The following is a 52,829-nucleotide window of genomic DNA, read 5'->3' on the forward strand; positions in this document are numbered from 1 at the left end:
GGGCGTGAAGGGTCGGTGGCGAAGTGAGCGTGCTCCGCCGCGACCCACCCGTCCCAGAACGCGCGCTGCCCCGCGCCGTCCCGGGCCCGGCCGCGTGCCCAGGACTCCTCCCGGTCCACCTCCATCCACAGCAGCCGGGCCAGGTGCGGCCGCAGCGCCCGGCGTCCGGCGCCGACGCCCTCGATCAGCACGACGGGCGCGGCGGGCAGCGGACGCGGGGTGCCGAAGGCGCGGGCCCCCCAGTCGTACGGCGTGACGAGGCCGTCCTCGCCGCGCGCCAGGGGCTCGATCACCTGGGTCATGAGCCGGTCGGTCCACGCGAAGAGCCGGTCATGGCTGGCGACGTCGTCGAGATGGAGCACCGGAGCCCCGCCGAGCGCCCGGGCCAGCCGGTCGGCGAAGGTCGACTTCCCGGACCCGGCGTGCCCGTCGACGCCGATCAGCCGGACCGGCCCCAGGGACGGCGGGAGCCCGCGCAGCCGGGCGGCGAGGTCGTGAATGGTCATTCCCGGGGTGTGTCGCACAGGGGTGGATTCTCCGTGAACAGTCTAGGGGCGGCCCCGGGACCGGGGGCGGCGGGGAGCCCCGGACCGGAGAAAGTCGCGTCTTGAATCACCGGCCGCCGGCCAGTCAAAGGTGACGATAAACAGTCCGAATTCCCTGACCGATATGTCGAATTCGGCGTTCCCGGTGGGGTCCACGCTGAGTAAGGTGCCTCCTGCGCAACGTGATGCGCCGCACGGTGACGGGCAGGGGGACATGGCCGCGGAGTTATTCGAAGGGCACTACGTATGGCATCCGGCGGCCGACGACCGGGTCCTGGCGAGCGTCTGCATGGAGGTGCGCGCCGGGCGGTACCGGTCCGCGCACGAGGCCCTCGCCGAGACCCGTACCGACTTCGCCCTGCGCGCCCACCGCTCGCTGGTGCTCGCCTCCGAGGCGGCCGACACGGATCTCGCGGAGCGCTGGCTCGCCGAGGAGCCGACCCCGGAGGCCGCGCTGCTGTGGGCCCGGGTCGCCGTGCAGCGCGCGCTGCGGGCCGCCGACGCGCGCGACGACCGCGCCGAGGCGCTGGAACGGATCGCGCTGGCCGCCTGTGACCGGGCCGCCGAGGCCGCCCCCGCCGACCCCACGCCCTGGGCCGCCCGGCTCGCCATGGCGCGGCTGCACCGGCTGCGCGACCCGGCCCCGCAGGGCCTGCTCACCGCCCCGCCCGGCCCCTGGCGGCTGTTCGCCCACATCCTGTCCCTGGACCCCTGGCACCGCGAGGCCCACCACCGCTTCCTGTCCTGTTTCTTCACCCGGCACGGCGGCTCGGTCACCGCGGCCTGGGACGTGGCCGCCTTCCTCAGCCAGCGGGCGCCCGCCGACTCCCCGCTCCGGCTGCTGCCCCTGGTCGCCCTGGTGGAGAGCTACAACCCCACCCAGTTGCTCGCCGACCGGGTCTGGGAGCAGCCCCAGTGGCGCGCCACCGCGCTCACGATCTACCAGCACTGGCTGCCCGCGGTGGCCGGCTACCGCTTCACCCCCGTGCTCGACCTGGCCTACCTCGCGCACGCGCTGGTGATGGCCCAGCGCGAGTTCGAGGCCCGGGCGGTGTTCGCGGCGATGGGCCCCTACGCCTCGCGCATGCCCTGGAGCGCCTTCGGCGACCCGGCCGAGCAGCTCTCCCGGGCCCGGCGCGCCTGCGGCCTGCCGGTCCCCGGGCCCGGCTGACCCGACCGCCGCCCGCGCCCCACCCTCGTACGTCCCCGTCCCATCGAGAGAAAGGCCGATCCGTGTCGGAACGGATGCCGACCACCCGGGCGCGCGCCCGGGTCGCGGACCCCGTCGTGCTCGACGACGACGCCACCCTGCATGCGATGGGTTATCCGCGGAAACTCACCCGGCGTTTCAAGGTGTTCGACAATTTCGCGATCTCCTTCACCATCATCAATATCCTCTCCGGAATCTTCTCGTCCTTCGGATTCGGTCTGAACGCGGGCGGCCCCCGCGTTCTGGTGTTCGGCTGGATCGGCGTCTCGGTGATGGTCCTGCTCATCGGCGCCGCCATGGCGGAAGTCGCCTCGGCCTATCCCACGAGCGGTGCGCTCTACTTCTCCGCGGGCAAACTCGCCAAGCGGCACAAGGGCGCCTGGTCCTGGTTCACGGGCTGGCTGAACTTCGTGGGCCAGATCGGCGGCACCGCCGCCACCGGCTACGCCGCCGCCACGTTCATCCAGGTGTTCGTGCAGTTGCAGTGGCCTTCCTACCAGCCGACGGCGCACCAGACGGTCCTGATCACCGCCCTGATCATCGTCCTGCAAGGGCTCGCCAACACTCTCACCGTCCAGCTCGTCGCCGTACTGAACCGCATTTCCGTGTGGTGGCTGCTGATCGGACTCGTCGTGATCGTGGGCGCGCTCGTCGTGATGCCCGACCATCATCAGCAGGCGTCCTTTGTCACGCATTTCGAGAACAACACCGGCTTCACGAGCGGACTTTACGGCGGCATGCTCGGCCTGCTGGTCACCAGCTGGACCTTCACCGGGTTCGACGGCAGCTTCCACATGTCCGAGGAAACCGTCCAGGCGACGGTCAGCGCCCCGAAGGGCATCACCCGCGCCATCGGCTGGTCGGCGATCACCGGCCTGATCCTGATGCTGGCACTGGTCTACAGCATCGGTAACTACGCCAAGGTGGCCGGCGCGGCCGCCCCGCCCGTCCAGATCCTCATCGACGGCCTCGGCCTGCGCACCGCCAAGCTGATGCTCCTCATCGTCATCGGCGCGATGCTCTTCTGCGGCCTCGCCAACCTCACCAGCAACACCCGGCAGATCTTCGCCTTCTCCCGGGACGGCGCCATGCCCGGCTCCCGCTGGTGGCACTCGGTCTCGCTGCGCACCCGTACGCCGGTGAAGGCGGTGTGGCTCGCGGTCGCCTGCTCGCTGGCCCTGGTGGTGCCGGGCTGGTGGTCGCACACGGCGTTCACCGCGATCGTCAGCGTCAACGTCGTCGGCCTCTTCCTCGCCTACGCGGTGCCGATCTTCCTGCGGCTGCGGCTCGGCGACGCCTTCCAGCCCGGCCCCTGGCACCTGGGCCGCTGGGGCCGGCCGGTCGGCTGGCTCGCGGTGGTCTGGATCCTGCTCAGCAGCGTCCTGTTCATGCTGCCGCAGGCCTCGCCGATCACCGCCGGCTCCTTCAACTACGCGCCGATCGCGCTCGCCGCCGTCCTGCTGGTGGCCACGGTGTGGTGGTTCGCCACCGCCCGCCGCCGCTTCCAGGGACCGGTGAGCTACGGGCGCCCCGACGAGGTCGCCGCGATGGACCTGGTCTGACCCGTCCGTCCGCCCCTGCCGGTGGTCCACACCAATATTCATGGCGCGGCATGAGCCGAAGTGCTGGCAGGGGAAACGGGGCTGCTTCATAGTTGGCGCACCGGACCAGCCACTCGGACACCCTGGGGGTCGTCGCGCCCATGAGCCAAGCCCAGCAGCCCTCCCGCAGAACCGTCCTGGCGGTCGCCGTCGCGGCGGCGATGGCCGGTTCCACGGCCCCCGCCGCCGCGGCCCAGGCCGCCGGCGCCGACGACCCGGCCCGGACGCAGGCCCGCCCGATCGACTACCGCGCCTGGACGACGTACCGCGACTGGCGCTCCGGGACGGCCCAGGGCGCCCGGGCCGTCCCCGGACACCGGCCCGGCGTGCTGATCGGCACCCCCGCCGGCCGCACCGACTACACCGACCCGCACACCGGCACCACCGCCTCCTGGGAGTACGCCACCTGGACCGGCCCGGAGCACCGGCTCGCCGTGCCCGCGACCGAGGTCGTCGCCTCCTGGAACGCGGACACTCCCGCCGGCACCTGGCTCCAGGCCGAGCTGAGCGGCACCTACTCCGACGGCACCGGAACGCCCTGGTACGTGCTGGGCCGCTGGGCGGCCGGCGACCAGGACATCAAGCGGACCTCGGTGGACGGCCAGAGCGACGGCAAGAGCACCGTCTGGACCGACACCTTCGCCATCGACGACGCGAGCAGCGGGCTGCGCCTGACGTCGTACCGGCTGCGCCTCACCCTCTACCGCAGGCCCGGCACGCACCTCACGCCGACCGTCTGGCGGCTCGGCGCCATGGCCTCCGACATCCCCGACCGCTTCACCGTGCCGGCCTCCACGCCCGGCCTCGCCCAGGAACTGGCCGTCCCGCGCTATTCGCAGGAGATCCACAAGGGCCAGTACCCGGAGTACGACAACGGCGGCGAGGCGTGGTGCAGCCCGACCTCCTCGCAGATGATCATCGAGTACTGGGGCGGCCGGCTCACCCCCGAGCAGCTGTCCTGGGTCGACCCGTCCTACGCCGACCCGCAGGTCTGCCACGCGGCCCGCTCCACCTACGACCACCAGTACGCGGGCTGCGGCAACTGGCCCTTCAACGCGGCCTACGCGGCCACCTTCGAGGGCTTGCAGGGCGTGGTCACCCGGCTCGCCACCCTCACCGACCTGGAGACGCTGATCGCGGCCGGCATCCCGGCCATCACGTCCCAGTCCTTCCTGGCGAGCGAGCTGACCGGCGCCGGGTACGGCACCTCAGGGCACCTGATGACCGTGATCGGCTTCACCGCGGAGGGCGATGTGATCGCCAACGATCCGGCCTCGCCGGGCGACGAGGCGGTACGACGGGTCTATCCGCGCCGCCAGTTCGAGAACATCTGGCTGCGCACCAAGCGGTACAACGCCTCCGGCAAGGTCGCCTCCGGCACCGGCGGGGTCTGCTACCTCTACTTCCCGGCGCACCCGTCCCCGCACCAGCGCAGGGCACTCGCCGCGGTGGGCGTGCGCTGACCCGGCCCGGGGGCGTGTGAGCAAGCTCATCGCCGCGAACGCCGTCGCGGGTGGCATGGTGGACGGAAGGGGAGGGGAAGCCCGTCGTACCCGTCCGACCTCTGCGAGTAACACCATGACCGCACATCCGGCCACCGCCACCCGCGCCGTCACCGGCGGCCCCCAGGAAGACGGCCCCAGAATCGTCGAGCATGTCATGGGCTGGGTCCTCGTCGCGGTGTTCGCGATGCTCGTCACCCAGCTCGGCCTGCTCTGAGCCGGCCCCCCGCGGGGCGGGGCGGACGCCCGGCGGGGCCCTGAGCGCCGTAGCGGCACCGGGCCCCGCCTGTCTCGCGCCGCGGCCCGCCCGCCGGAACGGCTGACGGGTCACCGGGCTAGTTGATCGCCTTGATCAGCTCACCGTTGGCGGTGTCGCCGCTCAGCTCCCAGAAGAAGGTGCCGCCGAGCCCCTGCTGGTTCTTGTACGTCATCTTGCCGGCGATGGTCGCCGGGGTGTCGTAACTCCACCAGTCGCTGCCGCACTTGGCGTAGGCGGTGCCGGCCACCGTGCCGGTCGCCGGGCACTTGGTCTTGAGCACCTTGTAGTCGTCGATGCCCTGCTCGTACGTGCCGGCCGCCGGGCCCGTGGCCGTGCCGCCGGGCGCCGCCTGGGTGACGCCGGTCCAGCCGCGCCCGTAGAAGCCGATGCCGAGCAGCAGCTTGCTCGCCGGGACGCCGAGGCCCTTGAGCTTCGCGATGGTCGCGGAAGTGTGGTAGTCGGCCTTCGGGATGCCGGAGTAGGAGTTCAGCGGGGAGTGCGGGGCGGTCGGGCCCTTCGCGTCCCAGGCGCCGAAGTAGTCGTACGTCATCGGGTTGTACCAGTCGACGTACTGGGCCGCGCCCGCGTAGTCCGCCGCGTCGATCTTGCCGCCGCTGGTGGCGTCCGCGGTGATGGCCGCGGTGACCAGGTTCCCGGAGCCGAACTTGGCGCGCAGCGCGGCCATCAGGTTCCGGAACGCGTCCCGCCCGCTGGTGTCGCAGGTGTTGCCGCAGGCGTTGGGGTACTCCCAGTCGATGTCGATGCCGTCGAAGACGCCGGACCACTTGGAGTTCTTCACCAGGTCGTAGCAGGACTGGGCGAAGGCGGCCGGGTTCTTCGCGGCCTCGCCGAAGCCGCCGGACCAGGTCCAGCCGCCGAAGGACCACAGGATCTTCAGGCCCGGGTGCTTCTTCTTCAGCTTCAGCAGCTGGTTGAAGTTGCCGCGCAGGGGCTGGTCCCAGGTGTCGGCGACGCCGTCCACGGACTCGGCGGCGGTGTAGGCGCGGTCGGTGGCCGCGTAGGCGTCGCCCATGGCGCACTTGCCGCCGGTGACGTTGCCGAAGGCGTAGTTGATGTGGGTCAGCTTGGCCGCGGAGCCGGAGGTCTCGATGTTCTTGACGTAGTACTTGCGGTCGTAGGTGCCCCATTCGGTGAAGTAGCCGACGACCTTGGAGCCGGCCGTGACCGCGGGGGCCTCCGGGGCCGCCGCGGTGGCCGTGCCGGTGCCGGCGCCGGCCAGCAGACCGGCGCCGAGGGCGGCGGTACACGCGGCCGAGACGAGGGCCCGGACGAGCGAGCGGTGGGGAGTGTGCATCGGGTGTCTCCTCGTGGGGGAGAGGGAGCGCGCGCCGCTTGGCATGGACGCGGTAAGCGATGGCCTTGCACAGTAGGAGGACTAGACCAATAGGTCAATGGTGCGGACCAATTTCGCCGCCGCGGGACACCGGAACGGATTCCTGAAGTAAGCGGTCGTTAACTGGTGACGGGAGGTCGCCGATCGGGCATACTCACAGCGCATGCCGCTGGTCAGCAGCTTCCGAGACCCGGGAGCGGACGCCGTCGGCACCGCGGAACGATCAGGCGGGCACGCCCCCACCACGGGCCGCTCCGCCGGTGTCCGAACAGGGAGGAGCCCGACGCCATGTCCGACCGCTACCCGCAGCCGGTGCAGCGTCAACTGCCGACGGAAGAGGCGAGGGAACTGCTCTCCCTCGTCCGCGAGATCGCCCAGCGCGAGATCGCCCCGAAGGCCGCGGAGGAGGAGGACGCGGGACGCTTCCCGCGCGAGATCTTCACCCTGCTGTCCGGGTCCGGTCTGCTGGGCCTGCCGTACTCCGCCGAGCACGGCGGCGGCGACCAGCCCTACGAGGTCTACCTCCAGGTCCTGGAGGAACTGGCCGCGGCCCGGCTCACCGTCGGCCTCGGCGTCAGCGTCCACACGCTCGCCGCCTACGCGCTCGCCACCTACGGAGACAAGCGGCAGCAGGCCGAGCACCTGCCCGCGATGCTGGGCGGCGGCCTGCTCGGCGCGTACTGCCTGTCCGAGCCGTCCTCCGGCTCCGACGCCGCCTCACTGCGCACCAAGGCCGTCCGGGAGGGCGACACCTGGGTGATCGACGGGACCAAGGCCTGGATCACCCACGGCGGGATCGCCGACTTCTACACCGTGCTGGCCCGCACCGGCGAAGACGGCCCGCGCGGGATCACCGCCTTCCTCGTGCCCGGCGACGCGCCCGGCCTGAGCGGCGCGGCCCCCGAGCGGAAGATGGGCCTGAAGGGCTCGCCCACAGCGCAGGTGCACTTCGACGGCGTCCGGATCCCGGACGGCCGGCGCATCGGCGAGGAGGGCCAGGGCTTCTCCATCGCGCTGTCGGCGCTCGACTCCGGCCGGCTCGGCATCGCGGCCTGTGCCGTCGGCCTCGCCCAGGCCGCGCTGGACGAGGCGGTCCGGTACGCCACCGAGCGCCGCCAGTTCGGCCGGCCCATCGCCGACTTCCAGGGCCTGCGCTTCATGCTCGCGGACATGGCCACCCAGATCGAGGCGGGCCGTGCGCTGTACCTCGCCGCCGCCCGGCTGCGGGACGCGGGCCGGCCGTTCGCCAAGCAGGCCGCCATGGCCAAGCTGCACTGCACCGACACGGCCATGAAGGTCACCGTCGACGCCGTGCAGATTTTGGGCGGCTACGGCTACACCGCCGACTTCCCGGCGGAGCGCTATCTGCGCGAGGCCAAGGTCCTGCAGATCGTCGAGGGCACCAACCAGATCCAACGCATGGTCATCGCCCGCCACGTGGCGGGCCCAGAGGGCCGCTGAACCAACCCACCCGGGCCCGCCTGCCGAGCCGGGCGGCCCGGAACGGCGCGGCGCTGACGCCCGGACGGCGAGGGCGCGCCGGTCGTCTCGGGCCGGTGTGGGGCCGCGGCGGTCGGCCCGGACCTGCGCAACGGGGGTCGTACAGGGCGCCCTCCGGTCGGGTCGGGCGTCGGCGCGGCCCGGGCCGGTGGTCCCGCACCATGAGGGACTGCGCGCCATGGTGCGGGAGGACGTGCGGGAAAGGGCGGCCGGCTCAGGCGGCCTGACGCCGCATCGCCGACACCCGCATCGGGCGCGAACCCGCGCCGCCGACGTGCGAGAAGGGCTGCGTCCGCCAGTCCAGACCCTGAGGCAGCGTCAGCAGCAGCGCCGTGTCCTGCTCCTGCGGCTCGAAGGACTCGTCCGCGGGGCGGGCGTCGGCCGCCGAACGGCCCGTACCCGCACACACCGTGAGCCCGAACGGGTTCCACGGCGAGGCGCACAGCGCGTGCTCCGGCAGCACTTCCTCGTCCGCCAGCAGCGCGATCGGCTGCGCGCAGTCCGGGCAGACGACCCGGTACATCTCGAACGTGTCGTAGGCGTCCAGCTCGTCGTCGTAGGCGTCGGGTTCGACGCCCTCCGGCTCGGGCTCGGTGCCCGGCTGCTCGCGCACGGACGCGGATCGACCAGGGCGATGGGTACTCTGCATGGGATTCTCCCCCTAAGGCTGGGCCGTGACGGCACTGCGGCCTCGACCACAGCAAGCACTTCCCGCCCGGTCTCGGCGGTAATCACGAGAACATCACGGAGCCCGCCCGCGGCGTGTGGCATTCGTCACATGCCGCGCGCAGATGCCCGTCCCGGCGCTTTTTCCAGCGTACGGGGAATGACCTGCGCCTCTCAGGTATCCGCGGAGATCAAGCGCACTGTAGGTTTTGGCGGCATGGAGGAGCTGGACCGTCAGATCGTGCAGCTGCTCGTCAAAGACGGGCGGATGAGCTACACAGACCTGGGCAAGGCCACGGGCCTGTCCACGTCGGCGGTGCACCAGCGGGTGCGCCGCCTGGAACAGCGTGGCGTCATCCGCGGCTACACCGCGGTGGTCGACCCGGAGGCCGTCGGACTGCCGCTGACCGCGTTCATCTCGGTGAAACCGTTCGACCCCAGCGCGCCCGACGACATCGCGGAGCGCCTCGCCGGCGTGCCCGAGATCGAGGCCTGCCACAGCGTGGCCGGCGACGAGAACTACATCCTCAAGGTGCGCGTGGCCACCCCGCACGAACTGGAGGAACTGCTGGCCCGGGTGCGCTCGCTGGCGGGGGTGTCGACGCGGACGACGGTCGCGCTCTCCACGCCCTACGAGGCGCGGCCGCCGAAGATCTGAGCCCCGGCCGCGCGGCGCGCCGTCCCGGCGCGCCCCGGGTGCGGCCCCGCCCGGACGGCGGGAGAAACTGTCGGCCATGAGCAACCGCACCGCCGAGCCCGCCCAGACCGTCCTGCTCCGCCGCGGCGAGGTCCACAGCCCCGCCGACCCCTTCGCCACGGCCATGGTCGTCGAGGCGGGCCACGTCGCCTGGGTCGGCTCCGAGGGCGCCGCCGACGCCTTCGCCGACGGTGTCGACGAGGTGGTCGACCTCGACGGCGCCCTGGTCACCCCCGCCTTCACCGACGCCCATGTGCACACCACCGCCACCGGCCTCGCCCTGACCGGTCTGGACCTGTCCGACGCCCCGTCCCTAGAGGCGGCCCTCGCGCGCGTCCGCGAGTTCGCCGCCGCCCGCCCCGGCGACCGGGTGCTGCTGGGCCACGGCTGGGACGCCGCCCGCTGGCCCGGCGGACGCCCGCCGGCCCGCGCCGAACTGGACGAGGCCACCGGCGGACGCCCGCTCTACCTCTCCCGCGTCGACGTGCACTCGGCGGTCGTCACCACCGCCCTGCTCGACCTCGTCCCCGGTGACCTGCCGCGCACGGACGCCCCGCTCACCGGGGACGCCCACCACGCCGTCCGCGAGGCCGCCCTAGGCGCCGTCACGCCCGCCCAGCGCGCCGAGGCCCAGCGCACCGCCCTCGCCCACGCCGCCTCGCTCGGCATCGGCACCGTGCACGAGTGCGGCGGCCCGCAGGTCTCCTCCGAGGACGACTTCACCGCCCTGCTGCGGCTCGCCGCCGAGCTGCCCGGGCCCCGCGTGGTCGGCTACTGGGCCGAGCAGGACACCGGCAAGGCCCGCGAGCTGGGCGCGGCCGGCGCCGCGGGCGACCTCTTCGCCGACGGCGCCCTCGGCTCCCACACCGCCTGCCTGCACGAGCCGTACGCCGACGCCGGCCACAGCGGCACCGCCTACCTGGACGCCGACGCCGTCGCCGCCCATGTGGTGGCCTGCACGGAGGCGGGCCTCCAGGCCGGCTTCCACGCCATCGGCGACGCCGCCGTGGCCGCCGTGGTCGACGGCGTGCGCACCGCCGCCGAGAAGGCGGGCCTCGCCCGCATCCGCGCCGCCCGGCACCGCGTCGAGCACGCCGAGATGCTCACCCCCGAGACCATCGCCGGCTTCGCCGAACTGGGCCTGATCGCCTCCGTCCAGCCCGCCTTCGACGCGCTGTGGGGCGGCGCGGACGGCATGTACGCCCGGCGGCTGGGCGCCGAGCGGGCCCGCTCCCTCAACCCGTACGCCGCGCTGCTGCGCGCCGGCGTACCGCTCGCGTTCGGCTCCGACAGCCCGGTCACCCCGCTCGACCCGTGGGGCACGGTCCGCGCCGCCGCCTTCCACCGCACGCCCGGTCACCGGATCTCGGTGCGCGCCGCGTTCACCGCGCACACCCGCGGCGGCTGGCGGGCCGTGGGCCGGGACGACGCGGGCGTCCTGGTGCCGGGCGCGCCCGCCGACTACGCCGTCTGGCGGACCGACGCACTCGTGGTACAGGCGCCCGACGACCGGGTGGCCCGCTGGTCCACCGACCCGCGCTCCGGCACCCCCGGCCTGCCCGATCTCACCCCGGGCCGTGACCTGCCGGTCTGCCTGCGGACCGTGGTGGGCGGACGGACGGTGTTCGTACGGCCGGGCGAGTGATCTCCCGGAGCGGCACGGCGGGCGACGGCCGCCGCGGCCCCGCCGCCCGACCTGCGCATCCTCCCCGGCACCGGCGAAACCGACCACGTACGCCCAGCTCAGCGGGCTGTTGACAGTCGGCGGCCGGGGCCCGGTAGGTTCGGCCGGGTCCACCACCGGACGCCCGACCGGGGGACGTTCGCGACTCGTCGCGGCGCCGCTGGGTCAGGGACGGTGTGCCGCACCGGGGCACCGTCGCTGGGAGCCAGGCTCAGCGCCCGCACCGGCGGGGGAGCGTCCCGGACGGTCGGCCGGGTGTGACCCGGGTGGGGCCCGGGCGTTCAGTAGACAACGGCTTTCGGTCGATCCGCAGCCAGCGGGTCCCAGGTCGGCCCGAAGAGCGCCGGGCCCCCATCCGCAGAGGTCCGAAGCGTCCGGCGGGCGGCGGGAGCACGCCGCGGGACCCCCGCTCCTACCCCGCTCCCGTTAATTCGACACCACCGTACGCACGCGCTGTCCTGTCTTCCCAGGCCGCGGCCACTATGGTGGTCCCTTGCGTACGACATGAAGGGGCAGCAGTGAACGACGGCGACGGGACCCTCGCGGCCACGGCCCAGGGGAGGCAGTTCGGTCCGCTCGGCACGGCCTTGGTGATCATCCCGACCTATAACGAGGCGGAGAACATCAAGTCCATCGTGGGCCGGGTCCGAAAGGCCGTCCCCGAGGCGCACGTGCTGATCGCGGACGACAACAGCCCGGACGGCACCGGCAAGCTGGCCGACGAGCTGGCGGCCGGGGACGACCACGTCCACGTGCTGCACCGCAAGGGCAAGGAGGGCCTCGGAGCCGCCTACCTCGCGGGGTTCCGCTGGGGTCTGGAGCGGGACTACGGCGTGCTGATCGAGATGGACGCCGACGGCTCCCACCAGCCCGAGGAGCTGCCCCGGCTGCTCACCGCGCTCAAGGGCGCCGACCTGGTCCTCGGCTCGCGCTGGGTGCCCGGCGGCCGGGTGGTGAACTGGCCCAAGTCCCGCGAGTTCCTCTCGCGCGGCGGCTCCACCTACTCGCGGCTCATGCTGGACGTACCGATCCGGGACGTGACGGGCGGCTTCCGGGCCTTCCGCCGGGAGACCCTGGAGGGCCTGGGCCTTACCGAGGTCGCCTCGCAGGGCTACTGCTTCCAGGTCGACCTGGCCCGCCGCGCGGTGAAGGCCGGCTACCACGTGGTGGAGGTCCCGATCACCTTCGTGGAGCGCGAACTGGGTGACTCCAAGATGAGCCGGGACATCGTGGTCGAGGCGCTGTGGCGGGTCACCGCCTGGGGCGTCGGGGACCGCCTGGGCAAGTTCACCGGCAAGGACCGCCAGCCGGGGGAGAGCGGTCACCGCCCCGGCTGACCACCCCTTATCCCGCGCTGAGCCGTGCCCAGGCACACTGGGAGCATGACGACTGGCGTTCCGACCTCTCCGCTCACCGCCCGCCGCCGGCGCTCCCGGCTGCGCAGGTATCTGCCGCTGGGCATCGTCGTGTGGCTGGTGCTGGAGGTCTGGCTGCTGTCGCTGGTCGCGGGCGCGGCGGGCGGGCTCGGAGTCTTCCTGCTGCTCGTCGCGGGCCTCGTGGCCGGCTCCGTGGTCATCAAGCGGGCGGGCCGGCGGGCCTTCGAGAGCCTGAACGCGGCGGTGCGGCAGGGCGGCTCGCCGGCGCGCGGCGGCGGCAACGGCCTGATGATGCTCGGCGGTCTGCTGCTGATGATCCCGGGCCTCGTCTCGGACGCGGCGGGCCTGCTCCTGCTGCTGCCGCCCGTGCAGAAGGCGGTGAGCCGCCTCGCGGAGAACGCGCTGGAGCGGAGCCTGCGCCGGGCCGCCCCGGGCGGCCTGGGCGACGTCTTCCAGCAGGCCCGCACCCAGCGGCCTGGCGGCAAGGTGGTGCAGGGCGAGGTCATCCGCACCGACGAGCCGCACGACGCCCCCCGGAACTCCCACCCGCCACTGACCCACTGACCCACTGACCCACCACCGGCCCACGGCCCGGCGGGCTGGGCGAGCGGTCGTATCGGCGTGACACCCGGATGGCGAACGGACGTGCCGGCCGACGCCCGACGGGCTGAGGCGGCCGGTCGTATCACCGCCATGTCGGCGGCCCGGCCGGGGCGGCTGTACCGGCCGGCGCCCGGCGGGCCACCCGCCGGGCTTGGTGGCCGGGTCGGCGTGACGGCCGGGCGGGCGTGGTGGCGTGGCGCCGGGGCCGGGCGGGCTCCTTGCGCAGAACGACCGCGGGCGCCGTGCGTGAAGTTCACGCACGGCGCCCGCGGTCTGTGTCGCGCTGTGGAACCGGCCGAGCCCCGCAGGGACTACGCGCTCTTGCGGCTGTCCCTCGGGTGCACCGCGATGTTCATCGCGCCCGAGCGCAGCACCGCCAGACGCTCCTCGAGGACCTCTTCGAGCTCCTCGCGGGTGCGCCGCTCCATCAGCATGTCCCAATGGGTACGCGCGGGCTTGGCCTTCTTCTCCTCCGGGCCGTCGCCGTCCACCAGGAGTGCCGGGGCCCCGCAGACCTTGCACTCCCACTCCGGCGGGATCTCCGCCTCGACCGAGAAGGGCATCTCGAAGCGGTGCCCCTTCTCACATGCGTACTCCACGGCCTGGCGCGGGGCCAGGTCGATGCCGCGGTCCGTCTCGTAGCTGGTCACCACGAGGCGCGTACCGCGAAGAGCTCGCTCACTCATGAATCGTGCCTCCCGGGCTTGTCGCCCACAGGACAGGTGTCGCTGTCGTCGTCATCCGGTCAACGTCCGGTCGGCGGTAAAGATTCCCGTTCCGAGTCGCGTTCCGGGTCATGCGTCGCCGTCGTAGCCGCCCCTTGTTGTACCCACAGGCGCCCGGTTTGTCACATCTGCTAGAAGATGTCACCCAGCGTTTCGGCATCTTTGACGCGCAGTAACGGTACGCCTGGCAGGCCAAACGCGTACACTACCGCCCTTTCGCGCCGAGTGCTAAATCATGGCTAGATCTTTTCGGGGACCGGGTTGCCCGCCGCGGCGATCGCACGCCGGACCGGTACCCGCGCGAGCAGGATGAAACCCAGGACGAAGAAGATCACCAGCGAGATGATCGCGGACCGGTAGCTCCCGGTCAGCTGGAAGGTCAGGCCGAACAGCAGCGGGCCGAGCCAGCTCATCCCGCGGTCGCTCAGCTCGTAGGCCGCGAAGTACTCCGCCTCCTTGCCCGGCGGCACCAGGTGGGAGAAGAGCGACCGGGACAGCGCCTGGCTGCCGCCGAGGACCAGCCCGATCCCCGCGGCCAGCGCGAAGAACCACACCGGCGCCCGCGCGGGCAGGAACCAGCCCGCCGCCAGGGTGAGGGTCCAGGCCACGAGGGAGCCGAGGACCGTCCGCCGCGCGCCGTACGTCCGCGCCAGCCGTCCCATCGCCAGCGCCCCGGCCACGGCCAGCACCTGCACCAGCAGCACGGCCACGATCAGCGTCGACTGCGCGAGCTCCAGCTCCTGCGAGCCGTACACCGACGCCTGGGTGATCACCGTCTGGATACCGTCGTTGTAGACGAGGTACGCCAGCAGGAACCCCAGGGTCAGCGGGTGGCGGCGCATGTCCCGGACCGTCGCCGCGAGCTGTCGCGGCCCCGTGGCCGTGGCGTCCCGCACGGGCGCGCGGCGGTCGCGCAGCCTGCGCAGCGGTACGAGCGTGAAGGCGCCCCACCACAGGCCGGCCGAGGCCAGGCAGACGCGCACCGCGGCCGTCTCGCTCAGGCCGAAGGAGTCGTGCGCCGTGTACAGCACCAGGTCGGCGACGAGCACCAGCGCACCCGCCGCGTAGCCGAGGGCCCAGCCCCGGGAGGAGACCGCGTCGCGCTGGTCCGGCGGGGCGATCAGCGGCAGGTAGGAGTTGTAGAGCATCATCGCGACGGACTGCGCCGCGTTGGCCACCACGAGCAGCGCCCCGCCGAGCAGGTACCGGTCGCCGTCCAGGAAGAACATCCCGGTGGTGGCCGCGGCCCCGGTGTACGCCGCCGCGCCGAGCAGCGGCTTCCGGCGGCCCGTGCGGTCGGCCGCGCTGCCCGCCAGCGGCATCAGGACGACCGCGAGGAGGACCGACAGGGAGACCGCGTAGGCGAAGAAGGAGCCCGCGCGGACGGGGATGCCCAGTGGGTGCACATAACCGTCGCCGTCCGCCGCGCGCTCGGCGACCGAGGTCAGGTACGGGCCCAGGAAGACCGTGAGGACGCTGGTCGCGTATACCGAGCACGCCCAGTCGTAGACGTACCAGCCGCGCTGCTGCCGGGCGAGGCCGGCGCTGTCGTCCGCCGGTGCCGTCCGCACGGTGTCGGTGCCCACCCGTGCCCTCGCTTCCCCGTGCTCCCGCGAAGGCGCGGGCCCCGGCGGGCCGGGCGGTCAGACCCAGACGCCGCGGTCCTCCATGACCTTGCGCAACGTGTCGATGTGATCGGTCATGATGCCATCAACCCCGAGGTCCAGAAGCCGGTGCATCCGCTCCGGTTCGTTGATGGTCCACACATGCACCTGGAGTCCGCGTGCGCGGGCGGCGCGCAGGAAACGCCGGTCGACCACGGGCACGCCCGACTGGGCCTCGGGCACCTGCGCGGCCACCGCCGAGCGGCGCACCGCGGCCGGCAGCCCCCATGAGCGCAGCCGCAGGTTCAGCACCCCGCGGGTGCCGAACGAGGTGGCCAGCCGGGGCCCGGCCAGCCGCTGGGCGCGCACCACCCGCGCCTCGGAGAAGGAGCCCGCGCAGACCCGGTCCCAGGCGCCGGCGCGCTCGACCAGTTCCAGGAGGGGCCGCAGCGCGGGCTCCGCCTTGACGTCGACGTTCCAGCGCACCCCGGGGAAGGTCTCCAGCAGTTCCTCGAACAGCGGCACCGGTTCCCGGCCGCCCACGCGCGCCTGCCGCACCTCGGACCACGGCAGGTCGGCGATCCGGCCCGCGCCGTCGGTGACCCGGTCCAGCGTCGCGTCGTGGAAGGCGACCAGCCGGCCGTCCGCCGTGGCGTGCACATCGGTCTCGATGTAGCGGTAGCCCAGCTCCACCGCGCGCCGGAACTGCGCCACGGTGTTCTCCACGCCGTCGGCCGCCCCGCCCCGGTGGGCGAAGGCGATCGGGCCCGGATGGTCCAGGTACGGATGGCGGGGCGGCGGTGTTGTCAGGGTCACGGACGCAGTATGGCCCGCTAGGGCGTCGCGCCGGCGACGACCGTGCCGCCCTCCGGTGCCGCCGGGACGGCGAACAGGCGCAGGAACACCTGCGTCATCGGGCCGATGGACACGGCGTACAGCAGGGTGCCCACGCCGATGGTGCCGCCCAGCAGGAACCCGCTGACCACCACCGACACCTCGACCGCCGTCCGCATCAGCCGGATCGACCGGCCGGTGCGCTCGTGCAGACCCGTCATCAGTCCGTCCCGCGGGCCGGCACCGAAGCGCGCCGCGATGTACAGGCCGGTCGCCGCGCCGTTCACCACGATGCCGCTGACGAGCAGCAGGACGCGTACGGCGAGGGAGTGGATGTCCGGGAGCAGGGCGAGCGTGCCGTCCATGGCGAGGCCGACCACGACGACGTTGGAGACGGTGCCGAGTCCGGGCCGCTGCCGCAGCGGAATCCACAGCAGCAGCGCCACCGCGCCCACGATGATCAGCATGACGCCGATGCTGAGGCCGGTCAGTTCCGCGAGCCCCTGGTGCAGCACGTCCCACGGCTCCAGGCCGAGCCCGGCCGCCACCAGCAGCGCGGAACTTCCCCCGTGCAGCGTCAGCCCCACGTAGAGCTGGACGAGCCGCCGACCGAGCTGACGGCCGGGAGCGGAGGCGCCCGGAGCGGCCGTGTCCCCCGGGGCCGGGCCGGCGGCGGGTGCGTCCGGTATGGAGGTGCCGGGCGCGGGCGTGGCCGGTATGGAGGTGCCGGGCGCGGGCGTGACCGGTAAGGAGGAGCTGGCGGGGGTGGCGGCCGAGGGGCAGGGAGCGGACGGGTCGGGCGCGGAACGGTGGGGAGTGGGCACGGAATGACCCCCTGGGTGGTGGCGGTGGCCTGACACATGACACTCTGCGACTGCGGAAGAACCGTCATCCATGGCCAATCCGGGGAAGGTGGACTGATCTTCATGGCGCAGTGGACCTCGGCGGTGGGGGCCGCCCAGCTCGCCCGGCTCCTCACCTCCCAGCAGGACCGGCCGGCCGGGCCCGGCACCCGCCGGCCGCCGGCCTACCGCGCCCTCGCCGACGGCGTCCGACTGCTCGTGCTGGAGGGACGCGTCCCGGTGGCCGCGCGCCTGCCCGCCGAGCGCGAACTGGCCCTGGCCCTCTCCGTCAGCCGCACCACCGTCGCGGCGGCCTACGAGGCGCTGCGCGGCGAGGGCTTCCTGGAGTCCCGGCGCGGAGCCGGCAGCTGGACCGCCGTACCGGCCGGCAACCCGGTCCCGGCACGCGGCCTGGAACCGCTGCCCCCGGAGGCCCTGGGCTCGGTGATCGACCTGGGCTGCGCCTCGCTCCCGGCGCCCGAGCCGTGGCTCACCCGGGCCGTGCGGGGCGCCCTGGAGGAACTGCCGCCGTACGCCCACACCCACGGCGACTATCCGGCCGGGCTGCCCGCCCTGCGCTCGATGATCGCCGAGCGCTACACCGCGCGGGGCATCCCCACCATGCCGGAACAGATCATGGTGACGACCGGTGCGATGGGTGCCATCGACGCGATCCTGCACCTCTTCGGGGGCCGGGGCGAGCGGATCGCCGTGGAGTCGCCGTCGTACGCCAACATCCTCCAGCTGATGCGGGAGGCGGGCGCCCGGCTGGTCCCGGTCGCCATGGCCGAGGGTCTGTCCGGCTGGGACATGGACCGCTGGCGGCAGATCCTGCGCGAGTCCGCGCCGCGCATCGCCTACGTGGTCGCCGACTTCCACAACCCCAGCGGCGCGCTCGCCGACGAGGACCAGCGGCGCCGGCTGGTGGACGCGGCCCGCTCGGCCGGCACGGTGATCGTCGCCGACGAGACGATGACCGAGCTGTGGCTGGAGGAGGAGTTCCGGGACGGCGGCATGCCCCGGCCGGTGTGCGGCTTCGACCCGGCCGGCTCCACGGTGATCACGGTCGGCTCGGCGAGCAAGGCCTTCTGGGCGGGCATGCGCATCGGCTGGGTGCGCGCGGCGCCGGACGTCATCCGCAGCCTGGTCGCCGCGCGGGCCTACGCCGACCTGGGCACGCCGGTGCTGGAGCAACTGGCCGTGAACTGGCTGTTCAGCACGGGCGGCTGGGAACAGGCGGTCGAGCTGCGCCGCGCGCAGGCCCGGGACAACCGGGACGCCCTGGTGGCGGCGGTACGGCGGGAGCTGCCCGACTGGGAGTTCGAGACCCCGCGCGGCGGTCTGACCCTCTGGGTGCGCGCCGGCGGCCTGTCCGGGTCCCGGCTCGCGGAGGCGGGGGAGCGGGTCGGCGTCCGGGTCCCGTCCGGACCGCGCTTCGGTGTCGACGGCGCGTTCGAAGGCTATGTGCGGCTGCCGTTCACCGTCGGCGGGGCGGTGGCGGACGAGGCGGCGGCCCGGCTCGCCGCGGCGGCCCGCCTGGTGCGGTCCGGGGCGGTGGGCGGCGCGGAGTCGCCCAGGACGTTCGTGGCGTAGAGGACAGCACCCCGAACGCCGGCCCGACACCACGCGGACGGCCCCCGAGCGCCCCCGGCCGGCAGGCGTCCGGTCGCCGGTGCGCGGGGGGCCGTTCCGGCTTTCAGGTGTCCGGCCGCCGGAACGTGGGGGGCCGTTCCGGCTTTCAGGAGTCCGGTCGCCGAAACGCGGGGCGCCGTCCCGGTCCTCGGGCGTCCGGTCGCCGGAACCCGGAAGACCATCCCCGGCTGTCGCGCGCCCGGCCGGTTGCCGGAGGCGGTGGCCGCCGGTCAGCTCTCGGCCGCCAGAGCGCGTGCGGCCACCGGTGCGGCGGCCGGCTCCGTACGGACCTCGACGTGCTCCGTACCGGCCGGCTCCGGTTCCCCGGTCTGCCGTTTCGACAGATCCGCCGGTTCCGCGCCCGCCACCGTGCCCCGCGCGGGCAGCAGTTCCAGCACCGCCTGCCGGTCGGCGTCGCTCGTGGCGTCGTCGTACGGATCGGGTGTGCGCGGCACCTGGAGCCGGTGCACGGGTCCGGACCCCAGCCGCGCGTACCCGCGTCCGGGCGGCACCCGTCCCGGCGTCGTGGTGTGCGGCGGCACCCCGAGCACCGCCTCCGCCTGGGCCGCGGTCGCCGGGCCCAGCACCACCCGCGCGCGCGTGTGCTGCCGTACCGCGTCGCCGAGCGCCTCCGCGCCGTCGAACTGCTCGGCGACGACCACCGTGACGTTCGCCGCGCGGCCGTGCCGCAGCGGCGCCTGGAGCAGCGTCTGCGGGTCCCGGCGGCCGTCCGCCGCCGCGAGGTGGGCGAAGACGCCGGGCCGGTCCAGCAGGAGCCAGAGCGGGCGCCGGGTGTCCTCGGGCGGCGGGTCGCCCGCCTGCCGGGCCAGGTTGACCGCGATGAGCCGTCGCTCGGTCTCCCGCGCGGCCCACTCCAGACTGGCCAGCGCCCCGGCGAGCGAGCACTCCACGGCCAGGACGCCGTCCCGGCCGGTCAGACACGCGTACTCGCCGGTGCCGCCGCCGTCCACGACCAGCACATCGCCGTGCCGCAGGGCTTGCAGGGCGATGGAGCGCAGCAGCGTGGACGTGCCGCTGCCGGGGTGGCCCATGGCCAGCAGGTGCGGCTCGGTGGAGCGGATGCCGGTGCGCCAGACGACCGGCGGGACGTCGACCCGCTCCTCGCCGTAGGAGAGCGGGAGCGTGCGCTGCACCTCGCTCGGGTCGGTGTAGCCGAGGACGGTCTCGCCGGGCGCGGTGACGAAGCGCTGGGCGGGGATGTCGGCGGGCAGCGGGGCGAGGGCGGTGACGGTGAGCTGGTTGCCCTCCTCGTCCCACGCGAAGTGGTACTCGCGGCTGCGCCCGGCCTTCGCGGTGAGCAGCCGCTCGATCCGCGCGCGGGACTCCGGCAGGCCGTCCGGGAAGTACGCCGGATAGCGGATCACCAGGTGGCCGACGCGCCCGGCGTCGTCGAAGCCCTGGTCGGCGAAGACCTTGTCCCACGCGCCGCCGTGCGCGTACAGCGGTGCCGGGTCCTCGGGACTGGAGAAGTACGGCACGAGGGCCTCGTACAGCGCCTTGAGCCGTTCGGTCTGGGCCGCGTCGGGTCCGTCGGACGCGGCCGGGGAGCGGTCCCGGCCCTGCCAGGCCGCTGCCGCCATCACGGTGACGACGGCGAGCAGCGGCCCGTACGGCACCAGGGCCACGACCAGGACGAGGGAGGCACCGAGGAACAGCAGCGGCCCCCGTCTGTCCTGGGGCGTCTGTGCCCACCTGCGCCGGCCGGCCGAGGCCAGCAGGCGCAGCCCGCGCGCGACGGTGATCAGCGGGTGGAGGACGTCGGTGGCGCTGTCGGCCGCCGTCCGGGCCAGTTCCCTGCTCCGGGCGATCTGCGTCCGGGCGATCTGGGCGCTGTCCTTGCTCAGGATGCGGGGGAGAGGACGCCGGGCCACTGCTGACTCCTGTGGGTGCGTGCGGGCGGTACGGGCGGGGTCAGAACTTGATGCCGCCGAGGAGGCTGGCCAGGCTCTCGCCGCCCGCCTTGATGCCCGGGGCGATGCCTGTACTCGACAGGTAGAACCCGAACAGGGCCGACACCGTGGCGTGGGAGCCCTTCAGCCCGTCCTTGCGGAAGAACAGGAAGACGACGGTGCCGAGCAGCAGCACGCCTGACAGGGAGAGGATCATTTGGGGCCTCCTGGTGTCGAAGGTGGGGGACAGTCACCATGAGTTCTTCCAGGATCACAGCATGTATCCATACGATTAAAGGTGCAACCGGGTGGAAAACGGAGAATTCACCCCATGCGGGGGAGTGGTCAATGCCCGGTTGACCAGGGCTCTTGCCCGGGGCAGGGTGCGTTGGTGATCTTTACCTCGGGCACATCGGGTCATGTACCGCGCGAGCCAGTACGCTGGCGATTCACCCGTACGGCTGCGTTCCGCGCCCTGCCGTACGCTCACCCAGTCCCCAAGCAGTCCCCAAGCAGTCCCCGAACGCGCAAGGAGAGGCGGTCCGGCCGATGAGTGAAGCCCCCGACCCCGAGGTCGTGGAGCTGGCGACCAAGATCTTCGATCTGGCCCGGCAGGGACAGACGGAGGCGCTCGTGGCGTATGTCGACGCGGGCGTTCCCGCCGGCCTCACCAACGACCGCGGCGACTCCCTGGTGATGCTCGCCGCCTACCACGGCCACGCCGACGCGGTGCGCGCGCTGCTCGCCCGCGGCGCGGCGCCGAACCAGATCAACGACCGGGGCCAGACCCCGCTCGCGGGCGCCGTCTTCAAGGGCGAGACGGACGTGATCAAGGCCCTCCTGGAGGGCGGCGCCGACCCTTCCGAGGGGACGCCGTCGGCCGTCGACACGGCCCGCATGTTCGGCAAGACGGAACTGCTTGAACTGTTCGGCGCGCACTGAGCCGAGCGTCCTGACCAGCTACGACACGGAAAACGGGGGAGGCGGTACGGGGCCGCCGGAAATACGGTCGCGGCGGCACACAGCGCGGGTCATCATGACGACGTGATTCACGGACGGGATGGCCGGGCAGGTGTTGCCGCGCCGCGCGGGCCGTGAAGCGGTCCGCATGGGCCACCGACGAGAGGCAGAGAGAGATGGTCTACAGCAAGCATGAGACGGCGGGCCCTCCGACGTTGTGTCAAGCGGCCAGGTAACGCGTGTGCCCCGGTTGCTTCGACGCTTGATGTGAGGCTGTTTCCCATGTTCGATCCGGTCATAGCGCCCAGCGGTACGCTGCTCGGGCTGCTCCAGCGCGGCCGTGGTGACGGCACGCTGCACGCGCTCACGGCCCCGCGCGCCGAAGCGCTCGCGGCCCTGAACCACTGTGTGCTGCGCGACCCCCGCCACGACTGGCAGGTGGAGAACCGCTCCCTCTACTACGCCCGGCTTTTCCTCGACCTGAACGGCGGCCTGGACGCCGTACGCGCACACCTCTTCGACCCCGAGGACATCCTCGACACCGACGAGTCCCGCACCGGCCTGGCCCTGGCCGTCCTCGGACACCTCGCCTCCTACGGCCGGCGGGACGCGCTCGCCCTGCTGCGCCGGTACGCCGCGCAGGGCACCAACTGGGCCTGGGCGCTGGACGAGCTGGCGCTCAGGGACGACGACGCGGGCCTGCGCGCCCTCGCCGCCCCGGTCCTGGCCCGGTTCACCACGGACGCCGAGGGCGAGGCCGAGCTGGCCGCCGCCGTACGCGACGCCTTCGAACCCCGGCCCTGGCGGCTGTGGGCCGAGGACCCGCGCCCGTCGGTCGCCACGCGGGTGCGCGCCGCGCAGGAGACCGGCTGCTTCGACCGCTGGCAACGGCAGATGCGTCCCGCCGGCCCCCGGCCCGGCTGGAGCGTGCGCGCCGTCTTCGAGTGGGCCCAGCAGGGCCTGGAGCGCGGCGCGGCCCTCCATGTGCCCGCCGCCCGCTGCCTGGCCGCCGTGGCCGGCCCCGAGGACCGGCCAGAGATCCTCCAGGCCGCCCGGTCCGGCACCGACGGAGCCCGCTGCACCGCCCTGCGCTACCTCGCCGACGGCGCCGACCCCGACGCCCTCGCCCTGGTCGAGGCGGCGGTCGCCGACGGCACGGCGGTCGTCGTGGAGGCCGCCGTCGACGCCTTCGAGCGGATGCGCGGCGACGCCGCCGTGGCCCGCGCGCGGGCCTGGGTCCGGCGCCCCGACGCGCTCGGCGCCGCCGCCGGCCGCGTGCTCGCCTGCCGGGGCGGTCTGGGCGACCGCGACCTCGTCCTCACCGCGCTCCGCCAGGCCGTGCGCGCCGAGGGACCGGACGCGCCCACCCTGTGGACGCTCGTCGACGGCGCCGGGCGCCTCGGCATCGCCTGCGCGGCCCCCGTCCTGCGGCACGTCTACCGCGAGACGGCCTCCTCCCACCTCCGCGGCCGCGCCGCCCGCGCGCTGGCCGCCACCGACCCCTCCTTCGCCGCGGGCTTCGCCGTCGAGTGCCTGTGGGACTGCGAGGAGAGCACCCGCGAACTCGCCGCCCGGCACGCCGAGACCGGGGACACCCGGGTCGTGGAGCGCCTGCGCCGCCTGGCCGCCGATCCGGCCGAGGAGGACGAGGTGCAGACCGCGGTACGCAGCCGCTTCGGACCCGACGCCGCCCTCGGCTGAGCCCCCGCCGGCGCCCGGCCCCGTGTCGGCGGGCCCTTGCGCGCATCCGGCACGGGCGGACGACCGCCCGGCGGGTGAACCGCGGGTGACCCGCGGATGGCCCACGGGTCAGGCCGCCATGACGACGGCCTGACCCGGCCGACCCCAGGCCCATGGGACGTTCCCCGCGCGGAGAGACGGGGTCTCCTGGCTGTCGGCCAGGAAGCGCCCGGCCCGGCCCCGGACGCCCTGGAGACGCTGCCGCGGCGGACTGCGGCCGGACGTTCACGGACGCCGTGGGCCTCCTCCTGAGACGTAGCCAGCGGCACGCGCGCGTGCGGGGCGTTTCGGCTGGACGGTGTCCGTGACGGCCGGTCCTCGCGGCCCACGGCCCCCCCGCCCCGGCCTGCCGTAACGGGAGCTGAGCATCCTTGTGGCCTGCCCGGCAGGCGCCCGGAGCCGTCGTCGGGCTCAGCGGCGCCGTACCGGCACGAAGCGCACGCGTGTCCCCGGCAGCGCCTGCGCGGCGGCCGGCAGGTCGGCGGCGCGGACCACGGCGATCACCGGATAGCCGCCGGTGGTCGGATGGTCCGCGAGGAACACCACCGGACGCCCGTCCGGCGGCACCTGGACGGCCCCGAGGACCATGCCCTCGCTCGGCAGCTCACCGGCCCGGGCCCGCTCCAGCGGCGGCCCCTCGGTGCGCAGCCCGATGCGGTTGCTCGCCGCGGAGACCCGGTACGCGCGCGTGGTGAGGTCCCGCACCGCCCGCGACGTGAACCAGTCCGCACGCGGGCCCAGCGTCACCCGGAGCACCAGCTCGGCCGGCGGACGCGGCTGCGGGGCGCCGTCCACGCGCGCGGGAGGGCCGGCCGGGGTGCCCAGCGGCAGCACCATGCCGTCCGCGAGCGGGGCCGGGCCCAGGCCGGACAGCAGGTCGGTGGCGCGGCTGCCGAGGACCGGCTCCACGGCGACGCCTCCGGAGACGGCCACATAGCCGCGTACGCCGGCCGTGGCCGCGCCCACCTCCAGCAGCTCGCCCGCCGGCACCACGACCGGCGCGCCCCACGCGGCCGGGCGGCCTCCCACGGTCACCGGGCCGGGCGCGCCGCCGACCGCCACCGTCACCGTGCACCGCGGGCGCAGCGCGCAGCCGCTGAGGGTGGTCTCCAGGACGGCGGCGTCCGGCGGGTTGCCGACGAGCCGGTTCACCAGCGCCGCCGCGGGCGGGTCGAGCGCTCCGGAGCGCGGCACGCCGAGATGCGCGTACCCCGGCCGGCCACGGTCCTGCACGGTGGTCAGCGCCCCGGCGCGCACCACGACGAGCGTACGGTCGGTCATCCGTCCTCCCCGGCCACGATGCGCCCCGGCACGCCGCCCGCGCGCGTGCGGACCGCCGTCCCGCGCGGGACCGCCGGCCGCCCCGGCACCTGCCGCCGCCCGGTCACGCGTCCTCCACCGGTACGAAGCGCACGCGCGTCCCCGGTGCCAGCAGCGCGGCCGGGACCCGCCTGTGGTCCCAGAGCACCGCGTCCGTGGTGCCGATCAGCTGCCAGCCGCCGGGCGAGGAGCGCGGGTACACGCCCGTGTAAGACCCGGCCAGCGCGACGGCACCGGCGGGGACCGCCGTGCGCGGGGTGGCGCGGCGCGGGACGGCGTAACGGTCCGGCAGCCCGGTGAGATAGCCGAAGCCGGGCGCGAAACCGCAGAAGGCCACGGTGAACTCGGTGCCGGCGTGGACACGGACCGCCTCCCGCTCGCTCACTCCCCAGTGCCCGGCGACCACGCCGAGGTCCGGGCCGTCGTAGCGCACGGGCAGTTCGACCAGCTCGCCCGCGGGAGGGGGCGCCGGCGGCATCCGCGCGGCGGTCAGTTCCGCCGCCCAGCGGGCCGGGTCGGCCAAGCCGTCGAGCAGCACCGTGCGGGCCGCCGGGACGATCTCCCGGACGGTGAGCACGCCCGCCGCGCGGCGGGCGCGCAGCTCGGCGTGCAGGGCCTGCGCCTCGGCTCCGGAGGAGACCTCGACGAGCAGCGCGTCGTCGCCCACGACCAGCGCCCTCACGCGAACGCCTTTACGCGCACGCCCGCCGCCACCAGCCGCTCGCGCACCCGGCGGGCCAGGTCCACCGCGCCGGGCGTGTCGCCGTGCAGGCACAGCGACCGGGCGCGCACCTGGATCCGCGCGCCGGAGTGCGCGATGACCGCGCCCGAGCGCGCCAGGCTCACCGAGCGCTCCACGACGGTGTCCGGGTCGGTCACCACCGCGCCCTCCCGGCCGCGCGGCAGCAGCGTGCCCTCGTCGGTGTACGCCCGGTCCGCGAACGCCTCCGTGACGGCCGGCAGCCCCGCCTCGGCGGCCAGCTCCAGCAGCCGCGAGCCGGGCAGGCCCAGCACCGGCAGCGAGGCGTCCGCCAGGCGCACGCCGTCGATCACCGCGCGGGCCTGCTCCGCGTCGTGCACCACCCGGTTGTAGAGCGCGCCGTGCGGCTTGACGTACGCCACGCGCGCCCCCGCCGCCCGCGCGAACACCTCCAGCGCGCCGATCTGGTAGGCCACCTCGGCCGCCAGCTCGGCGGGCGGCACGTCCATCGCGCGCCGCCCGAAGCCGGCCAGGTCCCGGTAGGAGACCTGCGCGCCGATCGTCACCCCGCGCTCGGCCGCCAGCGCGCACACCCGGCGCATGATGACCGGGTCCCCGGCGTGGAAGCCGCAGGCCACGTTGGCGCTGGTGACGACGGACAGCAGTTGCTCGTCGTCGGTCAGCCGCCAGCGGCCGAAGCCCTCGCCGAGGTCGGCGTTGAGATCGATCGGGGCGGGGGAGGTGATCGCGTTCATGGGTTCTCGTGTCTCCGGTTCTCGGCCCGCCGCCCGTACGGCGGGCGCGGTACGGCGGACGTCGTCTGGCGGCAGTCGTACGGCAGGTGTCCCGCGGCCGTTCTCCACGATGGCCGGTACGGCGTGCCGCGTCACGCCAGGTCCGTCCCGCGGGTCTCCGGCAGCCCCAGCAGGGCCAGCGCGGCGAGGCCGTAGCCGAGGGCGCCGAAGACCAGCGCGCCGCCGACGCCCCAGCCGTCCGCGAGGAAGCCCACCAGGGTCGGGAAGACCGCGCCCACCGCGCGGCCCGTGTTGTACGTGAAGCCCTGTCCGGTGCCGCGCACCGCCGTCGGGTACAGCTCGCTCAGGTACGAGCCGAAGCCGCTGAAGATGGCCGACATGCAGAAACCGAGCGGGAAGCCGAGCACCAGGAGCAAGGTGTCGGCGCCGTGCGGGAGGTTCGCGTACACCAGGACGCACACCGCTGACAGCAGCGCGAACAGCCAGATGTTGCCGCGCCGGCCGAGCCGGTCCGTGAGCCGGCCGCCGGTGAGATAGCCGAGGAAGGCGCCGGAGATCAGCAGGGCCAGGTAGCCGCCGGTGCCGACCACCGACAGGCCGCGCTCGGTCTTCAGGTACGTCGGCACCCAGGTCGCCAGCGTGTAGTAGCCGCCCTGCACGCCCGTCGAGAGCAGACTCGCGAAGAGCGTGGTGCGCAGCAGGCCCGGTACGCCGTCCCGGTCCGGCCGGAAGATCGCCGCGAAGGAGCCCCGGCGCGGGTCCTGTTCCCGGGCCGCCGTCGCCGCGGGCGCGTCGTGCACCCGGCGCCGCAGCCACACCACGAACAATGCCGGCAGCGCCCCGGTCCAGAACATCACCCGCCAGGCCAGGTCGTCGCCGGCGAAGGAGAAGACCAGCGTGTAGACGACCGCCGCCAGTGCCCAGCCGACCGCCCAGGCGCTCTGGACCGCGCCGAGCGTGCGCCCCCGGTGGCGGGCGCTCGCGTACTCGGCGACCAGGACCGCGCCCACCGCCCACTCGCCGCCGAAACCGAGGCCCTGGAGGGCGCGGAAGACCAGCAGTGTCCCGTAATCGGGCGCGAAGCCGCAGGCGACGGTGAAGACGGCGTAGGTGATCATGGTGATCATCAGGGCGCGGACCCGGCCGACCCGGTCCGCGAGCACGCCGGCCGCGGCTCCGCCGACCGCCGAGACCACCAGTGTCACGGTGGTGAACAGGCCGGTCCGGCCGCTGTCGAGGCCGAAGTGGGCCGCGAGCGCCACCATGCTCAGCGGCAGGGTGAAGTAGTCGTAGGAGTCCAGGGCGTATCCGCCGAACGCTCCGGCGAACGCGCTCCGGCCGCGCGGGCCGAGGGCGCGCAGCCAGCCGAACGCGCCGTCCTCCTCGGCCCGTTCGGCACCCGGCGGCCGCACGCCCGTGGACGGCGTGGAGCGGGGCGGTGGAGTCGTGCTCATGGGCACCTCGCAGAGGGGGACGGAGGGTGCGGGGAAGCGAGCCGTGCGGAGCACCGTAGAGGATCGTTCAACGATCCTTCAATACCCATGTTGTTTCGTTCCGGGGTCTGCGATTGAATTCCGGGCATGGCAGAGCAGCTGACGGGACTGGCCGGCGACCGCTTCCTCCTGGGTCGCACCAGCACCGCCGAACGGGTCGCGGACATCCTCAGGAGCCGCATCTCCGACGGCTACTTCCCGCCCGGCACCCGGCTGTCGGAGGACGGCATCGGCGGGGCGCTCGGCGTCTCCCGCAACACCCTGCGCGAGGCGTTCCGGCTGCTCACCCACGAACGCCTGCTGATCCACGAACTCAACCGGGGCGTGTTCGTCCGGGTCCTGACCGTCGAGGACGTGGAGGACATCTACCGCACGCGCTCCCTCGTCGAGTGCGCCGTCGTGCGCGGCCTGGGCGCACCGCCGTACCGGCTGGGCGGGCTGGTGTCGGCGGTGGAGGACGGGCGGACGGCGGCCGCGGACCATGACTGGAAAGGGCTGGCCACGGCCAACATCCACTTCCACCGGGAACTGGTCGCCCTCGCCGGCAGTGAACGCACCGACGAGCTGATGCGCGGCGTCTTCGCCGAACTGCGCCTCGCTTTCCACGTCGTGGACGACCCGCGCGGCCTGCACGAGCCGTACCTGACCCGCAACGGCCGGATCCTCCAGGCGCTCCAGGCCGGCAACCGCGCCGGCGCGGAACGGCTCCTGGAGACCTACCTCGCGGACTCCCTGGAACGGGTCGTCGCGGTGTACCGGCGACGGGTGGGCGAGGACCCGGCAGGCTCCTGTTGAGCCTCTGTGACGGGCGTCGCTTCTGAGCCGTTTGGGCCGATGTCGGACCCAGGACCTAGTCTGTGCACCGTGACTTCGCCTGCATCGACGGAACGTGTTCCGCCCCAGCTCAGCGCGGGCGCGCGCCCGGCGCCGGGTCCGGCCGCCGACGAGGGCCTGGCGCGCCGGCTGCGCGCGCTCGCCTGCACCGCGCCGCTGCACGACCTGGACGTGCGCAAGGCCAACCTGGCCGGCGCGTACTCGGTGTACGGGATGGCGGAGGTGGCGCTGGCCGCCATCGACCTGGTCACGCTGAACATGGACTTCGACACGGGCGCCGACCACGAGCAGATCGTGGCCCGGCTCGTCCCGCGCGTCGCCGCCCAGGCCCCGAGCCGGCCCGCCGCCGAACACGAGCGCGTGGCCCGCTGGGTGCTGGAGAACCTGATCAACGTCGGCAGCGTGGACCGCGGCTTCCGCGCGGTCTACGGCACCTTCGCGCAGGACGGCACGTACGTCCGCCGTGACTACGACTTCAAGCTGATCGAAGAGGTCCCCGGCCCCGGCGGCACGGTCTATCTGCGGACGACGGACGAGGCGGTCAACGTCCTGGTCGGCGCCCTCGACACGGACGTCACCAGCGCCCAGATCGCCGCCGAGGTCAAGCTGGAGGTGCTGATCAGCCGCGGCCGGCTCGCCGACGCCCAGCTCGCCGCCGAGCAGGCCCGCTACCGCACGGTGCAGTACTCCGAGACGCTCCGCCGGGCCCTGGAGGCCACCCGGCGCAACGTCCGCGCGGTCGACTGGCTCAACGCCGTGCCCGACATGATCGCCGAGGCCCTGGACCACGTGGCCGAGCGGTACCGCCACGAGAACGCCATCCTCACCAACATCCGCAAGGCCCGCGACGAGACCGAGGAGCCCGAGCACAAGCGCCGCGCCGCCGAGCTGGTCGACATCGTCAAGGACTGCATCCGGCGCCACACCCAGCTCCAGTCCCGCCTGCTGGAGGCCGGCCCGCTGTTCCGCGCCGAACAGGACCGGCAGGCCTTCGCCACCCCGGCCACGACCTCCGGGACCGACCTCTACGGCCATCTCCTCGCCCCCGTCCTGCCGCTGCCGCTGGCGCACGCCATCCGGGTCACGGACGCGTTCTTCGCACGCGGCACGGGACCGCGTACGCCGGTGGCGGTGCGGGTCGGCGACCTCGTCGACATCCTGCTGACGCCGCCCGTGGAGCGGGAGCACCTGGGCGCGGAGATGCCCGAGCCCGACCTGATCGCGACGCCGGACGACAGCAGGTTCAGCGAGGAGCAACTGGCCGCCGCCACGGAGCTGCTGGACCTGCCGGCCGACGCGCCCCGGAGACTGTCGGGACTGCTCGCCGAGGCCCGGCGCACCGGCGATCCCGACCTGGCCTACCTGGTGGCGCTGCTGGCGGTCCACGCGGCCAGCCCGCCCGTCGGCACCGCCTACCGGCAGGGCGAGGAGAAGCTGCTGTTCGCCGTGGACGACGGGACCGAGCTGGACGATCCCGAGTTCGGCGGGGCGGACCTCATCGTGGGGACGGCCCTGCTGGACGCCGCCGGGATGGCGGCCGACCGGACGGAAGCAGCATGAGTGAGCACGACCGCGACAAGGAGCCGAACCCGTGACCGAGCACGTCGAGTGGAGCGAGGCGGAGACATCCGTCCCGTCGGCGCCCTGCGCCGTCACCCCCGCCGACGCCGCCGACGCGGCGCGGCTCGTCGCCTTCGGCCTCCAGCCCAAGCTGGCGCCCGCGCGTGACCAGGAGTACACCGAACTGCTGCGCCGCTACCGCGACGACCCGGCGTTCGCCCGGCTCGCGGACGCCGTGGCCGCCGGCCTCGGGCTCGTCGTGCTGGAGGTGTCCCCGCGCGCGGGCATGGCCGTGACCGCCGCCGAGGACTCGGTCTTCGCCGTCCGCATGGGGGACTACGCGCGTCGCACCGCCGCCGACTCCGGTGACCGCTTCCTGCACGGACTCGCCCATCTCGCGGTCGCCGCGCTGGCGTTCCCGCGCCCCGAGGACCTCGCCGACGACGCCTACATCGGCCGGGTCACCGTCAACGGCGTCGACGCCTTCGTCCGGCAGGCCTGCCGCCGCCTGGAGGAGCGCGCCGAGGAGCGGGGCGAGAACACCGACCCGGCGACGGACGCGCCCGGCCTGGAGGCCGCCTGGCGGATCTGGGCCAGGCGCAGCGCCACCGGCGCCACCAAGGACGCCCGCCGCCCGGCCGCCTCCACCACCGGCATCGTGGCCAAGGCCCTGGCCTTCCTCACCGACTCGGGCTTCCTCCAGCGCACCGGCGACGACAGCGGCGGCACGTACCGCACCACCGCCCGTTACCAGCTCCAGGTCCGCGACATGGCCGCCAGCGCCGCCCTGGCCGAACTGCTGGAGCTGGGCGTCGTCCCGGTCACCGACGGCACGGCCTCCCTGCTGCCCGCCGAGGACACCGACGACCTGGACCTGGTGGCCGACGCCGGGCTGCCGTTCCACTCCTGACCCCCCACCACCGCCCCCCGCCGCAAGAACACTGACGAGAGTCCGCCATGTACGAGCTGTCCCGGGTCCGCCTCTACTCCATCGGTCCCGCCGGTGCCCGCTATGCCGACACCGTGCTTGACCTGCGGGGTGTCGGCGAGCCCGTGCCCGACCCGGCGCCCACGCAGGCGGAGTTCTTCGCGGACGAGCCGTCCGGCCCGCCGCGCCGGCCCGCCCCCGCCGGCGTGCTGTTCCTGGAGAACGGCGGCGGCAAGTCCGTCCTGCTCAAGCTGATCTTCTCGGTGATGCTGCCGGGCCACCGCAACACCCTCGGCGGCGCCAGCTCCGGTGTGCTGCGCAAGTTCCTGCTCGCCGACGACTGCGGCCACGTGGCCCTGGAGTGGCAGCACGTGCAGACCGGCGAGTGCGTGGTCGTCGGCAAGGTCAGCGAGTGGCGCGGCCGGCAGGTCTCCAACGACCCGCGCAAGTTCGCCGAGGCCTGGTACTCCTTCCGGCCCGGCCCCGGCCTGAGCCTGGACAACCTGCCGGTCGCCGAGGCCACCGCCGTACGGCCGCCCGTCGAGGGCGCCTCCGGCGCGCACGGCCGCCGCCGCACCATGAAGGGCTTCCGCGACGCCCTCATGGAGGCCGGCAAGGCGTACCCGCACCTGGAGGCGCACTGGGAGGAGACCCACGAGCGCTGGACCGAACACCTCGGCGACCTCGGTCTGGACCCCGAACTCTTCCGTTACCAGCGGGAGATGAACGCCGACGAGGGCGAGGCGGCCGGCCTCTTCGCGGTCAAGAAGGACTCCGACTTCACCGACCTGCTGCTGCGCGCGGTCACCGACACCCGGGACACCGACGGCCTCGCCGACCTCGTCAGCGGCTTCGGCAGCAAACTCGGCCGGCGTGCCGAGCTGATCGCCGAACGGGACTTCACCGCCGGCTCCGCCGACCTGCTCGGCCGGATCGTGGAGGCGGCCGACGCCCGGGCACGCGCGCGTGACGTCCACGCGGGCGCCGAACGCCGTACCCGCGCCCTGGCCCGGCGGCTGTCCGCCCGGGCCGTACGGGAACGGGTCCGGGCCGCCGACCTCGCCCAGCGGGTCACCGCCGCCGCCTACGCCGTCACGCACTCCGAGGGCGCCCGGGAGCGCAGCGGTCTGATCGCCGCCGAACTCGCCTACCGCCACGCCTCGTTGGCGCTGGCCGCCGCCGAGAAGTCCGCCGCCGCGCAGAAGCGGGAACTGGCCGACGCGCGCACCCTGCACGCCGCCTGGCAGGCCGCCGAGGCCGTCCTGCGCCACCGGGCCGCCGCCGACCGCGTCACGCGCGTGGCCGCCGCCATCCAGGAGGCCGAACGGGACGCGGCACCCGCGCTCGCCGCCCGCGCCCGGGCCGCCGTGGACCTCGTACGGGCCCTGCACGCCGCCGCCGACAGCGCCGAGACCCTCGCCAACGAGGAGGAGGAGCGGTCCGCCGCCCTCCAGGAGGTCAGCGACCACGCCTACCGGGACTCCACCGCCGCCGCCACCGAGGCCCAGCGGGCCCGCAGCGAGACCGGACATCTGCGCCAGCGGCTCGCCGAGGTCGAGCAGGAGACCGCCGAGGCGGTCCGCGCCGGCTGGCTGGACGACAGCGCCCCGGACGCCGACCCGGCCAGGGCCGCGCTCGCCGCCAGCGACGCGGAGAAGACCGCGGTGGCCGCCTGGGACGCGGCCCGCGAGGCCGCCCGCAAGGCCACCGAGCACGCGCGCGAGGCGGCGTCCGCCGAGTCCCGCGCGGAGCTGACCGCGGCCCGCGCGGCGGACGCGGCCACGGCCGCCGGACGGGCGTACGAGGCCGAGCGGCGCCTCGCCGAGTCGCTGGCCGCCGAAGAGCGCCTGGCGGAGCTGCTGAGCCTGCCCGGCGCGCCCCGCGTGACGGTGCCGGGCCCCCGGACCGGCGCGGACGACGGCACCCCGGCCGCCGGGGACAGCCCCCGCACCAGCACCGGCACCGCGCTCACGGCCGAGGAACTCGACCGGTTCGCCGACGAGTTGCGCGAACTCCTCGACACGTCCGTGTCCGCCGCCGAACGGCACCTCTTCGACCTGCGCACGGCCGCCGCCGACGACGCCCGCATCCTCGGCGCGCTCGGCGACGGCGGACTGCTGCCGCCCGGCCCGGACGTCCTGGCCACCGTCGAGTTCCTCGGCGAGCACGGCATCCCGGCGCTGCCCGGCTGGCGCTACCTCGCCCAGGCCGTCGACCCGGCCGACCACGCGCGCGTGCTCGCCGCCCGCCCCGAACTGGTCGACGGAGTCGTCATCACCGACCCGGACACGCACGCGCGCGCCCGGGAGGCCCTGGCCGACGCCGCCCTGCTGCCCCGCTCCGCCGTCGCCGTCGGCACCGCCGCCGCCCTGCTCGCCCCGCCGCCCGCCGCGGACGCCACACCCGGTGACGTGTTCCTCGTGCCGCCGAACCCGGCCATGCACGACGAGCACGCCGCCGACGAGGAACGGCAGGCACTGCGCGCCCGGGCCGCCGAGCGCGACCAGGAGATCCGCGTCCTCGCCGGCCGCCTCGGCAAGGACCGCGAACTGGCCGCCCGGCTCGCCTCCTGGCGCACCGGCTGCCCCGCCGGCCGCCTGACCGAGCTGGCCCGGGCCGCCGAGGAGGCCCGCGCGTTCGCTGAGGAGACCGAGGCCGAACTCGCCGAGGCGCGCACCGAGCGCGCGGAGGCCGAGGAGACCGCGGCCGAGGCCGTACGGCTCCGCGACGAACGGCAGGAGGCCGCGCAGAAGGCCCGGCGTGCCGCCGACGCCCTCGCCGGCCTCGCCTTCCGGCTCCGCGAACGCGCCGGCTGGCAGGCGAAACTGCGCGAACTCGCCGACGAGGCCGCCGAGTCCGAGGCCCGCGCGCAGACCTGCCTGGAGCGCGCCCGCGCCGCCGACGAGGACCGCCGCGCCGCCCAGCGCGCCGCCGACGACGCCCGCCGCACCGCGCGCGCCCTGCGCGCCGAGCGCGCCGAGATCGCCGGCGCCCCCGACGACGTACCCGAGGCGGACGCGGACGCGCCGAAGGCGTCCCTGCCCGCCCTCCGCGAGGCCTACCGGGCCGCCTCCCAGGTGTACGAGAAGGTCGGCGTCGGCGCCGACCTGCGCGCCGAGCAGGCCCGCGCCGAGAGCGACGAGAGCGCCGCCCGCGCCGAACTGGACCGGCTCAGCAACAAGGTCCGCACCCGCGCCGAGCAGCTCCTGCAGTCACCCGACGGCTCCGACGGACCGTCCCGGCAGGCCGCCGCCGCGCGCGCGGAGGAGCTGGTCCAGCTGCTGGAGACCCGCGTGTCGACCGCGAGCGAACAGCTCGGCCGGCTGCGCGGCGAGGCGGAGCGGCACGCACCCGAGGACGCCGAGGCGCACACCGAACTGCCCGGGGAACTGCTCCCGCGCGACGCCGAGCACGCCCAGACCCTGCTGCGCACCGCCACCACCGAACTCGCCGCCCGCACCGAGGCCCTGGCCGAGGCCCGCGCGGCGCACGCGGAGCTGCTGGCGGCCCACCGCGCCGCCGAGGACGCGGCCGGCGGCTTCGACGAGATCGCCGCCATGCTCCGCGACCTGCTGCGCGAGCAGACACCGGAGGAGGAGCAGGAGGAGCCGGAACCCTACCCCGGCACCCTGGAGGAGGCCCGGCACTCCGCCGCCGAGGCCCGCCGCTCGCTGCGCGGCTGCGCCGCCGACCTGTCCGCCGCCGAGGCCGCCGTGCGCGAGGCGAGCGACATCCTCGTCCGGCACGCCAACTCCACGCGCTACGAGCAGGTCCGCACCCCGGCCCGGCAGCAGATCCGCGAACTGCCCGCCTCCGCGCTGCCCGAGCACGCCCAGAAGTGGGCGGACGCGTTCGCGCCCCGGCTGCGCGTGCTGACGGACGAGCTGGCCCAGCTGGAGCGCAACCGCGACTCGATCGTGGACCGGCTGCGCGGACTCGTGGAGTCCGCCCTGGCGACCCTGCGGTCCGCGCAGCGGCTCTCCCGGCTGCCCGAGGGGCTCGGCGAGTGGTCCGGACAGGAGTTCCTGCGCATCCGCTTCGAGGAGCCCGACCAGGCCACGCTCACCGAACGGCTCGGCGAGGTCATCGACGAGGCCACGCGCGCCGCCGTGAAGAAGAACTCCGACCTGCGCCGCGACGGCATGTCGCTGCTGCTGCGCGGAGTGGCGGCGGCCCTCCAGCCGAAGGGCGTGGCCGTCGAGATCCTCAAGCCCGACGCCGTGCTGCGCGCCGAGCGCGTCCCGGTCGGCCAGATGGGCGACGTGTTCTCGGGCGGCCAGCTGCTCACCGCGGCCATCGCCCTGTACTGCACGATGGCCGCGCTGCGCTCGAACGACCGGGGCCGGGACAAGCACCGGCACGCCGGCACGCTGTTCCTGGACAACCCGATCGGCCGCGCCAACGCCACCTACCTGCTGGAGCTGCAGCGGGCCGTGTCGGACGCGCTGGGCGTCCAGCTGCTGTACACCACCGGTCTCTTCGACACCACCGCGCTGGCCGAGTTCCCGCTGGTCATCCGCCTGCGCAACGACGCCGACCTGCGGGCGGGCCTGAAGTACATCCGGGTGGAGGAGCACCTGCGGCCCGGTCTGCCCCAGCCGCCGCAGGCCGGGGAAACGGTGCACAGCGAGATCACGGCGACCCGGATGTACAAGAAGCCGGCGCCGAGCGCTTCGTAACGGGCATGGGGGCGCGGTGCGCGGTCGCGCGGTGCGCGACGGCCTCCGGGGGCCCGCGCCAAGTCCTCCGCCGAGGGCAGCGCCGCTGAGCGCGGCCGGGTCCGCGTCGCCCGGCCGGGACCGCGCCGTCCGGCCGGGGTTCCGGCGCCTGACCGCCGGTCAGAAGCCGTAGCCCCGGCGCCGGGACAGCCCGGCGCCCGCCGTGTCCGCCGGGCGCGGCACACCGGCCCCGGGTGATGCCGGGCGCGGCACAGCGCCGGCCCACGGCCGGGAGGAAGGGCGGGTCAGGGGTGCGACAGCTGCCCCGCGCCGCCCCTGCGGCGTATCCGCTCCTGCTCCCGCTCGGCCGTCCGCTCCTCGCGGCGGCGGGCCCGGCGTTCCCGGCGCAGCGCCCGGGCCGTGCTGCTCGGCTCCGACACCACGCCGTACCGCTGGTTCCACACCTGGCGGGTCACCCACACGTCGACCGCCGCCCAGGTGGCCACCACCGTGCTCGCCACGCCGCTGATCACCATGGGGAACGCCAGCCAGGAGCCCGCCAGCGTGCACAGGAACGCCACCATCGCCTGTATCAGCGTCACCGCGATGACGAGGACGGCCCGCACCGCCGCCGCCCGCACCGGATCGGGCAGCGGATGCCGGCGCGCGGGCTCCTCCACCCACAGCGCCCGGTGACTCTGCCGCGGTCCGCCCCCGGCGGACCGCCCGCCGCGTCCCCCGTCCGCGGCGCCGTGCTCCGGCGCCGTCCGCTCCCAGCGCGCCCCGGGGCGCACCGCCACGCTCTCCTTGGGCGCCTCGCGCCGCTCCGCCGTGCCCGTCACCGTGTCACTCCCCACCGCCGGCAGACCGCTCGCCCCGGCGTCCGAAGACCCCGACTCCCCAGTGGCTGCCCGGCATGCGCTCTTTTACGCCGCCGGAACGCGGGACGCGGTCTCTGTGGCCCATACCGCCCCCATATCCCATAGAGAAGGACGAACGAGACCGCCCGAAGATTCCCACCTGCCGAAAAAATCCGGCCAACCCCCTGGCGATGGAACCGACACCGGCCGGATTTCGCCCTTCCCGGTGCGGTGGCAATCTCCCCCCATGGCGGGACAACTCGCCATCTCTCGCCTGCGGTGCGGAAGTTCACCTTCCAGTCGTGTCTTCGAGTTAACTGTGAGGCGGTAGTAGGCTCGCGCCGTTTGCTGACGGACATGAGCACCCCCGGCCGGCGGGGGGCGAGCTGGGGGAGGCCATGCGCTTTCGCGGGAAGTCCATCCGCCGGAAGATCGTGGCGCTGCTTCTCGTGCCGCTGCTGTTCCTGACCGCCATCTGGGGTTTCGCCACGGTGCTCACGGGCCGCGAAGTGGCCCAGCTGTTCCGGGCGACCGATGTCGTCGAAGACATCGGCTATCCCACCGAGGACGCCGTCCGCGTCCTGCAGCAGGAGCGCCGCCAGAGCCTGGTCTACCTCTCCGACCCCCGGGCCTCCGAGGTGCTCTCCGCGCTGCACCGCACCCGCGCCGCCACCGACCGGGCGATCGGCGAGATCCGCGGGCACGCCAAGGACCGCGAGTTCCGCTCCGGGCTGGACACGGACGACAGCGAGCATCTGACCGCCGTCCTGGACGCCTTCGCCGGCCTCGGCTCGCTGCGCCGCAGCGTCGAGGAGGGCACCGTCACCCGGGCTCAGGCGCTCGACCTCTACAACCGCCTCGTGGACCCCTGCTTCGCGCTGCTCGCGGCCCTCGACGGCATCGACGACGTCGAAGCCGACAAGGAGGCCCGCGCGCTGGTCAACATCACCCGGGCCCGCGAACTGCTCTCCCGCGAGGACGCCCTGCTCGGCTCCGCCCTCGTCGTCGGCCGGCTCACCCACGACGAGACCCGTGATGTCTCCGACCTCGTCGCCCAGCGCACGCTCCTGTACACCATCAGCCTCCCGCTGCTGCCCGCCGCGGAACGCGAGCGCTACGAACGCTTCTGGAAGAACGCCGCCACCGCCCCGCTGCGCGCGGCCGAACGGTCCGTCACCGCCTCGGACTCCGGCACGCCCCGCGGGGTCTCCGCCAAGAGCTGGGACTCCGCCGCGGCGACCGTCCTGAACGGACTCGGCACCCTGGACGACCAGGTCGGCGACCGGTTCCAGGACCGGATGCGCCCCGTGGCCGTGGGAGTCATCGTCCAGGCCGCCGTCGCGGGCCTCCTTGGGCTGGTCGCCCTCCTCGTCTCCGTCGTGCTCTCCATCCGGGTCGGCCGCACCCTCATCCGCGACCTGCGCCAGCTCCGTCTGGAGGCGCACGAGGCGTCCGGCGTCCGGCTGCCCAGCGTGATGCGCCGGCTGTCCGCGGGCGAACAGGTCGACGTCGAGACCGAGGTGCCGCGCCTGGAGTACGACAAGAACGAGATCGGCGAGGTCGGACAGGCCCTCAACACCCTCCAGCGCGCCGCCGTCGAGGCCGCCGTCAAACAGGCCGAACTGCGGGCCGGCATCTCCGAGGTCTTCGTCAACCTCGCCCGGCGCAGCCAGGTGCTGCTGCACAAGCAGCTCACCCTGCTCGACAGCATGGAGCGCCGCACCGAGGACACCGACGAACTCGCCGACCTGTTCCGCCTGGACCACCTCACCACCCGGATGCGCCGGCACGCCGAGGGCCTGGTCATCCTCTCCGGTGCCGCGCCCTCCCGGCAGTGGCGCAGGCCCGTACAGCTGATGGACGTCGTCCGCGCCGCCGTCGCCGAGGTCGAGGACTACGAGCGCATCGAGGTCCGGCGGCTGCCCCGGGTCGCCGTCACCGGACCCGCCGTCGCCGACCTCACCCATCTCGTGGCCGAACTCCTGGAGAACGCCACGGTGTTCTCGCCCCCGCACACCGCCGTCCAGGTCGTCGGCGAGCGGGTCGCCAACGGCTTCACCCTGGAGATCCACGACCGGGGGCTCGGCATGACGGCCGAGGCCCTGCTCGACGCCAATCTGCGCCTCGCCGAGACGCCCGAGTTCGAGCTGTCCGACACCGACCGGCTGGGCCTGTTCGTGGTCAGCCGCCTCGCCCAGCGCCAGAACGTCCGGGTCTCCCTCCAGCCGTCGCCGTACGGCGGCACCACCGCCGTGCTGTTCATCCCCGACGCGCTGCTGACCGACGACGTCCCGGACACCAACGGCATGGGCTTCCGGCTCGACCGGGAGCGGCCGGCGAAGGGCACCGAGCAGGCGCTCGGCCGTACCGCCGGACGGTCCCCGGCGCCGCTGCAACTGCCCGGCCTGCCGACCTCCCTGCTCGACGGTCCGGTGGAGCTGGAGGCCCCCGTCGATCTCGACACGCTGGACGACTTCCCCGGCGCCCTCCCGGACGAGGACAGCGAACGCGGCGGCCTGTTCCGCCCCCGCCGGTCCCGGCCGGACGACGACGAGCTGCCGCCCGGCTTGCCGGCACGCGACGGGACCGACGACCACGGGCCCGCCCCGCTGCCGCGGCGGCAGACGCCCAAGCTGGTCAGCTCGCACGGCAAGCCCGTCACCGACCAGCGCTCCCGCCGCGGCGAACCGGCCCCGGGACCCGCCGCCGGCCCCCGGGACACCGGCCCCGGCGAACCGGCCCCGCTGCCCGCCCGCCGCCGCGGCACCGCCGCCCGGCGCCCCGCCGCGCTCACCGACCGCGCCGAGGACCGCGCCGACGACCGCGCCGCGCCCCCGGCCGACAGCGCCCGCGAGGCGCCGGAACCCCCGGAGCTGCCCCGGCGTACCCGGCCCGGAAGGCCCGGCACCGGCGGCCCGGCGGACACCGCAGCGGCCCACGACGGCGGCGGAGCGCCCGCCGGCGGCCCGGCCGCGGAACCGGACACCATGCCGCTGCCCCGACGGGTACGCCAGGCCAGCCTGGCCCCCCAGCTCAAACAGGACACCGACCGGCGCGCCGACAGCGTGACGCAGCCCGCCGACCGCGACGCCGACGAGGTCCGCAGCCGTATGGCCTCGCTCCAGCGCGGCTGGCAGCGCGGCCGGGAGGAGAACGCCGCGGGCGACGGGGCCCGGGACGGCGCAGCACAAGGAACGACTAAGGGGGACGGTCGATGACCGCACCGAAGGCCACCGGCCACACCGCGACCAACAAGGGGGAGCTGAACTGGCTCCTGGACGACCTCGTCGACCGGGTCGCCAGCATCCGCAAGGCCGTCATCCTGTCCGGGGACGGCCTGGCGACAGGGGCCTCCACCGACCTCACCAGGGAGGACAGCGAGCATCTGGCCGCCGTGGCGTCCGGCTTCCACAGCCTCGCCAAGGGTGTCGGCCGGCACTTCGACGCCGGTGGCGTCCGGCAGACCGTGGTCGAGCTGGACGGCGCCTTCCTCTTCGTCACCGCCGCCGGCGACGGCAGCTGCCTCGCCGTCCTCTCGGACGCCGACTCCGATGTCGGACAGGTCGCCTACGAGATGACGCTCCTCGTCAAGCGGGTCGGCGTGCACCTGGGCACCGCCCCGCGCACCGATCTGCCCGCCGGCGGGTAGTGAGAGGACATGAGCGGAGACGATCAGGGAAGAAACCACTGGTTCGACGACGAGGCCGGGCCGGTCGTCCGGCCGTACGCCATGACACGTGGCCGCACCACGAGCGCGGGCCAGCACCGCCTCGATCTGATCGCGCTCGTCGTCACGGAGCCCGGCGCCGGCGACCCGGAAGCGGACCCGACGCTGTCCCCGGAACACGTGGACATCGTCGGGCTCTGCCGGGACGCGCCGCAGTCGGTCGCCGAACTCGCCGCGGAACTCGACCTGCCCATCGGCGTGGTCCGTGTCCTCATCGGTGACCTGGTGCACGCCGAATTCGTCCATGTCACCCGCCCGGTGCCCCCGGCCGAGCTGCCGGACGAGAGCATTCTGCGCGACGTGATCAACGGCCTCCGGGCGCTGTGACCGGCGCGAGAGCGGGGTGGTGACGTGACTGGCGGGCAGTTCCGGGCCGACCGGGCCGGCACCTTCGCGGACATCGTCGCGCGACGCCCGGCCGGCCGGCCGCTCAGGCGCGGACCGCTGTCCGGCGATCCGGCGCGGTACGCCGCCGTGGCCGGGGCGCGCGCACTCCCCGGCGACTTTCCGGAGCCCGTCGAGGGAGTCCGCAAGGGCACCACGGACGCCCGGGTGGGACGGGCCGGCAAAACGGCCACCGGCCCCGGCGCGAGCGGCACGGCCGGCGTCGGCCCCGGCGACGTACACGTCAGCGAAACCCCCGGTGGCGGCGGCTGCGGCCGGCCGTCGCCCGACCCCCATCAAGCAGGAGAAGAGATCGATGATCTTCGGGCGTTCTGAGCGCGGCAAGCCTCCGGTCGAGCCCGTCACGCTCAAGATCCTGGTGGCCGGCGGCTTCGGCGTGGGCAAGACGACCCTCGTCGGCGCGGTCAGCGAGATCAGGCCGCTGCGCACCGAGGAACTGCTCACCGAGGCGGGGCGGCCTGTCGACGACACCAGCGGTGTGGAGTCCAAGCACACCACCACGGTGGCCATGGACTTCGGCCGCATCACCCTGCGCGAGGACCTGGTCCTCTACCTCTTCGGCACGCCCGGGCAGGAACGGTTCTGGTTCATGTGGGACGAACTGTCCGAGGGCGCGCTCGGCGCCGTCGTCCTCGCCGACACCCGCCGCCTGGAGGACTGCTTCGCCGCCGTCGACTACTTCGAGCGGCGTTCCATCCCCTTCCTCGTCGGCGTGAACTGCTTCGAGGGAGCCGCCGTGTATCCCGCCGAGTCCATACGCCGGGCCCTCGACCTGGACGACGACGTGCCCGTGCTGCTGACCGACGCCCGTGACCGGGAGTCGGTCAAGGAGGTGCTCATCGGAGTCGTCCGGCACGCGATGCGGTACACGGCCGACCGCCGCCGGGCCGCCACCGGCTGACCGCGCCGCCGGCGTACGGACACGGCCCCGGCCCCGCCACCCGGACCGTGAGCCCTCGGGAAGAGGCACAGCCGCGTGAGCCGTCGGGAACTGACCCGGCCGGAGGGGCCGTTCACCACCGCGGCTCCACGGCGGCCGGCCCGGCCTGCGCCGGTACCTGCCCCGGGCCGCCGCGCCGGACCTCGTGCCCGGGCAGCCCGGCGCGGCCGAGCACCCAGCTCCCGCCGGTCAGCGCCTTGGCCGCCTGCTTCAGCGGAGCGAGCTGGGCGGCGGCCCGGTAGTGGTCGCTCACGCTGCCGGGACCGCAGACGACGGTCGCCAGCGAGAGCGTCACCGGCCGGCCGCCCGCCGTCCAGGAGGCGTCCAGCACGGTGGCCACCAGCGGATCCAGCGCCTCCTCGTCGGCCAGCACCAGGAAGTCGTCGCCACCGATGTGCCCCACCCGCGCCTGCCCCGCCACCGACCGCTGGAGCGCGTTGCCGACCGCGCGGATCAGCTCGTCGCCCGCGGCGAACCCGGCTCCGTCGTTGACCTGCTTGAAGTGGTCGATGTCCAGCCAGCTCAGTGCGAACGCCCGCCGCTCGGAGATCCGCCGGTCCACCTCGCTCATGATCGCGTCCGAACCGGGCAGCCGGGTCAGCGGATTGAGCCCGGCCGCTTCCTCGACCCGGCTCTCGGCCAGCGCCCGCACCAGGTCCGCCAGCCGTACGACGCCCACGCACCGGCCGTGCCCGTCGACCACCGCCACGTCGTCGGAGGTCCGGTCCCGGCCCCCGACCGCCACCACGTCCAGCACCTCCCAGGCGGTCGCGTCGACGCCGACCGTGCGGGGTGCGTCGCCCAGCTTGAAGGCCGGGCGGTCGGCGTACAGGGCATGTCCGTAGCGGCCGGACATCGACAGCAGGAAGCGGGAACGGTGCACCGACCGGACGGGCCGGCCGCGCGGGTCCGCCAGCAGCACCCCGGAGACATCCGGGTCGCCGGTCAGCAGGGCCCGTACCTGCCCCGCCGACGCGGTCATCGGCAGGACGGCGGCGGGCCGGACGAACTCCCGCACCGACGGTCCGCAGCGGGGCGCGGTCACGGCGGCGGGAACGAGGGACGGGACGTAGACGTCCGCCGCGGGAATGCGGGACGGCGGCGCGAACAGCTCGCCCTGCGCCAACTGCGCACCGGCTGCCAGGGCCGCCGCGCACTGCAGCTCGGTCTCCACGCCCTCCGCCGCGACCAGAGCGCCCAGCTCCTCGCACAGCGTCCGCATCGCGCGCACCGCGGCCGGCCGCGTCAGCAGCGAGGCGTCCAGCTTGACCAGGTCGGGGGAGAGGTCGGTGAGCAGCCTCAGCGGTACGTCACCGTCCCCGACGCCGTCCGCGCTGATCCGGAACCCCTGCTCGCGCAGCGAGGCCACCGCCTCCAGCAGGGCCCGCTGCGGCACGTGCGTGTAGGGCGGGACGATGTCCAGCGTCACCTCCCAGGGCAGGCGCCCGGCGGCGCGCACGGCGTCGTGCAGCGGTGTGAGGCCGCCGAGGTCGGCGAGGGTGGCCGCGAACACGTTCAGGTGCAGCGGCAGCAGGGTCTCCTTGCGCACCGCCGCGCGGAGCGCCGACACGGCCAGCCTGCCGTCCAGTTCGGGGTCCCGGCGGGCCTCGGCCAGGACGTCACCCGTTTCCGGACGGGCGAGTGTCTCCAGGGCGGCGACCGCGCCCGTCCTCAGGTTGACCACCGGCTGGAAGGCGAAGCGGAGAGTATCCGTCCAGGAGTGCACGGTAAGCATGATGGCGCCGCGCGTGCCCGGCCGAGCCCAGTTCATGAGACGTTCACGCAGGATTCCGGGACGCTCACGCGGCGTGGAAGCCTTCCCGCCCGGTGCGCCGCGCGGGCCGCCCGCCGGCCTCGAACTGGCATAGCGTCAGAAACGCGCCATGAGCAATCTGAAAAATATCCAGTCCGCTCCGATGAACCGAACGGCGCTGGACGGCGTCGTGATACAGGAGGGGCGGCCGGGACCGACGGGGGTGATTCCGGCCGCCCCTTCCGTATGTGTCCGTTCCTGACGGATCGAGGCCGGAACCTGTCCCTCCCGTGATCGGATACAGTCCGCGCGTGTCCGAAACTCAGCACCCCACTGTCAATTCCGCGCCGGACTCCCACTGTTCGAGCTGCGGAGCGCCCTATGGGGAGGGCATCTCCGGCTGGCCGCGCACCTGCCCGTCCTGCGGGACCACCGCCTACCGCAACCCGCTGCCCGTGGCCGTCGCGCTCCAGCCCGTATACGACGCCGAGGGCACCGCCCTGGTCGTCATCACCCGCACCGTCGCCCCCGCGCGCGGAGGCACGGCCCTGCCCGGCGGCTACGTGGACCACCGCGAGGACTGGAAGCAGGCCGTCGTCCGCGAACTCGAGGAGGAGACCGGCATCGCCGCGGCCGCCCGCGACGTCCGGCTCGTGGACGCCATCAGCTCACCCGACGGACACCTGCTGCTGTTCGGACTGCTGCCGGAACGCCCGGCCGACGCGCTGCCGCCCTCCGCCCCCACCGACGAGACCGAGGGCTGGCACCTGCTGCGCAGGCCCGCGGAACTCGCCTTCCCGCTGCACACCGTGGCCGTCCGGGCGTGGTTCGAGGGCCGCTACGTGTGAACCGGGCGGTTCAGCCCAGCCCCCGCACCCGCACCGGGTAGGGCGGCTCGCCCGCGCCGTCCTCCCGCTCCCGGGTCACCACCACGCGGCCGCCCTGCCGGCGGACGGCATAGCGCTCGATCTCCGGTTCCGCCCACCCGTCGCCCGCGTCCGGCACCACCAGACCGCCCCCGGTCCGCCCGGGCGCGGGCGCCCACACCTCCAGCTCCACCCCGCCGTCGGCACCGCGCACGGGCAGCACCGCCCCCGCGCGCGCGAGCACCGGTATCCGCGACAGCGGCGCGTCCAGGGCCACCCGCGCCGGCCCTTCGTAGACCTCCTCCGTCGCCGTGTCGTACCAGCGCCCCCGCGGCAGCCGCACCGCCCGCCGGCCGGCCCCGGGATCCAGCACCGGCGCCACCAGCAGACCGTCCCCGAGCAGGAACGCGTCCTCGCAGTCGCGCAGCGCCCGGTCCTCCGGCGCCGCCCACCACAGCGGACGCGCGTACGGCGCACCGGTCCGCCGGGCCAGATGCGCCAGCGTCACGAAGTACGGCCGCAGCCGCCGGCGTTCCAGCAGCGCCGCGCGCGCGTGCTCCAGCACCTCGGCACCGAACTCCCAGGGCTCCCGGTGCCCCGCCCGGGGGCCCGCGTGAGTGCGGAACAGCGGCAGATACGCCCCGAGCTGCAACCACCGCAGATACAGCTCCGGCGACGGACCGCCGGCCCGGCCGCCCACGTCCGGACCCGAGTACGGCACCCCGCACAGCCCCAGCCCCAGCACCAGCGACAGCGACGCCCGCAGCCCCGGCCAGTCCGCCGCCACGTCCCCCGACCAGGCGCCCCCGTACCGCTGGAGCCCCGCCCAGCCCGAACGCGAGAACACGAAGGGCCGCTCCCCGGGCGCCAGGCCCCGCAGGCCCTCGTAGGCCGCCCGCGCCATGCACAGCCCGTACACGTTGTGCGCCTCGCGGTGGTCGCCGCCGCGCCCCTCCAGAGCGTGCCGCGCCGAACGCGGCAGCGTCGGCTCGCCGAAGGCGCCGCACCACGTCGGCTCGTCCCTGTCGTGCCAGAACCCCGCGAAGCCCTGCTCCAGCCGCTCCCCGTAGAGGCCGCCCCACCACGCGCGCACGCGCGCGTGCGTGAAATCCGGGAACACCGACTCGCCGTCCCACGTCACGCCCCGCACCGTGCGGCCCCGCGCGTCCCGCACGAACGCGTCCACGGCCGCACCGCTCTCGTACACGGCGCCGCCCGGCTCTGGCCGCACCGCCGGGTCCACCACCGACACCAGCCGGATCCCGTCCCGGCGCAGCTCCTCCGCCAGCACCGGCAGCTTGGGGAAACGGTCCTGGTCGACGGTGAACACCCGGTGGCCGTCGTGGTGGTCGCCGCCCAGGTGCACGGCGTCCAGCGGCAGCCCGCGCTCCTGATAGCCCGTGACCACCCGGCGCACCTCCTGCTCGCTGCCGAAGGCTCCCCGCGCGTGCTGGTAGCCCAGCGCCCAGGCGGGCGGCAGCGCCGGCGCCCCGGTCAGCGACGCCCAGGTGAGCAGCACGCGCGCGGGAGTCCCCACCACCACCCAGCAGCGCAGCGGACCCCCGTCCATGTGCACCTCGCAGCGCCCCGCCCGGTCATGCCCGGACCCGGCCCCCTCCGCACCCTCCCGCAGCACCACCGAACCGTCCCAAGTGGTGTCATGGAACACCAGGTGCGTGCCCGCGTCCGCCACCACCAGCTGCACCGGCATCGTCAGGTGCAGCGGATCGTCACCGGGACCGAACGCACGGCCGGGATCGGTGTTCCACAGCCGGTACCTGCCGTCCCGCAGCCGCGGACCGGACGCCCGCCCGCCCAGGCCGAAGAACCGGGCGTCCGCCGCCACCGCGGACCGCTGCATCCACCGGGCCGCGCCCCCGCCGACCGGCTCCCACCAGCGCGGCGGCTCCTCCCGCCGCAGCGTCACCCCGCCCGGCGTGCACACCTGCACCGCGCCGTGCCGCGACACGACGACCGTGACCCGCTCGGCCACCACCCGCCAGCCGCCGTCCTTGTCCGGCTCCAGCACCGCCCGCGGATCCGGCTCCGGACCGCTTGCGACGAGCGCGTACGACGGCTGCGGGCCCGCACCGTCCCAGCCCCAGAACACCGCACCGTTCGCCGCCACAACGATCCGCAGCTCGGACCGGACGAACCGGATCAGACCACCGCCCGGACCCGGCTCCACCTCCCGCACCCGCCCCGGCACCCGGGCCCGCTCGGGACCCCGGCGCGGCAGCTCCGCCGCGTCGATCCGCCTCCTGCGCCACGCGGCCCGCACGGTCCGCAACCTCTGCGCCGCCCTCCCCGAACCACCCACACCCACCGAACGCACCAGGTCACGACCGTCCATGCTGCTCACCCTGCCACCGAGCGCGCCTCGCGGGTGTGTCGTTCAACTGCCGTTCACCCGTGCCCGGCCCACATCTTCACGTAAGGGACTATGTGGGGCGCACCCTGGTGCGGAAGTCGATCACATGGCATCGTCCCTGTCAGCCGCGTCACGCGCACACCCCAGCCCGTGCGCGGACCGACGCACACGACGCGCACAGCCCGGGAGCCGCCTCCATGTCGACCGCGAACCCCCAGCCGCTCTGGCAGCCCGATCCCGAACGGATCGCCCAGGCCCGCATCACCCGGTTCCAGGCATGGGCCGCCGAGCACCACGGCGCCCCCGCCGAGGGCGGATACCCGGCCCTGCACCGGTGGTCCGTCGAGGAACTCGACACCTTCTGGCAGGCCGTCACCGAGTGGTTCGGCGTACGGTTCTCCACACCCTGCACGCGCGTGCTCGGCGAGCGCGCCATGCCCGGCGCCCAGTGGTTCCCCGGCGCCACCCTCAACTACGCCGAGCACGCCCTGCGCGCAGCGGCCGACCGCGCCGACGAACCCGCCCTGCTGTACGTGGACGAGTCCCACGAGCCCCGCCCGGTCACCTGGTCCGAGCTGCGCCGCCAGGTCGGCTCGCTCGCCGCGGAACTCCGCGCGCTCGGCGTACGCCCCGGCGACCGGATCAGCGGCTACCTGCCCAACATCCCGCAGGCCGTCGTCGCCCTCCTGGCCACCGCCGCCGTCGGCGCCGTCTGGACCTCCTGCGCCCCCGACTTCGGCGCCCGCAGCGTCCTCGACCGCTTCCAGCAGGTCGAACCCGTCGTCCTGTTCACCATCGACGGCTACCGCTACGGCGGCAAGGAGCACGACCGCCGCGAAACCGTCGCCGAACTGCGCCGCGAGCTGCCCACGCTGCGCGCCGTCGTGCACGTCCCGCTGCTGGGCACCGAGGCACCCGAGGGCGCCCTGGAGTGGTCGGCGCTGACCGCGGGCGACGCCGAACCGGTCTACGAGCAGGTTCCTTTCGACCACCCGCTCTGGGTGCTGTACTCCTCCGGCACGACCGGCCTGCCCAAGGCCATCGTCCAGTCGCAGGGCGGCATCCTGGTCGAACACCTCAAACAGCTCGGCCTGCACTGCGACCTGGGTCCAGAGGACCGTTTCTTCTGGTACACCTCGACCGGCTGGATGATGTGGAACTTCCTCGTCTCCGGCCTGCTCACCGGCACCACGATCGTCCTGTACGACGGCAGCCCCGGCCACCCGGACACCGGCGCCCAGTGGCGGGTCGCCGAACGCACCCGGGCCACCCTCTACGGCACCTCCGCCGCCTACGTCATGGCCTGCCGCAAGGCCGGCGTCCACCCCGCACGCGACTACGACCTGTCCCGGGTCCAGTGCGTCGCCACCACCGGCTCCCCGCTGCCGCCCGACGGCTTCCGCTGGCTGCACGACGAGGTCCGCGCCGACCTCTGGATCGCCTCCGTCAGCGGCGGCACGGACGTCTGCTCCTGCTTCGCCGGCGCCGTGCCCACGCTCCCGGTCCACACCGGCGAACTCCAGGCGCCCGGCCTCGGCACCGACCTGCGGTCCTGGGACCCGGACGGCCGGCCCCTCACCGACGAGGTCGGCGAGCTGGTCGTCACCCAGCCCATGCCGTCCATGCCGATCCGCTTCTGGAACGACCCCGACGGCAGCCGCTACCACGACAGCTACTTCGACACCTACCCCGGCGTCTGGCGCCACGGGGACTGGATCACCGTCACCTCCCGCGGCACCGTGATCATCCACGGCCGCTCCGACTCCACCCTCAACCGGCAGGGCGTACGCATGGGCTCGGCCGACATCTACGAGGTCGTCGAGCGCCTGCCCGAGATCAGGGAATCGCTGGTCATCGGCATCGAACAGGCCGACGGCGGCTACTGGATGCCGCTGTTCGTGCACCTCGCGTCGGGCGCCGTCCTGGACGAGGCACTCCTGAACCGCGTCAAGCAGACCATCCGCGAGCAGCTCTCACCGCGCCACATCCCGGACGAGATCATCGAGGTGCCCGGCATCCCGCACACCCTCACCGGCAAACGCATCGAGGTCCCGGTCAAGCGCCTCTTGCAGGGCACCCCGCTGGAAAAGGCCGTCAACCCCGGCTCCATCGACAACCTCGCCCTGCTGCACTTCTACGAGGAACTGGCACGCAAGCGCGGCTGACCCCACCGGAAGGCCACCCTCCGCACACGGTCCCGGCCCGGCGCCCTCCTCGGCACCGGCACCCGGGACCTCCCTCAATACGCCAGTGACCTGCGCGAACACCTCCCGCGCCGCGAGCCACCGCCACCGGCGGACCGCCATTGTCAGTGCCGACGGTTACGGTGAGTGAGCACTGATCGACTGCGCATTGGGGGAAAACATGGCGCACACCGACCACCAGACCATGCGACGCGTCCTGCGCCGGGAGATCGCCGGCACCATCGGCGTGCTCACCGACGACCACGACTTCCGTGCCATGCGGCGCTACCGCAGCTTCACCTTCGACGACCACACGACCTACCTCCGGCAACTGGAGGCGGTCCTCGCATCCCGCGCCGCCCAGGGCAGCCACACCACACTCGCCCTGTTCGACCCCGAGGACTACGCCGCGTACTGCGCGGACACCGGCCTCGACCCCGAAGCCCCGGCGAGCCGCAGCCGGTTCACCGCGCACCTCGCGGCCACCGGCCCCACCATCCCCTACGACGGGCGCCCGCTCACCGTCCTCCTGCCCCAGCTCGTGGACGAGGCCGTCCGCCAGGCCACCTGGGAGTACGCCACCACCCTCCTGACCCGGCTGGGCCCCTGCCCGACCTGCGGCGAGGACATCGGCAGGTCGGCCTTCACCCGCGCCTCGGACCTCCTGGTCCGCATCCTCGACACCGCGCCGCCCGGCGAGCGGCACCTCGTATGCACCGTCTCCGGAGCCCCGGACACCCTCGTCTCCGTCGTGCACGGCGACCAGGACCCGCACGGCGCGACCCGCCTGGACGAGGCCGAGGCCCTCGAATTCACCAGCGTCCTCGCCCTCGGCCTCGCCACCCGCAGCCCCGGCGGACTGGTCATGCGCACCATCGCCGCCGGCACGCCCGACCGGGTCTACGGCTGGCGACTGCGCGGCGGAGCACTCCACCCCCTGACGGCAGCGGAAGTGTTCGACGCCTACTGCACCGACGTCGAATCCGGCGACCTCATCGCTCCCGAGTCCGGCGTCGACTACCGCGAGCCCCCCGACCTGGGCGACACGAGCACGGCAGCGGACCACCGCCACTGAGGCACCGGCACAGGAGACCCGGGCACCGCGCCACGGCCCGGACACACACCAGGGGCGTCCCGCCCGAACGGCAGGACGCCCCTGGAACCCGGCACACCCAAGGCGCCGGTACGGCTACTCGCCGGACAGCACCGCCTGAGCCGCGCCCCGCGCCTCCTCGGCGCTGTCCGTCGCACGCGCCGCCGCAGCCGCCCGCTCGCACTGCGCCAGCGTGTACTTCGCCAGCGCGGCCCGGACATACGGGATCGACGCCGCACCCATGGACAGGGAGGTGACACCCAGACCGGTCAGCACACAGGCCAGCAGCGGATCGGACGCCGCCTCACCGCACACGCCACAGCTCTTGCCCTCGGCCCGTGCCGCCTCGGCGGCCAGCGCCACCAGGTCGAGCAGCGCCGGCTGCCACGGGTCCTGGAGCCGCGACACGGCACCCACCTGCCGGTCCGCCGCGAACGTGTACTGCGCGAGGTCGTTGGTCCCCAGCGACAGGAACTCGACCTCCTGGAGGATCGAGCGGGCCCGCAGCGCGGCCGACGGGATCTCGACCATCGCGCCGAACTTCGCCTGGAGCCCCGCATCCCGGCAGGCATTGGCGAACGCCTTCGCGTCGGCGCGGTCCGCCACCATGGGCGCCATCACCTCGAGGTAGACGGGCAGCCCCTCGGCGGCCTTCGCCAGCGCCGTCAGCTGGGTCCGCAGCACCTCGGGGTGGTCGAGCAGCGTGCGCAGGCCCCGCACGCCCAGCGCGGGGTTCGGCTCGTCCGCCGGCGTCAGGAAGTCCAGCGGCTTGTCCGCGCCCGCGTCCAGCACCCGCACGACGACCCGGCCCTCGGGGAACGCCTCCAGCACCTGCCGGTAGGCCTCCACCTGCTTCTCCTCGGAAGGAGCGTTCTTGCTGTCGTCCAGGAACAGGAACTCGGTCCGGAACAGACCGACGCCCTCGGCACCCGCCTCGACCGCCGCCGGCACGTCCGCCGGACCGCCCACGTTGGCCAGCAGCGGCACCTTGTGCCCGTCCGCGGTCACACCCGGGCCCGTCGAGGCGGCCAGCGCGGCCCTGCGCTCGGCGGCCGCGGCCTCCAGCTGTGCCTTCTTCTCCTCGCTCGGGTTCACGAAGACATCGCCCGTGCTGCCGTCCACGGCCACCAGCGTGCCCTCGGCGAGGTCACCGGCGCCCGGCAGCGCCACGACGGCCGGCACGCCCAGCGCCCGCGCCAGAATGGCGCTGTGGCTGGTCGGACCGCCCTCCTCGGTCACGAAACCGAGCACCAGCGACGGGTCCAGCAGCGCCGTGTCGGCCGGGGCCAGGTCCCGGGCCACCAGTACATAGGGCTGGTCGCTGTCCGGAACACCCGGCATCGGCACGCCCAGCAGCCGGGCGACGATGCGGTTGCGCACGTCGTCCAGGTCGGCCACGCGGCCCGCGAGGTACTCACCGGCACCGGCCAGCAGCTCCCGGTACGCCGCGAACGCGTCGTACACCGCGCGCTCGGCGGTGCTGCCGACGGCGATCCGCCGGTCCACGTCCGCGATCAGCTCGGGGTCCTGCGCCATCATGGCCTGCGCTTCCAGCACGGCCTGGGCTTCGCCCCCCGCCAGGTTGCCCCGCGCCATCAGGTCGGCGGCCACGGCGTCCACGGCCTGGCGGGCGCGGCCCTGCTCCCGCTCGGCGTCCTCGGCGGGGATCTGCTTGGCCGGCGGCTCCAGCACCGCCGTGCCCATGTGCCGAACCTCGCCGATGGCCACGCCATGGCTGACGCCGACGCCTCGCAGCGTTGTCTCCATCTCACCCGTCTCCGATAGTGCGGCGGGCCCCGCCGCCGCGGTGGTTGTCCGGTTCGCCGTCCTGGGACGGCAGTGCTGTCAGTTCCAGGAGAAAAGGCTGTCGCCGACCTTCACGTCGCCGCTGTCGCGCAGCTCGGAGAGGGAGTCGGCAGTGGCTTCCAGCGCGACTACCGGGCACACCGGGGACTTGCCGGCGGCCTCGACGGCGGCCGGGTCCCAGCGGACGACGGCCTGCCCGCGGGTCACGGTGTCCCCCTTGTTCACGAGCAGCTCGAAGCCCTCGCCGTTGAGCTGGACGGTGTCGATACCGAGGTGGGTGAGCACGCCGTGCCCGCTCTCGTCGACCACGACGAACGCGTGCGGGTGCAGGGAGACGATGACGCCGTCCACGGGCGCCACCGCCTCGGAGACCTCGCGCACGGGGTCGATCGCGGTACCCGGGCCGACCATGGCCCCGGAGAAGACCGGATCCGGCACTGCGGCCAGTCCGATGGCCCGTCCAGCGAGAGGGGACGTCACGGTGGTCATGGGAAGCCTCCCAAGGAGTGGAGCTGCTCAGGGGCCGTCACCGGCTGGCCGGGCGGCGCACTGAGCAGCAGCGTATGTCATACGAAGCGGCAGTTCCGGATGAAGTTACCAGCTAGTGGTCTAGACCACCAACCTCATCGATTTGCACGCCGTTCCGGGCTGCGTGTACAGTCGTACTCCTGCTCGGGGCAGTGAGGCATGGAAACGTGTCCCACTCGGGCAGCACTCAAACTCGCTGGGTCCTTATCTCTGGATCTTCTTCTGCATGTCTGCGGGAGGGTGGTCAGGGAGGCGGAAAAAGCCTGGTAGAGTTTGAAACACCGAAGGGAAGCCCGGAGGAAAGCCCGAGAGGGTGAGTACAAAGGAAGCGACCGTTCCTTGAGAACTCAACAGCGTGCCAAAAGTCAACGCCAGATATGTTGATACCCCGTCTACCGGAGCAGTCCGGTGACGAGGTTCCTTTGAAAAAACACAGCGAGGACGCTGTGAACGGTCGGGCTTATTCCGCCTGACTGTTCCGCTCTCGTGGTGTCATCCCGATTACGGGAAAACATTCACGGAGAGTTTGATCCTGGCTCAGGACGAACGCTGGCGGCGTGCTTAACACATGCAAGTCGAACGATGAACCTCCTTCGGGAGGGGATTAGTGGCGAACGGGTGAGTAACACGTGGGCAATCTGCCCTGCACTCTGGGACAAGCCCTGGAAACGGGGTCTAATACCGGATACGAGTCTCCATGGCATCTTGGGGACTGGAAAGCTCCGGCGGTGCAGGATGAGCCCGCGGCCTATCAGCTTGTTGGTGAGGTAACGGCTCACCAAGGCGACGACGGGTAGCCGGCCTG

Annotated in this window: 42 protein-coding genes and 1 rRNA gene (1 of these 43 only partly in view); 25 read left to right on the top strand and 18 right to left on the bottom strand. The window is 74.1% G+C overall.

All coding sequences use genetic code 11. The features are described from left to right. Positions 1–506, bottom strand: the 5' portion of a protein-coding gene (locus tag ACH4OA_RS17010) for a uridine kinase (RefSeq protein WP_397936837.1). It extends 91 nt beyond the left edge of the window; 506 of the gene's 597 nt are visible here — the first part of the coding sequence; it begins with the start codon at positions 504–506; its stop codon lies off the left edge, out of view. A 253-nt stretch (positions 507–759) separates the two neighbouring features. On the opposite strand from ACH4OA_RS17010, the gene ACH4OA_RS17015 reads away from it, so the two are divergent. The 4 genes from ACH4OA_RS17015 (at position 760) to ACH4OA_RS17030 (ending at position 5,075) form a co-directional block, all read left to right on the top strand. Further along, the gene (locus ACH4OA_RS17015; protein ID WP_397936835.1) at positions 760–1,716 is read left to right on the top strand and encodes a hypothetical protein; all 957 of its coding nucleotides are present in this window, start codon (positions 760–762) and stop codon (positions 1,714–1,716) included. A gap of 62 nt (positions 1,717–1,778) precedes the next feature. Beyond that, positions 1,779–3,317, top strand: a complete 1,539-nt coding sequence (locus tag ACH4OA_RS17020; RefSeq protein ID WP_365884195.1) for an amino acid permease — start codon at positions 1,779–1,781, stop codon at positions 3,315–3,317. Between the two features lie 140 nt (positions 3,318–3,457). Then, positions 3,458–4,819: a peptidase C39 family protein gene (locus ACH4OA_RS17025; protein ID WP_397936834.1), complete on the top strand. Its 1,362-nt coding sequence runs from the start codon at positions 3,458–3,460 to the stop codon at positions 4,817–4,819. Between the two features lie 115 nt (positions 4,820–4,934). After that, entirely contained in the window at positions 4,935–5,075 is a 141-nt protein-coding gene (locus ACH4OA_RS17030) for an SCO1431 family membrane protein (protein WP_365884137.1), read from the top strand. 118 nt (positions 5,076–5,193) lie between these two features. On the opposite strand, the gene ACH4OA_RS17035 is transcribed toward ACH4OA_RS17030, so the two are convergent. Then, the gene (locus tag ACH4OA_RS17035) at positions 5,194–6,432 is read right to left on the bottom strand and encodes a glycoside hydrolase family 18 protein (protein WP_397969560.1); all 1,239 of its coding nucleotides are present in this window, start codon (positions 6,430–6,432) and stop codon (positions 5,194–5,196) included. A 327-nt stretch (positions 6,433–6,759) separates the two neighbouring features. Here ACH4OA_RS17035 and ACH4OA_RS17040 point away from each other — a divergent pair, with 327 nt between their 5' ends. After that, on the top strand, positions 6,760–7,932 hold the full coding sequence (locus tag ACH4OA_RS17040; protein ID WP_397936832.1) for an acyl-CoA dehydrogenase family protein: 1,173 nt from the start codon (positions 6,760–6,762) through the stop codon (positions 7,930–7,932). Between the two features lie 253 nt (positions 7,933–8,185). Here ACH4OA_RS17040 and ACH4OA_RS17045 read toward each other — a convergent pair whose 3' ends face one another. Continuing rightward, the gene (locus ACH4OA_RS17045) at positions 8,186–8,620 is read right to left on the bottom strand and encodes a hypothetical protein (protein ID WP_397969561.1); all 435 of its coding nucleotides are present in this window, start codon (positions 8,618–8,620) and stop codon (positions 8,186–8,188) included. A 234-nt stretch (positions 8,621–8,854) separates the two neighbouring features. Here ACH4OA_RS17045 and ACH4OA_RS17050 point away from each other — a divergent pair, with 234 nt between their 5' ends. The 4 genes from ACH4OA_RS17050 (at position 8,855) to fxsA (ending at position 12,958) form a co-directional block, all read left to right on the top strand. After that, positions 8,855–9,295, top strand: a complete 441-nt coding sequence (locus ACH4OA_RS17050; protein WP_365877745.1) for an Lrp/AsnC family transcriptional regulator — start codon at positions 8,855–8,857, stop codon at positions 9,293–9,295. 76 nt (positions 9,296–9,371) lie between these two features. Continuing rightward, on the top strand, positions 9,372–10,979 hold the full coding sequence (locus tag ACH4OA_RS17055) for an amidohydrolase (protein ID WP_397969562.1): 1,608 nt from the start codon (positions 9,372–9,374) through the stop codon (positions 10,977–10,979). A 557-nt stretch (positions 10,980–11,536) separates the two neighbouring features. Further along, on the top strand, positions 11,537–12,355 hold the full coding sequence (locus tag ACH4OA_RS17060; RefSeq protein WP_365877749.1) for a polyprenol monophosphomannose synthase: 819 nt from the start codon (positions 11,537–11,539) through the stop codon (positions 12,353–12,355). A 45-nt stretch (positions 12,356–12,400) separates the two neighbouring features. After that, positions 12,401–12,958 carry an FxsA family membrane protein gene (gene fxsA / locus ACH4OA_RS17065; protein ID WP_397936830.1) on the top strand — a complete coding sequence of 186 codons (558 nt, stop codon included), beginning with the start codon at positions 12,401–12,403 and terminating at the stop codon, positions 12,956–12,958. Between the two features lie 350 nt (positions 12,959–13,308). Here fxsA and ACH4OA_RS17070 read toward each other — a convergent pair whose 3' ends face one another. The 4 genes from ACH4OA_RS17070 to ACH4OA_RS17085 all read right to left on the bottom strand — a co-directional run bounded on the left by ACH4OA_RS17070 (position 13,309) and on the right by ACH4OA_RS17085 (position 16,747). Further along, positions 13,309–13,683, bottom strand: a complete 375-nt coding sequence (locus tag ACH4OA_RS17070; RefSeq protein WP_009187548.1) for an RNA polymerase-binding protein RbpA — start codon at positions 13,681–13,683, stop codon at positions 13,309–13,311. 278 nt (positions 13,684–13,961) lie between these two features. Continuing rightward, on the bottom strand, positions 13,962–15,308 hold the full coding sequence (locus ACH4OA_RS17075) for an MFS transporter (protein WP_397969564.1): 1,347 nt from the start codon (positions 15,306–15,308) through the stop codon (positions 13,962–13,964). 57 nt (positions 15,309–15,365) lie between these two features. Further along, entirely contained in the window at positions 15,366–16,142 is a 777-nt protein-coding gene (locus tag ACH4OA_RS17080; RefSeq protein WP_365877755.1) for a glycerophosphodiester phosphodiesterase, read from the bottom strand. Between the two features lie 17 nt (positions 16,143–16,159). Then, the gene (locus tag ACH4OA_RS17085) at positions 16,160–16,747 is read right to left on the bottom strand and encodes a YitT family protein (RefSeq protein ID WP_397946630.1); all 588 of its coding nucleotides are present in this window, start codon (positions 16,745–16,747) and stop codon (positions 16,160–16,162) included. Positions 16,748–17,086: 339 nt separating this feature from the next. Here ACH4OA_RS17085 and ACH4OA_RS17090 point away from each other — a divergent pair, with 339 nt between their 5' ends. Beyond that, a complete protein-coding gene (locus ACH4OA_RS17090; protein ID WP_397969566.1) occupies positions 17,087–18,595 on the top strand; it encodes a PLP-dependent aminotransferase family protein in 1,509 nt (502 codons plus the stop codon). 269 nt (positions 18,596–18,864) lie between these two features. Here ACH4OA_RS17090 and ACH4OA_RS17095 read toward each other — a convergent pair whose 3' ends face one another. Further along, on the bottom strand, positions 18,865–20,526 hold the full coding sequence (locus tag ACH4OA_RS17095) for a hypothetical protein (protein WP_397969568.1): 1,662 nt from the start codon (positions 20,524–20,526) through the stop codon (positions 18,865–18,867). 40 nt (positions 20,527–20,566) lie between these two features. Then, entirely contained in the window at positions 20,567–20,761 is a 195-nt protein-coding gene (locus tag ACH4OA_RS17100) for a hypothetical protein (protein WP_397969569.1), read from the bottom strand. 332 nt (positions 20,762–21,093) lie between these two features. Between ACH4OA_RS17100 and ACH4OA_RS17105 the strand changes: the two genes are divergently transcribed. Both ACH4OA_RS17105 and ACH4OA_RS17110 read left to right on the top strand, forming a co-directional pair. Further along, entirely contained in the window at positions 21,094–21,486 is a 393-nt protein-coding gene (locus ACH4OA_RS17105; protein ID WP_397969570.1) for an ankyrin repeat domain-containing protein, read from the top strand. 300 nt (positions 21,487–21,786) lie between these two features. After that, complete coding sequence (locus ACH4OA_RS17110; protein ID WP_397969572.1) at positions 21,787–23,205, top strand: HEAT repeat domain-containing protein; 1,419 nt, start codon at positions 21,787–21,789, stop codon at positions 23,203–23,205. A gap of 450 nt (positions 23,206–23,655) precedes the next feature. Here ACH4OA_RS17110 and ACH4OA_RS17115 read toward each other — a convergent pair whose 3' ends face one another. From ACH4OA_RS17115 to ACH4OA_RS17130, 4 genes are all read right to left on the bottom strand, one after another. Beyond that, positions 23,656–24,525, bottom strand: a complete 870-nt coding sequence (locus tag ACH4OA_RS17115; protein WP_397946523.1) for a biotin-dependent carboxyltransferase family protein — start codon at positions 24,523–24,525, stop codon at positions 23,656–23,658. Positions 24,526–24,628: 103 nt separating this feature from the next. Then, complete coding sequence (locus ACH4OA_RS17120; RefSeq protein ID WP_397936818.1) at positions 24,629–25,246, bottom strand: allophanate hydrolase subunit 1; 618 nt, start codon at positions 25,244–25,246, stop codon at positions 24,629–24,631. After that, entirely contained in the window at positions 25,243–26,019 is a 777-nt protein-coding gene (locus tag ACH4OA_RS17125; protein ID WP_397969574.1) for a LamB/YcsF family protein, read from the bottom strand. The genes ACH4OA_RS17120 and ACH4OA_RS17125 overlap by 4 nt, the downstream gene beginning before the upstream one ends. A 131-nt stretch (positions 26,020–26,150) precedes the next feature. Further along, positions 26,151–27,473 carry an MFS transporter gene (locus ACH4OA_RS17130; protein WP_397969575.1) on the bottom strand — a complete coding sequence of 441 codons (1,323 nt, stop codon included), beginning with the start codon at positions 27,471–27,473 and terminating at the stop codon, positions 26,151–26,153. A 126-nt stretch (positions 27,474–27,599) separates the two neighbouring features. Between ACH4OA_RS17130 and ACH4OA_RS17135 the strand changes: the two genes are divergently transcribed. The 4 genes from ACH4OA_RS17135 to ACH4OA_RS17150 all read left to right on the top strand — a co-directional run bounded on the left by ACH4OA_RS17135 (position 27,600) and on the right by ACH4OA_RS17150 (position 35,513). Next, on the top strand, positions 27,600–28,307 hold the full coding sequence (locus ACH4OA_RS17135) for a GntR family transcriptional regulator (RefSeq protein ID WP_397936814.1): 708 nt from the start codon (positions 27,600–27,602) through the stop codon (positions 28,305–28,307). 69 nt (positions 28,308–28,376) lie between these two features. Continuing rightward, positions 28,377–29,906 (top strand): hypothetical protein, encoded by a 1,530-nt coding sequence (locus tag ACH4OA_RS17140; RefSeq protein WP_397936812.1) that lies wholly within the window; start codon positions 28,377–28,379, stop codon positions 29,904–29,906. Positions 29,907–29,937: 31 nt separating this feature from the next. Continuing rightward, positions 29,938–30,816, top strand: a complete 879-nt coding sequence (locus tag ACH4OA_RS17145) for a hypothetical protein (protein ID WP_397936811.1) — start codon at positions 29,938–29,940, stop codon at positions 30,814–30,816. 47 nt (positions 30,817–30,863) lie between these two features. Then, complete coding sequence (locus ACH4OA_RS17150) at positions 30,864–35,513, top strand: hypothetical protein (RefSeq protein ID WP_397969577.1); 4,650 nt, start codon at positions 30,864–30,866, stop codon at positions 35,511–35,513. 284 nt (positions 35,514–35,797) lie between these two features. On the opposite strand, the gene ACH4OA_RS17155 is transcribed toward ACH4OA_RS17150, so the two are convergent. Then, positions 35,798–36,334, bottom strand: a complete 537-nt coding sequence (locus ACH4OA_RS17155; RefSeq protein ID WP_397969578.1) for a hypothetical protein — start codon at positions 36,332–36,334, stop codon at positions 35,798–35,800. Between the two features lie 416 nt (positions 36,335–36,750). Between ACH4OA_RS17155 and ACH4OA_RS17160 the strand changes: the two genes are divergently transcribed. From ACH4OA_RS17160 to ACH4OA_RS17180, 5 genes are read left to right on the top strand one after another with little or no spacing between them, the layout of a single operon-like run. Beyond that, complete coding sequence (locus tag ACH4OA_RS17160; protein ID WP_397969580.1) at positions 36,751–39,570, top strand: nitrate- and nitrite sensing domain-containing protein; 2,820 nt, start codon at positions 36,751–36,753, stop codon at positions 39,568–39,570. Then, positions 39,567–40,001 (top strand): roadblock/LC7 domain-containing protein, encoded by a 435-nt coding sequence (locus tag ACH4OA_RS17165; protein WP_365875437.1) that lies wholly within the window; start codon positions 39,567–39,569, stop codon positions 39,999–40,001. The genes ACH4OA_RS17160 and ACH4OA_RS17165 overlap by 4 nt, the downstream gene beginning before the upstream one ends. A 9-nt stretch (positions 40,002–40,010) precedes the next feature. After that, positions 40,011–40,406: a DUF742 domain-containing protein gene (locus ACH4OA_RS17170; protein ID WP_365875439.1), complete on the top strand. Its 396-nt coding sequence runs from the start codon at positions 40,011–40,013 to the stop codon at positions 40,404–40,406. A 24-nt stretch (positions 40,407–40,430) separates the two neighbouring features. After that, complete coding sequence (locus ACH4OA_RS17175) at positions 40,431–40,799, top strand: hypothetical protein (protein WP_397969582.1); 369 nt, start codon at positions 40,431–40,433, stop codon at positions 40,797–40,799. Further along, positions 40,780–41,385: an ATP/GTP-binding protein gene (locus ACH4OA_RS17180; protein WP_365875441.1), complete on the top strand. Its 606-nt coding sequence runs from the start codon at positions 40,780–40,782 to the stop codon at positions 41,383–41,385. The genes ACH4OA_RS17175 and ACH4OA_RS17180 overlap by 20 nt, the downstream gene beginning before the upstream one ends. A gap of 112 nt (positions 41,386–41,497) precedes the next feature. On the opposite strand, the gene ACH4OA_RS17185 is transcribed toward ACH4OA_RS17180, so the two are convergent. Beyond that, positions 41,498–43,150: a GGDEF domain-containing protein gene (locus tag ACH4OA_RS17185; protein ID WP_397936803.1), complete on the bottom strand. Its 1,653-nt coding sequence runs from the start codon at positions 43,148–43,150 to the stop codon at positions 41,498–41,500. Positions 43,151–43,488: 338 nt separating this feature from the next. On the opposite strand from ACH4OA_RS17185, the gene ACH4OA_RS17190 reads away from it, so the two are divergent. After that, the gene (locus ACH4OA_RS17190) at positions 43,489–44,025 is read left to right on the top strand and encodes an NUDIX domain-containing protein (protein ID WP_397936801.1); all 537 of its coding nucleotides are present in this window, start codon (positions 43,489–43,491) and stop codon (positions 44,023–44,025) included. A gap of 10 nt (positions 44,026–44,035) precedes the next feature. On the opposite strand, the gene ACH4OA_RS17195 is transcribed toward ACH4OA_RS17190, so the two are convergent. Continuing rightward, the gene (locus tag ACH4OA_RS17195; RefSeq protein ID WP_397969584.1) at positions 44,036–46,396 is read right to left on the bottom strand and encodes a glycoside hydrolase family 31 protein; all 2,361 of its coding nucleotides are present in this window, start codon (positions 46,394–46,396) and stop codon (positions 44,036–44,038) included. Positions 46,397–46,611: 215 nt separating this feature from the next. Here ACH4OA_RS17195 and ACH4OA_RS17200 point away from each other — a divergent pair, with 215 nt between their 5' ends. Continuing rightward, a complete protein-coding gene (locus ACH4OA_RS17200; protein WP_397969586.1) occupies positions 46,612–48,579 on the top strand; it encodes an acetoacetate--CoA ligase in 1,968 nt (655 codons plus the stop codon). Between the two features lie 199 nt (positions 48,580–48,778). Next, positions 48,779–49,672: a hypothetical protein gene (locus ACH4OA_RS17205; RefSeq protein WP_397936797.1), complete on the top strand. Its 894-nt coding sequence runs from the start codon at positions 48,779–48,781 to the stop codon at positions 49,670–49,672. Positions 49,673–49,786: 114 nt separating this feature from the next. Here ACH4OA_RS17205 and ptsP read toward each other — a convergent pair whose 3' ends face one another. Continuing rightward, complete coding sequence (ptsP, locus tag ACH4OA_RS17210) at positions 49,787–51,457, bottom strand: phosphoenolpyruvate--protein phosphotransferase (RefSeq protein ID WP_397936795.1); 1,671 nt, start codon at positions 51,455–51,457, stop codon at positions 49,787–49,789. A 78-nt stretch (positions 51,458–51,535) separates the two neighbouring features. Then, entirely contained in the window at positions 51,536–51,985 is a 450-nt protein-coding gene (locus ACH4OA_RS17215) for a PTS glucose transporter subunit IIA (RefSeq protein WP_397969587.1), read from the bottom strand. Between the two features lie 553 nt (positions 51,986–52,538). On the opposite strand from ACH4OA_RS17215, the gene ACH4OA_RS17220 reads away from it, so the two are divergent. Beyond that, positions 52,539–52,829, top strand: a 16S ribosomal RNA gene (locus tag ACH4OA_RS17220); the annotation flags it as partial.

The sequence above is a fragment of the Streptomyces sp. NPDC017095 genome (assembly GCF_044332325.1).
Classification (GTDB): domain Bacteria; phylum Actinomycetota; class Actinomycetes; order Streptomycetales; family Streptomycetaceae; genus Streptomyces.

Coding starts and splice junctions, on each gene's coding strand:
- ACH4OA_RS17200 (WP_397969586.1), top strand. CDS start 46,612: ATGTCGACCGCGAACCCCCAGCCGCTCTGGCAGCCCGATCCCGAACGG.
- ACH4OA_RS17195 (WP_397969584.1), bottom strand. CDS start 46,396: ATGGACGGTCGTGACCTGGTGCGTTCGGTGGGTGTGGGTGGTTCGGGG.
- ACH4OA_RS17160 (WP_397969580.1), top strand. CDS start 36,751: ATGCGCTTTCGCGGGAAGTCCATCCGCCGGAAGATCGTGGCGCTGCTT.
- ACH4OA_RS17070 (WP_009187548.1), bottom strand. CDS start 13,683: ATGAGTGAGCGAGCTCTTCGCGGTACGCGCCTCGTGGTGACCAGCTAC.
- ACH4OA_RS17035 (WP_397969560.1), bottom strand. CDS start 6,432: ATGCACACTCCCCACCGCTCGCTCGTCCGGGCCCTCGTCTCGGCCGCG.
- ACH4OA_RS17135 (WP_397936814.1), top strand. CDS start 27,600: ATGGCAGAGCAGCTGACGGGACTGGCCGGCGACCGCTTCCTCCTGGGT.
- ACH4OA_RS17180 (WP_365875441.1), top strand. CDS start 40,780: ATGATCTTCGGGCGTTCTGAGCGCGGCAAGCCTCCGGTCGAGCCCGTC.
- ACH4OA_RS17090 (WP_397969566.1), top strand. CDS start 17,087: ATGGCGCAGTGGACCTCGGCGGTGGGGGCCGCCCAGCTCGCCCGGCTC.
- ACH4OA_RS17015 (WP_397936835.1), top strand. CDS start 760: ATGGCCGCGGAGTTATTCGAAGGGCACTACGTATGGCATCCGGCGGCC.
- ACH4OA_RS17050 (WP_365877745.1), top strand. CDS start 8,855: ATGGAGGAGCTGGACCGTCAGATCGTGCAGCTGCTCGTCAAAGACGGG.
- ACH4OA_RS17150 (WP_397969577.1), top strand. CDS start 30,864: ATGTACGAGCTGTCCCGGGTCCGCCTCTACTCCATCGGTCCCGCCGGT.
- ACH4OA_RS17125 (WP_397969574.1), bottom strand. CDS start 26,019: ATGAACGCGATCACCTCCCCCGCCCCGATCGATCTCAACGCCGACCTC.
- ACH4OA_RS17040 (WP_397936832.1), top strand. CDS start 6,760: ATGTCCGACCGCTACCCGCAGCCGGTGCAGCGTCAACTGCCGACGGAA.
- ACH4OA_RS17170 (WP_365875439.1), top strand. CDS start 40,011: ATGAGCGGAGACGATCAGGGAAGAAACCACTGGTTCGACGACGAGGCC.
- ACH4OA_RS17100 (WP_397969569.1), bottom strand. CDS start 20,761: ATGATCCTCTCCCTGTCAGGCGTGCTGCTGCTCGGCACCGTCGTCTTC.
- ACH4OA_RS17105 (WP_397969570.1), top strand. CDS start 21,094: ATGAGTGAAGCCCCCGACCCCGAGGTCGTGGAGCTGGCGACCAAGATC.
- ACH4OA_RS17215 (WP_397969587.1), bottom strand. CDS start 51,985: ATGACCACCGTGACGTCCCCTCTCGCTGGACGGGCCATCGGACTGGCC.
- ptsP (WP_397936795.1), bottom strand. CDS start 51,457: ATGGAGACAACGCTGCGAGGCGTCGGCGTCAGCCATGGCGTGGCCATC.
- ACH4OA_RS17130 (WP_397969575.1), bottom strand. CDS start 27,473: ATGAGCACGACTCCACCGCCCCGCTCCACGCCGTCCACGGGCGTGCGG.
- ACH4OA_RS17045 (WP_397969561.1), bottom strand. CDS start 8,620: ATGCAGAGTACCCATCGCCCTGGTCGATCCGCGTCCGTGCGCGAGCAG.
- ACH4OA_RS17165 (WP_365875437.1), top strand. CDS start 39,567: ATGACCGCACCGAAGGCCACCGGCCACACCGCGACCAACAAGGGGGAG.
- fxsA (WP_397936830.1), top strand. CDS start 12,401: ATGACGACTGGCGTTCCGACCTCTCCGCTCACCGCCCGCCGCCGGCGC.
- ACH4OA_RS17030 (WP_365884137.1), top strand. CDS start 4,935: ATGACCGCACATCCGGCCACCGCCACCCGCGCCGTCACCGGCGGCCCC.
- ACH4OA_RS17025 (WP_397936834.1), top strand. CDS start 3,458: ATGAGCCAAGCCCAGCAGCCCTCCCGCAGAACCGTCCTGGCGGTCGCC.
- ACH4OA_RS17055 (WP_397969562.1), top strand. CDS start 9,372: ATGAGCAACCGCACCGCCGAGCCCGCCCAGACCGTCCTGCTCCGCCGC.
- ACH4OA_RS17110 (WP_397969572.1), top strand. CDS start 21,787: ATGTTCGATCCGGTCATAGCGCCCAGCGGTACGCTGCTCGGGCTGCTC.
- ACH4OA_RS17115 (WP_397946523.1), bottom strand. CDS start 24,525: ATGACCGACCGTACGCTCGTCGTGGTGCGCGCCGGGGCGCTGACCACC.
- ACH4OA_RS17205 (WP_397936797.1), top strand. CDS start 48,779: ATGGCGCACACCGACCACCAGACCATGCGACGCGTCCTGCGCCGGGAG.